The organism is Tumebacillus permanentifrigoris, from assembly GCF_003148565.1.
In the GTDB taxonomy this organism is placed as follows: domain Bacteria; phylum Bacillota; class Bacilli; order Tumebacillales; family Tumebacillaceae; genus Tumebacillus; species Tumebacillus permanentifrigoris.
This window is the reverse complement of the sequence record NZ_QGGL01000005.1, coordinates 215,329-272,999: the sequence shown is the minus strand read 5'-3', so window position 1 is coordinate 272,999 and position 57,671 is coordinate 215,329. Positions and strand designations below refer to the sequence as shown.

Annotated in this window: 56 protein-coding genes, 7 tRNA genes and 2 riboswitches (1 of these 65 running past the window's edge); of the genes, 51 read left to right on the top strand and 12 right to left on the bottom strand. The window is 54.3% G+C overall.

Annotated elements, in window-relative coordinates:
- From C7459_RS07825 to C7459_RS07795, 7 genes are all read left to right on the top strand, one after another.
- Positions 1-11: the final stretch of a DUF4227 family protein gene (locus C7459_RS07825; RefSeq protein ID WP_109688073.1), read on the top strand. Its footprint begins 241 nt before the window's first position; only the last 11 of its 252 coding nucleotides appear in the window; the start codon falls outside the window, past its left edge; the stop codon is at positions 9-11.
- A 104-nt stretch (positions 12-115) separates the two neighbouring features.
- Positions 116-1,003 (top strand): site-specific tyrosine recombinase XerD, encoded by an 888-nt coding sequence (xerD, locus tag C7459_RS07820; protein WP_109688071.1) that lies wholly within the window; start codon positions 116-118, stop codon positions 1,001-1,003.
- Between the two features lie 88 nt (positions 1,004-1,091).
- Positions 1,092-1,907, top strand: a complete 816-nt coding sequence (locus C7459_RS07815; protein WP_109688069.1) for a metallophosphoesterase — start codon at positions 1,092-1,094, stop codon at positions 1,905-1,907.
- Between the two features lie 155 nt (positions 1,908-2,062).
- Positions 2,063-3,232 (top strand): phosphopentomutase, encoded by a 1,170-nt coding sequence (locus C7459_RS07810; protein WP_109688067.1) that lies wholly within the window; start codon positions 2,063-2,065, stop codon positions 3,230-3,232.
- Between the two features lie 27 nt (positions 3,233-3,259).
- Entirely contained in the window at positions 3,260-4,072 is an 813-nt protein-coding gene (locus C7459_RS07805; protein ID WP_109688134.1) for a purine-nucleoside phosphorylase, read from the top strand.
- Positions 4,073-4,076: 4 nt separating this feature from the next.
- Positions 4,077-5,405, top strand: coding sequence for a pyrimidine-nucleoside phosphorylase (locus C7459_RS07800; RefSeq protein WP_146200971.1), 1,329 nt, complete (start codon positions 4,077-4,079; stop codon positions 5,403-5,405).
- A 52-nt stretch (positions 5,406-5,457) separates the two neighbouring features.
- Entirely contained in the window at positions 5,458-5,682 is a 225-nt protein-coding gene (locus tag C7459_RS07795) for a DUF1540 domain-containing protein (protein ID WP_109688065.1), read from the top strand.
- An 18-nt stretch (positions 5,683-5,700) separates the two neighbouring features.
- Here C7459_RS07795 and C7459_RS07790 read toward each other — a convergent pair whose 3' ends face one another.
- Positions 5,701-6,438, bottom strand: a complete 738-nt coding sequence (locus C7459_RS07790) for a YwaF family protein (protein ID WP_109688063.1) — start codon at positions 6,436-6,438, stop codon at positions 5,701-5,703.
- A 150-nt stretch (positions 6,439-6,588) separates the two neighbouring features.
- On the opposite strand from C7459_RS07790, the gene C7459_RS07785 reads away from it, so the two are divergent.
- Positions 6,589-7,782, top strand: a complete 1,194-nt coding sequence (locus tag C7459_RS07785) for a D-alanyl-D-alanine carboxypeptidase family protein (protein WP_245884441.1) — start codon at positions 6,589-6,591, stop codon at positions 7,780-7,782.
- Between the two features lie 100 nt (positions 7,783-7,882).
- Here the strand turns inward: C7459_RS07785 and C7459_RS07780 are convergent, their stop codons facing one another.
- Together C7459_RS07780 and C7459_RS23975 are read right to left on the bottom strand one after the other, a co-directional pair.
- A complete protein-coding gene (locus C7459_RS07780) occupies positions 7,883-8,587 on the bottom strand; it encodes a hypothetical protein (protein ID WP_146200970.1) in 705 nt (234 codons plus the stop codon).
- Positions 8,588-9,447: 860 nt separating this feature from the next.
- Complete coding sequence (locus tag C7459_RS23975; RefSeq protein ID WP_281272756.1) at positions 9,448-9,582, bottom strand: hypothetical protein; 135 nt, start codon at positions 9,580-9,582, stop codon at positions 9,448-9,450.
- A gap of 874 nt (positions 9,583-10,456) precedes the next feature.
- Here C7459_RS23975 and C7459_RS07770 point away from each other — a divergent pair.
- From C7459_RS07770 to C7459_RS07755, 4 genes are all read left to right on the top strand, one after another.
- Entirely contained in the window at positions 10,457-12,274 is a 1,818-nt protein-coding gene (locus C7459_RS07770) for a hypothetical protein (RefSeq protein WP_109688056.1), read from the top strand.
- 145 nt (positions 12,275-12,419) lie between these two features.
- A complete protein-coding gene (locus tag C7459_RS07765) occupies positions 12,420-12,821 on the top strand; it encodes a hypothetical protein (protein WP_109688053.1) in 402 nt (133 codons plus the stop codon).
- 144 nt (positions 12,822-12,965) lie between these two features.
- Positions 12,966-13,469, top strand: a complete 504-nt coding sequence (locus C7459_RS07760) for an SRPBCC family protein (RefSeq protein ID WP_211320359.1) — start codon at positions 12,966-12,968, stop codon at positions 13,467-13,469.
- Between the two features lie 396 nt (positions 13,470-13,865).
- On the top strand, positions 13,866-15,158 hold the full coding sequence (locus C7459_RS07755) for a helix-turn-helix transcriptional regulator (protein WP_109688051.1): 1,293 nt from the start codon (positions 13,866-13,868) through the stop codon (positions 15,156-15,158).
- A gap of 387 nt (positions 15,159-15,545) precedes the next feature.
- Here C7459_RS07755 and C7459_RS07745 read toward each other — a convergent pair whose 3' ends face one another.
- Positions 15,546-16,349: a DUF2935 domain-containing protein gene (locus C7459_RS07745; protein WP_109688047.1), complete on the bottom strand. Its 804-nt coding sequence runs from the start codon at positions 16,347-16,349 to the stop codon at positions 15,546-15,548.
- A 114-nt stretch (positions 16,350-16,463) separates the two neighbouring features.
- Here C7459_RS07745 and C7459_RS07740 point away from each other — a divergent pair, with 114 nt between their 5' ends.
- Positions 16,464-16,880 (top strand): DUF3010 family protein, encoded by a 417-nt coding sequence (locus C7459_RS07740; protein ID WP_170119345.1) that lies wholly within the window; start codon positions 16,464-16,466, stop codon positions 16,878-16,880.
- Between the two features lie 135 nt (positions 16,881-17,015).
- Here the strand turns inward: C7459_RS07740 and C7459_RS07735 are convergent, their stop codons facing one another.
- Entirely contained in the window at positions 17,016-17,981 is a 966-nt protein-coding gene (locus tag C7459_RS07735) for a L,D-transpeptidase (RefSeq protein ID WP_109688043.1), read from the bottom strand.
- A gap of 230 nt (positions 17,982-18,211) precedes the next feature.
- Complete coding sequence (locus tag C7459_RS07730; protein ID WP_109688041.1) at positions 18,212-19,228, bottom strand: NADP-dependent oxidoreductase; 1,017 nt, start codon at positions 19,226-19,228, stop codon at positions 18,212-18,214.
- 189 nt (positions 19,229-19,417) lie between these two features.
- Here C7459_RS07730 and C7459_RS23635 point away from each other — a divergent pair, with 189 nt between their 5' ends.
- The 9 genes from C7459_RS23635 (at position 19,418) to C7459_RS07685 (ending at position 30,864) form a co-directional block, all read left to right on the top strand.
- On the top strand, positions 19,418-20,611 hold the full coding sequence (locus C7459_RS23635; RefSeq protein WP_211320358.1) for an MCP four helix bundle domain-containing protein: 1,194 nt from the start codon (positions 19,418-19,420) through the stop codon (positions 20,609-20,611).
- A gap of 32 nt (positions 20,612-20,643) precedes the next feature.
- Entirely contained in the window at positions 20,644-22,134 is a 1,491-nt protein-coding gene (locus C7459_RS23805) for an ATP-binding protein (protein WP_342766661.1), read from the top strand.
- Between the two features lie 11 nt (positions 22,135-22,145).
- On the top strand, positions 22,146-23,012 hold the full coding sequence (locus C7459_RS07715; protein ID WP_109688035.1) for a CheR family methyltransferase: 867 nt from the start codon (positions 22,146-22,148) through the stop codon (positions 23,010-23,012).
- 7 nt (positions 23,013-23,019) lie between these two features.
- Complete coding sequence (locus C7459_RS07710) at positions 23,020-24,927, top strand: PAS domain S-box protein (RefSeq protein WP_109688033.1); 1,908 nt, start codon at positions 23,020-23,022, stop codon at positions 24,925-24,927.
- Between the two features lie 338 nt (positions 24,928-25,265).
- Positions 25,266-25,463, top strand: a complete 198-nt coding sequence (locus C7459_RS07705; protein ID WP_109688031.1) for an NUDIX hydrolase — start codon at positions 25,266-25,268, stop codon at positions 25,461-25,463.
- Positions 25,463-26,434 carry a S41 family peptidase gene (locus C7459_RS07700; RefSeq protein ID WP_109688029.1) on the top strand — a complete coding sequence of 324 codons (972 nt, stop codon included), beginning with the start codon at positions 25,463-25,465 and terminating at the stop codon, positions 26,432-26,434. Before C7459_RS07705 ends, C7459_RS07700 begins: the two co-directional genes overlap by 1 nt.
- A 77-nt stretch (positions 26,435-26,511) precedes the next feature.
- Entirely contained in the window at positions 26,512-28,062 is a 1,551-nt protein-coding gene (locus C7459_RS07695; protein WP_109688027.1) for a Ppx/GppA phosphatase family protein, read from the top strand.
- Positions 28,062-28,664 carry an HD domain-containing protein gene (locus C7459_RS07690; protein WP_109688025.1) on the top strand — a complete coding sequence of 201 codons (603 nt, stop codon included), beginning with the start codon at positions 28,062-28,064 and terminating at the stop codon, positions 28,662-28,664. The genes C7459_RS07695 and C7459_RS07690 overlap by 1 nt, the downstream gene beginning before the upstream one ends.
- A gap of 67 nt (positions 28,665-28,731) precedes the next feature.
- Positions 28,732-30,864, top strand: a complete 2,133-nt coding sequence (locus C7459_RS07685; protein WP_109688023.1) for an RNA degradosome polyphosphate kinase — start codon at positions 28,732-28,734, stop codon at positions 30,862-30,864.
- Positions 30,865-30,992: 128 nt separating this feature from the next.
- On the opposite strand, the gene C7459_RS07680 is transcribed toward C7459_RS07685, so the two are convergent.
- The 3 genes from C7459_RS07680 to C7459_RS07670 all read right to left on the bottom strand — a co-directional run bounded on the left by C7459_RS07680 (position 30,993) and on the right by C7459_RS07670 (position 32,449).
- Positions 30,993-31,346 carry a group I truncated hemoglobin gene (locus tag C7459_RS07680; RefSeq protein ID WP_109688021.1) on the bottom strand — a complete coding sequence of 118 codons (354 nt, stop codon included), beginning with the start codon at positions 31,344-31,346 and terminating at the stop codon, positions 30,993-30,995.
- A gap of 76 nt (positions 31,347-31,422) precedes the next feature.
- Complete coding sequence (locus tag C7459_RS07675) at positions 31,423-32,100, bottom strand: Crp/Fnr family transcriptional regulator (protein WP_109688019.1); 678 nt, start codon at positions 32,098-32,100, stop codon at positions 31,423-31,425.
- Position 32,101: 1 nt separating this feature from the next.
- Complete coding sequence (locus C7459_RS07670; RefSeq protein WP_109688017.1) at positions 32,102-32,449, bottom strand: winged helix-turn-helix transcriptional regulator; 348 nt, start codon at positions 32,447-32,449, stop codon at positions 32,102-32,104.
- A gap of 130 nt (positions 32,450-32,579) precedes the next feature.
- On the opposite strand from C7459_RS07670, the gene C7459_RS07665 reads away from it, so the two are divergent.
- From C7459_RS07665 to C7459_RS07615, 11 genes are all read left to right on the top strand, one after another.
- Positions 32,580-32,852: a metal-sensitive transcriptional regulator gene (locus tag C7459_RS07665; protein WP_109688015.1), complete on the top strand. Its 273-nt coding sequence runs from the start codon at positions 32,580-32,582 to the stop codon at positions 32,850-32,852.
- 17 nt (positions 32,853-32,869) lie between these two features.
- Positions 32,870-35,077, top strand: coding sequence for a heavy metal translocating P-type ATPase (locus C7459_RS07660; RefSeq protein WP_109688013.1), 2,208 nt, complete (start codon positions 32,870-32,872; stop codon positions 35,075-35,077).
- 22 nt (positions 35,078-35,099) lie between these two features.
- Entirely contained in the window at positions 35,100-35,303 is a 204-nt protein-coding gene (copZ, locus tag C7459_RS07655; RefSeq protein ID WP_109688011.1) for a copper chaperone CopZ, read from the top strand.
- A 264-nt stretch (positions 35,304-35,567) separates the two neighbouring features.
- Positions 35,568-35,659 (top strand) — tRNA-Ser (locus C7459_RS07650).
- A gap of 16 nt (positions 35,660-35,675) precedes the next feature.
- Positions 35,676-35,752 (top strand) — tRNA-Met (locus C7459_RS07645).
- Positions 35,753-35,766: 14 nt separating this feature from the next.
- Positions 35,767-35,850: transfer RNA gene (locus C7459_RS07640), tRNA-Tyr, on the top strand.
- Between the two features lie 20 nt (positions 35,851-35,870).
- Positions 35,871-35,946, top strand: a tRNA-Ala gene (locus C7459_RS07635).
- Positions 35,947-35,952: 6 nt separating this feature from the next.
- Positions 35,953-36,028: transfer RNA gene (locus C7459_RS07630), tRNA-Asn, on the top strand.
- 1 nt (position 36,029) lies between these two features.
- A tRNA-Thr gene (locus C7459_RS07625) sits at positions 36,030-36,105 on the top strand.
- 7 nt (positions 36,106-36,112) lie between these two features.
- Positions 36,113-36,187 (top strand) — tRNA-Gly (locus C7459_RS07620).
- A 128-nt stretch (positions 36,188-36,315) separates the two neighbouring features.
- Entirely contained in the window at positions 36,316-37,122 is an 807-nt protein-coding gene (locus C7459_RS07615; protein ID WP_109688009.1) for an endonuclease/exonuclease/phosphatase family protein, read from the top strand.
- A 52-nt stretch (positions 37,123-37,174) separates the two neighbouring features.
- On the opposite strand, the gene C7459_RS07610 is transcribed toward C7459_RS07615, so the two are convergent.
- On the bottom strand, positions 37,175-38,467 hold the full coding sequence (locus C7459_RS07610) for a helix-turn-helix domain-containing protein (RefSeq protein WP_109688007.1): 1,293 nt from the start codon (positions 38,465-38,467) through the stop codon (positions 37,175-37,177).
- Positions 38,468-38,735: 268 nt separating this feature from the next.
- On the opposite strand from C7459_RS07610, the gene C7459_RS07605 reads away from it, so the two are divergent.
- The 13 genes from C7459_RS07605 (at position 38,736) to C7459_RS23970 (ending at position 48,418) form a co-directional block, all read left to right on the top strand.
- Positions 38,736-39,779 carry a hypothetical protein gene (locus tag C7459_RS07605; RefSeq protein WP_109688004.1) on the top strand — a complete coding sequence of 348 codons (1,044 nt, stop codon included), beginning with the start codon at positions 38,736-38,738 and terminating at the stop codon, positions 39,777-39,779.
- A gap of 112 nt (positions 39,780-39,891) precedes the next feature.
- Positions 39,892-40,440, top strand: coding sequence for a TlpA family protein disulfide reductase (locus tag C7459_RS07600; protein WP_170119344.1), 549 nt, complete (start codon positions 39,892-39,894; stop codon positions 40,438-40,440).
- 190 nt (positions 40,441-40,630) lie between these two features.
- Positions 40,631-40,981, top strand: coding sequence for an anti-sigma F factor antagonist (spoIIAA, locus tag C7459_RS07595; RefSeq protein WP_109688000.1), 351 nt, complete (start codon positions 40,631-40,633; stop codon positions 40,979-40,981).
- 2 nt (positions 40,982-40,983) lie between these two features.
- Complete coding sequence (gene spoIIAB, locus C7459_RS07590) at positions 40,984-41,424, top strand: anti-sigma F factor (protein ID WP_109687998.1); 441 nt, start codon at positions 40,984-40,986, stop codon at positions 41,422-41,424.
- A gap of 18 nt (positions 41,425-41,442) precedes the next feature.
- Entirely contained in the window at positions 41,443-42,189 is a 747-nt protein-coding gene (gene sigF, locus C7459_RS07585; protein WP_109687996.1) for an RNA polymerase sporulation sigma factor SigF, read from the top strand.
- Between the two features lie 56 nt (positions 42,190-42,245).
- Positions 42,246-42,401 (top strand): hypothetical protein, encoded by a 156-nt coding sequence (locus C7459_RS23250; protein ID WP_170119343.1) that lies wholly within the window; start codon positions 42,246-42,248, stop codon positions 42,399-42,401.
- A 121-nt stretch (positions 42,402-42,522) separates the two neighbouring features.
- Entirely contained in the window at positions 42,523-42,981 is a 459-nt protein-coding gene (spoVAC, locus tag C7459_RS07580; RefSeq protein ID WP_109687994.1) for a stage V sporulation protein AC, read from the top strand.
- A gap of 21 nt (positions 42,982-43,002) precedes the next feature.
- Complete coding sequence (gene spoVAD, locus C7459_RS07575) at positions 43,003-44,019, top strand: stage V sporulation protein AD (RefSeq protein ID WP_109687992.1); 1,017 nt, start codon at positions 43,003-43,005, stop codon at positions 44,017-44,019.
- Positions 44,020-44,027: 8 nt separating this feature from the next.
- Positions 44,028-44,378, top strand: a complete 351-nt coding sequence (gene spoVAE, locus C7459_RS07570; RefSeq protein WP_109688128.1) for a stage V sporulation protein AE — start codon at positions 44,028-44,030, stop codon at positions 44,376-44,378.
- Between the two features lie 27 nt (positions 44,379-44,405).
- On the top strand, positions 44,406-45,008 hold the full coding sequence (gene spoVAEA / locus C7459_RS07565) for a stage V sporulation protein SpoVABEA (RefSeq protein WP_109687990.1): 603 nt from the start codon (positions 44,406-44,408) through the stop codon (positions 45,006-45,008).
- The gene (locus C7459_RS07560; RefSeq protein ID WP_109687988.1) at positions 44,989-46,494 is read left to right on the top strand and encodes a spore germination protein; all 1,506 of its coding nucleotides are present in this window, start codon (positions 44,989-44,991) and stop codon (positions 46,492-46,494) included. The genes spoVAEA and C7459_RS07560 overlap by 20 nt, the downstream gene beginning before the upstream one ends.
- Before the next feature lie 104 nt (positions 46,495-46,598).
- A riboswitch (Lysine riboswitch) is annotated at positions 46,599-46,786 on the top strand.
- Positions 46,787-46,879: 93 nt separating this feature from the next.
- A complete protein-coding gene (gene lysA, locus C7459_RS07555; RefSeq protein WP_109687986.1) occupies positions 46,880-48,214 on the top strand; it encodes a diaminopimelate decarboxylase in 1,335 nt (444 codons plus the stop codon).
- Positions 48,215-48,289: 75 nt separating this feature from the next.
- On the top strand, positions 48,290-48,418 hold the full coding sequence (locus C7459_RS23970) for a hypothetical protein (protein WP_281272755.1): 129 nt from the start codon (positions 48,290-48,292) through the stop codon (positions 48,416-48,418).
- A 156-nt stretch (positions 48,419-48,574) separates the two neighbouring features.
- On the opposite strand, the gene C7459_RS07550 is transcribed toward C7459_RS23970, so the two are convergent.
- Together C7459_RS07550 and C7459_RS07545 are read right to left on the bottom strand one after the other, a co-directional pair.
- Positions 48,575-50,860, bottom strand: coding sequence for a lamin tail domain-containing protein (locus C7459_RS07550; protein ID WP_146200968.1), 2,286 nt, complete (start codon positions 50,858-50,860; stop codon positions 48,575-48,577).
- 160 nt (positions 50,861-51,020) lie between these two features.
- A complete protein-coding gene (locus tag C7459_RS07545; RefSeq protein ID WP_109687982.1) occupies positions 51,021-52,250 on the bottom strand; it encodes a D-alanyl-D-alanine carboxypeptidase family protein in 1,230 nt (409 codons plus the stop codon).
- 173 nt (positions 52,251-52,423) lie between these two features.
- Between C7459_RS07545 and C7459_RS07540 the strand changes: the two genes are divergently transcribed.
- The 5 genes from C7459_RS07540 (at position 52,424) to ribH (ending at position 57,517) form a co-directional block, all read left to right on the top strand.
- Positions 52,424-53,767 carry a TrkH family potassium uptake protein gene (locus C7459_RS07540; RefSeq protein WP_109687980.1) on the top strand — a complete coding sequence of 448 codons (1,344 nt, stop codon included), beginning with the start codon at positions 52,424-52,426 and terminating at the stop codon, positions 53,765-53,767.
- Between the two features lie 54 nt (positions 53,768-53,821).
- Positions 53,822-53,992, top strand: a riboswitch (FMN riboswitch).
- 164 nt (positions 53,993-54,156) lie between these two features.
- The gene (gene ribD, locus C7459_RS07535) at positions 54,157-55,251 is read left to right on the top strand and encodes a bifunctional diaminohydroxyphosphoribosylaminopyrimidine deaminase/5-amino-6-(5-phosphoribosylamino)uracil reductase RibD (protein WP_425450719.1); all 1,095 of its coding nucleotides are present in this window, start codon (positions 54,157-54,159) and stop codon (positions 55,249-55,251) included.
- Positions 55,252-55,914 carry a riboflavin synthase gene (locus C7459_RS07530; protein ID WP_109687978.1) on the top strand — a complete coding sequence of 221 codons (663 nt, stop codon included), beginning with the start codon at positions 55,252-55,254 and terminating at the stop codon, positions 55,912-55,914.
- A gap of 21 nt (positions 55,915-55,935) precedes the next feature.
- On the top strand, positions 55,936-57,027 hold the full coding sequence (ribB, locus tag C7459_RS07525) for a 3,4-dihydroxy-2-butanone-4-phosphate synthase (protein ID WP_109687976.1): 1,092 nt from the start codon (positions 55,936-55,938) through the stop codon (positions 57,025-57,027).
- 22 nt (positions 57,028-57,049) lie between these two features.
- The gene (ribH, locus tag C7459_RS07520; protein WP_109687974.1) at positions 57,050-57,517 is read left to right on the top strand and encodes a 6,7-dimethyl-8-ribityllumazine synthase; all 468 of its coding nucleotides are present in this window, start codon (positions 57,050-57,052) and stop codon (positions 57,515-57,517) included.
- Positions 57,518-57,671 lie beyond the last annotated feature (154 nt).

Sequence of the window (57,671 nt, the reverse complement as noted above, 5' to 3'; positions counted from 1 at the left end):
TCGGGGAATAAGTTTCCTTTACATAACTTTTGCCCGAAAGAAGGAATTTGGCATTGTCCGACGAAATTCCTTCTCAACAGAAAGCGTTTGAAGCATGGGCAAAGGAGTCTACTGAATGGACAAACTGATTGAACGATTTATCCATTACTTGACTGTTGAGAGAGGGCTGGCTCAGAACACGTTGGAGTCCTACGCCCGTGATCTTACAGCCTACATCGACTTTCTCCAGCGCGGCGGCATCCGCGATCTGAACCAAACTCGTCGGGCGAACATCATCGCCTACTTGGCGGAACTGCAGCGCAAGGGGAGAGCGACCACCACGATCTCGCGCAACCTGGCATCGCTGCGCGCCTTCTATGGCTTCCTGCTCCGCGATGGCCTGCTCGACGGTGACCCGACAGCGAACTTGGAATCGCCGAAGATCGAGAAGCGCCTGCCGAAGGTCTTGACGGTCGGTGAAGTGGAATCGTTGCTCGAAGGGCCAGACCTCGGCACCACCGCGGGTAGCCGCGACAAGGCGATGCTGGAACTGCTCTATGCGACGGGGATTCGCGTCTCCGAACTCGTCTCGTTGAACATCTCTGACGTCAACTTGAACATGGGCTTCCTGAAGTGCTACGGCAAGGGCTCGAAGGAGCGGATCATTCCGCTCGGCACGGTGGCGTTGAAATCGGTCGGGGAGTATATCTTGCGCAGTCGAGTGAAACTCTCGCGCAACCCGGCAGAGGAATCGCTGTTCCTCAACCACCACGGCCAGCGACTCTCGCGCCAAGGCTTCTGGAAGATTATCAAAAAATACGCACACACCGCATCGGTGGACAAAGAAATCACCCCACATACGTTGCGTCACTCGTTCGCCACGCACCTGTTGGAGAACGGAGCTGACTTGCGTGCCGTGCAGGAGATGCTCGGACACGCGGATATCTCGACCACGCAAATCTATACGCACTTAACCAAGTCGCGCCTGAAGGAAGTCTACGCCAAGGCGCACCCACGGGCCTAATCCAATACGTGATCCGCACAGGAATCGGTCAGGTTCCTGTGTTTTTTGTACATAGCAGGTTGAGAAGTTTCACGAAAGGGCGTACAACATGATCTGGTTTCTCCTCTTGATAGCCGTACTCCTACTGCTGGCTGTTTTGGCTGAAGTAATCTGGGAAACCTCCTTTCCGAAAGTCGTGGAGGTCACGATTCCCACACCGAAACTCCAGCGGGGGCAAGAACTGCGCATCCTGCAAGTGACAGACATCCACAACTTGCGCTGGAGCGAAGGATTTTGGCAGCAGATGCAAGGCACCAAGCCTGATCTGATCGCGATGACGGGCGACTTGATCGATGGGGCGAACATCCCCTTCGATCTGGCGTTTTCACAGATAGAACGTTTGAAAACCATCGCGCCGGACGTCCTGTTCGTCACGGGAAACAACGACTGGGAGCACAAGCGTTTTGACGACTATCTGGCGGGCTTGCGAGCGCGTGGGGTCACGCTGATGGACAACACCTCGATGACGCTTGCTACGCCTGTTGGTGACTTGCAAATCGTCGGGGTAGGGGATGCCTGCACTCACCACCACGACATCCACCAAGCGATGCAAAACGTCACACCCGACGAGCGATTCCTGCTATTGCTCTCCCATGACCCGATGATCATCAGACGCGGTGCGGGTCTCGAACGCGCCGCAGACCTGATCCTCTCCGGGCACACGCACGGCGGGCAAGTCCGGTTCCCGTTGCTTGGAGCCGTATATGCGCCCACGCAAGGGCTTTTTCCGAAGTATGACAAGGGTCTGTTCCAACTTGATGAGACCACGAGGCTGTATATATGTAGCGGGCTGGGCACGTCGCGTTTTCCGATCCGCTTCTTGAACCGGGCACAGGTGACGCTTGTGAAACTTGTAGGTGCGTGACGACGAAAAAACCTTGGGTCGCAGCAGGCGGCGAACCCAAGGCTTTTTTCCTTTTGCATAGGATTGGGGTTGTCAGACATCTAACCTTTGCGGTAAGTTAAGGATAGAAGGGTACACTATACAGCATGAAATCCAATTCTCGGAGGTACATAGACATGTCGTTTAACCGCATTGTGATTATCGTTCTGGACAGCGTAGGTATCGGCGCATCGCGCGATGCGGCTGCATACGGAGACCTCGGCGCCAACACGATTGGCAACATCGCGAAGGCCGTCGGGGGGCTGAACGTCCCGAACTTGGAAAAACTCGGCCTCGGCCGGATTCACCCGCTCGAAGGCGTCTCCGCAACAGTTGAGCCGATCGGCAACTACGGCTTGATGGAGGAGCAGTCCGCAGGCAAGGACACCACCAACGGCCACTGGGAGATGATGGGCGTGAAGCTCGACAAGCCGCTCCCCGTCTACCCGAACGGATTCCCGCCAGAAGTGCTCGACGAGTTCGAACGACGCGTCGGCCGCAAAACGATCGGCAACAAGCCGGCATCCGGCACGGAGATCATCAAGGAACTGGGCGACGAGCATGTCCGCACGGGCTCCCCGATCATCTACACCTCGGCAGACTCTGTGTTCCAGATTGCCGCCCACGAGGAAGTCATTCCGCTCGAAGAACTATACAACATGTGCAAGATCGCCCGTGAATTGCTCGTCGACGAACATGCGGTCGGCCGCGTCATCGCACGTCCGTTCATCGGCTCGAACGGGGAGTACACCCGCACATCGAATCGCCATGACTATTCCCGCGACTTCGGGCGTACTGTGTTGAATGAGATGGACGAGAAGGGCTTCACGGTTGCAGGTGTCGGCAAAATTTACGACATCTATGGCGGCTCCGGCGTCAATGACAAAGTCGGAACCAAAAACAACATGGACGGCGTGGACAAAACGCTGGAGATGATGGGCAAAGTCGAGCGTGGTTTGGTCTTCACCAACCTTGTCGATTTTGACGCGCTCTATGGGCATCGCAACGATCCGCATGGTTTTGCACAAGCGATCCTCGACTTCGACAAGCGCTTGCCGGAAATTCTCAGCGCGTTGCGTGAGGATGACCTGCTGATCATGACTGCTGACCACGGGTGCGACCCGACCACCGAAGGCACCGACCATTCCCGCGAGAATGTACCGCTGCTAGTCTATGGCAAAAACGCCAAACATGGCGTTGATCTCGGCCTGCGCACATCCTTCGCTGACCTCGGCGCAACCATCGCGGAGAACTTTGGCGTCCAAGGCACCGGCTTTGGTGAGAGTTTCTTGAACCGTATCGTCTAATTACAGGGGGAGATCGACTTGTCTCTGCTGCAGAAAATTGATCAAGCGAAACAATTTATCCAATCCAAACTCACAGCGCATGCGCCGCGCATCGGGCTCGTGCTCGGTTCTGGCCTGGGCGTGCTGGGTGATGAAGTGCAAAATCCGGTCGTCATCCCCTATGGCGAGATCCCGAACTTCCCGGTCTCCACCGTGGCGGGTCATGCGGGGCAACTGGTGATCGGGGACCTGTCGGGGCAACAAGTGATCGCGATGAAAGGCCGCTTTCATTTCTATGAAGGATGGAGTCTGGAGGAAGTAACATTTCCGATCCGCGTCATGAAGGCGCTGGGCGTGGAGATCATCCTCGTCACCAACGCGGCTGGCGGCATCAACCCCGAGTGGAACGCGGGCGACTTGATGTTGATCTCCGACCACTTGAACTTGACCGGACGCAACCCGCTGATCGGTGCGAACGAGGCCGAACTGGGACCGCGCTTCCCGGACATGTCGAACGGCTACAACAAAGCCTTGCGCGCCCAAGCACACGAGATCGCCAAGGGCTTAGGCATCGAACTGCGCGAGGGCGTCTATGTCGGCGTCTCGGGTCCGTCCTATGAGACACCTGCTGAGATTCGGATGTTTCGGATCATGGGCGGCCATGCGGTCGGCATGTCGACCGTGCCGGAAGTGATCGTCGCCAACCATGCCGGGCTGAAAGTGCTCGGCATCACCTGCATCTCGAACATGGCGGCAGGCATACTCGACCAGCCGCTGACCCATGAGGAAGTCATGGAGACCACCGAGAAAGCCAAGGCGAACTTCATCAATCTCGTCAAAGCGATTGTGAAAGAGGTATAGGGCTATGAGAATGTATGACATCATCCATAAAAAACGCGATGGGATCGCCTTGAGCCAAGAGGAGATCTCCTTTGTGATCCAAGGCTTCACCAACGATTCGATTCCGGATTACCAGATGGCAGCCCTTGCGATGGCGATCTTCATCCGTGGCATGTCCCCGGAGGAGACCGCCCACCTGACACTGGCGATGGCAGCATCAGGTGACCAGATCGACCTCAGCCAAGTCAAGGGTGTCAAAGTTGACAAGCACTCCACCGGCGGCGTCGGCGATACCACGACGCTCGTCCTGCTCCCGCTGGTCGCATCGGTCGGTGTGCCGGTTGCCAAAATGTCTGGTCGTGGCCTCGGTCACACCGGAGGCACAATTGACAAGTTGGAAGCGATTCCAGGCTTCTCGATCGAGCGGAGCAAGGAAGAATTCATCGAGCAAGTCAACTCCAAGGGGGCGGCGCTGATGGGCCAGAGCGGTTCGATCGCCCCGGCGGACAAGAAACTGTACGCCCTGCGCGATGTGACGGCGACCGTCGACTCGATCCCGCTGATCTCCTCGTCGATCATGTCCAAAAAAATCGCCGCCGGAGCGGACGCGATCGTCCTCGACGTCAAGACGGGCGAGGGCGCTTTTATGAAAACGCTGGAAGGTTCGTTTGCGTTGGCAGAAGCGATGGTCAACATCGGGGAAAACGTCGGTCGCCACACGATCGCTGTGATCTCCGACATGGACCAACCGTTGGGCTATGCCATCGGCAATGCGCTGGAAGTACAGGAAGCGATCGACACCCTGCGCGGCCAAGGTCCGGCCGATCTGACCGAACTGTGCCTCGTGCTCGGCTCCTACATGGTGGTCGCGGCGGGCGTTGCTGGCAATGCGATGGAAGCGCGCGCGAAGCTCCACGAGTCGTTGGAGAGCGGTCGAGCGTTGGAGACCTTCAAAACCTTCCTCACCGCACAGGGTGGAGACGCATCGGTTGTGGATGATGCGACCCGCCTGCCGCAAGCTGCGAAAAAAATCCCAGTGACGCTTCCGCGCACCGGATTCGTCTCACACATCCACGCCGAGGAAGTTGGCACAGGTGCGATGTTGCTCGGTGCGGGCCGTGAGACCAAGGAATCGGAGATCGACCTGGCTGTCGGCATCGTCCTGCACAAGAAAGTTGGCGATCGTGTGGAGGCAGGCGAAGCGATTGCGACGCTGCATGTCAACGACGAGAAGCGAGTGGCCGAAGTCACCGAGCGCCTGCAGCGTGCGTATGAGCTGTCGGAGCAGAAACAGCCGAATCACCGCTTGATTTTTGGCGTGGTGACGCAACAGGGCACGGAACGCTTCGTCTAGGGTATAGCGACCTGTTGGCAAGGCAAGACTACCTCTATAGGGGGTGAAGCCGATGCCAGCAGGAGTGAAATGCCAAGTAGAAGAGTGCGTCTACAATAAAGAGACCGCTTGTAGTGCCGATGTGATTGAAGTCACGTCGAACGGGAACGACATCGTCGGTACCAACAAAGGAACCATGTGTGGGTCCTTTGAATACCGCGACCATTACCGTGCGGATTCCGGCCTCAGCAAGGAAGAATACCGTGAGAAGTATAATGGGAACCACGGAACCCACTAAAAAAGCAACCCCTCCGCTTTAGTAGCGAGAGGGGTTTTTGCTGTAGCTTTTTAGGAGGAAAAACGGGGCAAAAAGCAACAGGTGCATCGCCAGCGCCAGACCTTCCAGCGACAGGATGTACCACGGCCACGGACCCATCAGGTCGAGGATCGACGCATTTGACGGTTTGTGTACCAGAAACATGTAATTGCCCCCGATCAGCAGGTCGAGGCCATAGATGAGCACGGCGAGGACATTCAGAGCGGCCAGCGAGCGCCAGACCGAGCCGAGTGTCGGGCGGTATCCTTCGACGAAGACCATGAAAAAGCACGCCAGCACGATCGCCCCATGCCCGATGAAGAACTCAAACGTCCGAAAGTGTGGAAACGCGTAATTGCCGAGGTCGGGCGTGATGATCGCCTGTAGCGCCCCACCGAGACCCGCGAGAGAGAGAAACTCGAACAACCGATAACTTTTGTTCAACATCATGACGATCGAGAGCAGGAGTGAGATCGAACAGAGTTGCAAGGGCAGTGAGAAGTCGATCGACCAATCCCCTTGCGCGGCTTGCCAGGACTCCAAGGCGATTTCACTGAGGGCGAGGACGGCGGCGATCACGTAGCGGAACCAGCGGTTGGGAAGCGGCTCACGCAGTTTTTGGCGCAGGGTGTAGACGATGAGGACAGCCACGAGGAGCAGAAACATCGCGAGGTTGTGTTGCCAGTTGAACAGATGGAAGGGATGGTCAAGTCCGTGGATGGAGAAGTACGGGTTCATGAGAGCACGCTCCAGAGGTCAGGTTGATGCTTTCAATAGTACTACAAAAGTTCGCAATATTTCCAATTCCTTTTTTCAGGATAAAACAAGCGGAGGAAACACAATCTACAAAAGCCAAGTCAGAAACTGTAAGTATCGGGAGGTTTCAACATGTCTCTGAGAACTTTTGTCGGGCGCAAATCGATGGTGTTCCTGTGTGCATCCACCCTGTTGTTTGCCTCGGCCGCACCGGCCTTGGCTGCTGAAAAAAAGCCGGCGGTGCAAGTTGAGCTCGCCAAGCAAGCGTCGTCAGCCGTCCTGATGGATGCGGCGACGGGCACCGTGCTGTTTGAGAAAAACAGCCACGAGAAACTGCCCCCGGCGTCGGTGACGAAGGTCATGACGATGTTGCTGATCATGGAAGCGGTCGATTCGGGGAAAGTGAAGTGGGATGATAAGATCAACACCAGCGAGTATGCGGCGAGCATGGGCGGTTCGCAGATCTTCTTGCAGCCGGGCGAGCAGATGACCTTGGAAGAGATGCTCAAAGGCATCGCGATCGCGTCCGGGAATGACGCAGCGGTCGCCGTAGCGGAGCACATCGCCGGGTCTGAGGAAGGGTTTGTACAGTTGATGAACGACCGTGCGAAGGAGTTGGGGTGTACAGAAACCAACTTCTCCAATGTCAACGGGTTGCCGACGGAGAACCACTACACATCGGCACACGACCTCGCTCTGATGTCCCGCGAGTTGGTGAAGCATGAGCGAGTTACGCAGTATACGGGTGCGTATCAGGATTATCTGCGCAAGGATTCGGAAAAACCGTTCTGGCTGGTCAACACGAACAAGCTCGTGCGTTTCTACTCTGGCATGGACGGGATCAAAACCGGGTTCACAGGTGAGGCGAAGTACTGCCTGAGCGCTTCGGCCAAGCGTGATGGCTTCCGCGTAATCGCGGTGGTGATGGGCGAGCCGACCTCGCCGGTGCGCAATTCGGAGGTCTCGCAGTTGATGGACTACGCGTTCGCCAACTACAAGTCGGAAGTGTTGTTCCAGAAGGGCCAAGAGGTTCAGCAAGTGGAGATCGACAAAGGGGATACCCCGAAGCTGGCACTTCTCGCAGGTGACACAGTAGGGATTCTCATGAAGAAAGGTACGAAGAAAGAAGAGTACCAGTCGGAGATCATCGTCAACGAGATCCAAGCTCCAGTGAAAAAAGGGCAGGTCGTCGGCAGCATCGTGATCAAGCAAGGCGGCAACGAGATCGCGAAGACCGATCTGGTTGCAGCGGCTGACTGCGGTGAGGCCGGGATGTGGACGCTGTTCAAGCGGACGGTGAAGAGCTGGTTTACGTTTGGGGGGTAAAATAGGAATGATATAGGGATGGGCTGGACACGGGTAGGGTAGCGAATCAAAACGAAAGCCAGGGATATATGATATCCTTGGCTTTTTTCGGGCTAATGACTTAGGTACCTAATTTGAAGAATCGACGTATTGTTCTGTCTTTCGTCGTGGGGCCATAACTTGATTCGGTATAACAATTACAGTGATCATCACAATATCGCCCTACTATTTTTCGGGTATCAATACCACCCGTTGACGCTGCTTGCATCAAAGCTAGATATGCATGAGACAGTGTAGGCTGTTCGCCGGTACGTATATGAGGAAAATCAAGGAAGATTTGAACCAAATAGGGGTTAAAGGGTAAGACAGATAAAGTGTTGCGCAATGTTATCATTCGGAAATAGTCCCCCTCCGAGTACGGACTATTTCTAAGTTCCTCTATTGACGTATAATATCTATCAGAAATGTCGATATTCCTCCAATCTGTAGGGTTGGTCTTTGTAATACACAGCGGGGGAAGCCCATTTATTTCTAAGAGGTCCACATGAAAAATGAATAGAACAGGGCCATAGAAGTTTTGAATTTTTCTTTTTTGATGGATATCAAAATTATCTAAAAAAATATCGTTCCAAATGCCGTATTCTTTATCCAGATCGTCGGACTTTTGATAGGTTTGGAACACTCCACGGGAAGCAACCCCTCCTCTGGACAGTAAGCCTCCGTTTCGAAGAAACGTGCATGCTGTACCTACTGTGTTTGCATGATATAGATATGTTACACCAAGGCTTTTCAACAAGTTTAGTAACTCTTTTGGGTCGAGTTGCATCCTGAGATCACTTCCATTCCATTATTCTTTATTGATATATACGGACATATGTAATGAAAGTTTCATTTGTTTGTGAATATTTTGATTACCCCCGTCCATTGACGAGATTGCGGCGGCGGACTTTGGCATCGAAGAGACGCTGACCTGGCCTGCCCTTTGTGGCGGCCCTTTTTTGATTCGGTTAGGAGGAGGATCGGCATAGTTCGTGCAAATCGCGACTAATACGACGACCTGTGCCAAGCAGTCTTGATGCTTAACGGAAATTTGAAGAACGGGTGCGAAACGAAAAAGTCTGGGAGCTTATCATGGGGTGTCATGTCTGCCTCTTCGTCCATTTGCGTGACAGGGGATCATGTGAGGGTGACTCTCGTGTTCTGGGCGGAAGAGGGCAAGTGATTCAAGGTTTAAGTGAATGGTCAATACGTCTGCGAAATCTTGGCGATGAACCACTAGCATGCCTAGGATTACCACGAATGGGCCGTGAAAAAGTTTTCGAGACAGAAGGGAATCGAGTATTACTACATGCTTGTTTTTCGAGGCGGTAGAGCTACTAAATCAGAAGCCACAATAGCAGATGAAACTCTGATGCTACACTATCTCGCAAACGAAACGTTGCATCGCCGTTGTTGTCTAGATTTTACAAGGGGAGGAGGGAGAGATCGTGTCAGATCGTAGGTCTGCTTGAACAAGGTCCACATGCCTGCTTCCCCAAGTCGGCTGCCGCGACAAAATTGGTCTTCGCGATCTCCGCACCGCCAGCTTGAACACGATGCTGCCGAGGACCTGCCCCTTTTTCACGGGAACTTGGATCTCGTTGACGATGATCTCCGACTGGTACACCTCTTTCTTCGTGCCTTCTTTCATGGGAATCCTACCGTGTCACCTGTCAGCAACACGAGTTTTGGGGTGTCCCCTTTGTCGATCTCCACTTGCTGAACCTCTTGGCCCTTCTGGAACAACACTTCGGACTTGTAGTTTGTGAACGCGTAGTCCATCAACTGCGAAACCTCCGAATTGCGCTCCGGCGAGGTCGGTTCGCCCAACTAACCCAAAAACGAGTGTCGCGAAACCACTGAGTAGATGTAATATTACTTGATTTTCTGTCATTGTCTAGTTGATTTCGAAGTACTGGTTATCGGATTCCGAAATGTCATAGTCGGATCACGACAAATTGGTAGTTATCATCTCTCAACAAAATACGACCGAACCGCCTGTTACACTAAAATGCCTCGGACGCTCGGATTGAGAGTGTTACAAATTTATCCAATCCATTCCCTCATTTCAAAGTCTTTTCCAAATGATTCTGCTGTTTCCTCCTTGATGTATTTGAGGAGCGATGGAATCCCTTTTCGGCTATATGCCTTCTCTTTGTTGGCGTAGTTCGTGTTAATACTTCGACAGAACTCGAACAGCGAGAGGCTTGTAAGGTATTCAATACTTCTCGGTGACTCTCCGCGTTCTCTCCGACATGAAACCACGGAGCGATACATTGAATTAGCTCGAACTCTACGTTCGTCAACCCCTCAAGTAAGTACACTCCACATACCCGCGAGGACGAGCAAGGCCGCTCGGTCCCGATAGATTGTGACGAGGATTAGCCTGTTTTTTCACTCAGCCTTTGGTCATGGGGGGGAAGATCGGGTTAACGTTTTTTCAATATTACCAGCGAAGGTAAATTAACACTATAACGAAAATGTAGGTTAGCGGTAATCTATTGAGTATCAACTGGCTCCACATTTTTGAAGAAAATCACTAAACAATAGAGGAACAATGAAGGATAAAAAGCATGTTTATGGAATATGTGTTATGAGAGGCGAAATTTAGAGATTATTTTAGGTACAACTTCTAAATAACAAGGGGGATATTTTGATGGGAAGCAACTTTGACGCTATGGGACTGATCAGTGAGATTGAACAGGAAATTGAGAAAGGAGAAGACCTGAGAATTAATGATGATAAACAAGGAAAATATAAACAGTACATTCCATATTTGAAAATATTGAACAAAAAACTAGAAAAGGATAAATATAAATTTGTGTTTATCGGGAGGAAAGGTATAGGTAAGACAACTACCATATTAAACCTATTTGACTTAATTAATGGTCAAGAAGAATTATTGTCAACGGGATCTGGGGGAACAACCGTTTGTGAAGTAGAGATTAGGAAGAGTGAGGAACAATATTCTTATTTTGAGATAATCCCGATTGAAGATAAGTATATGAATCAATACATCTCTGATTTCTGCTCAGCCTTTCTAAAAACAGATGATAGTTCAAATTTGTACGTGCCGACAGAGATAGGACGTTCGATTAGAAATATGCTTGGTATGAAGGTAAAAGAAATTGAATCTCTCTGTGAACAGTTTGATAATTTTGAATGTTTTAAAGACGAGGTAGTAAGGAGACTTAATTTACCTGAAAGAACCAATACCATTGTTAAGTGTGAGCAAGATAATAATGGTAAGTATTTTTCGGATATTCAGAAAAAGTTCACAAGGATTAACCTAGGTAAGGAAGATACTGTCAAAATACCGAACAAAATTATACTGTATGCCACTGAAGATCTGATTGATTTTGGAGGTTTTTCTTCCGTCATATCTATCGTGGATACTAGAGGTATAGATTCTGATATTGCAGCGGAGAACGAAGTTGGGTCCTTTAAAAGAGAAGATATATTAAACTATATTGATAACCAACAGGATGATTGCATTTTGATATTTGTTGATAGTATTAAATCTGCACCATCACAGGAAATTCTAGAAACGATTAAGACACGTATCACAAAAGAGAATAGAGATAATTTTTATATTTTTATTAATGTTAACGGTGATGAAGCTGAGAAGGTAATGACAGATGATGGAGTTGCAAATGATATTCAAACAGGTATTGATTTCAAAACAGATGATATATTGTCCAAAATGAAGCAAGAGAGGGTAGACTTTAATGAGAGAAACCTGATCTTCTTCAACTCCAAGACAAATTCCCCAGATAAAAAAGATATTTTGGGGATGATTGAAAGTAATGGTGAAATAGTTAAACAACGAATTTTCGAGGAATGTCAGGATGTAAAAAATGCCTTTGAAAAGTTGAAATACGACTTTGAAGACGGTGGATATGCAATGAAAAACTTTGAGGAGTTATATGAGGATATTATCGGTAGAACTTCGCCTCAAAATATACTTGCTCAAGTAGTTAAGGATTTCGTGGATAATGAGATTCGAAAGATTCATCCTAGTCGATTGGATGCAATCAATCGATATCGTGGGGATTACTATGCGTATAATTTTTACCATCGCTTCAGCAATGTTATTGAAAAGACCTTTGATCACATTTTTGGAGATGCGAAAAATGATTTAATCAAGAAAGTCAATGAAATATTGGGGTATAAAAATATATCGAAATTAGATGAGATAGACTATAAGATGTTTATAAAGGGTTTTAATGAGGAGTATTTATTACGAAGAGATGAATTGAAAGCGTTATTAAAAAGGAATTTTCTTTCTTCATTTCAAGGGTCTTCTTGGGCAAGGGCACAAGCTTTATACGGGGATGGAAAAGGATATGTCAATAATGTGTGTAGTATTTATGCGAATGAGATTATGAGGTTGGATATATCATATAATTTAAAAAATAACTTTGATGATGCGTGGAACAAAATTCTTCAACGAAATGAGTTAGTAAAGCAGTAGTTTGGAGGAACAAAGCACCCTAGTTCAATTTTGTTTTTCATCTAATAGTGGTGTAAATGGTTGTAGAAATACAATTAGATATAGACAGAAAAACAAGGAACAGCATCTACTCAGTGGTTTTTCCGCCACTCGTTAATTGGGGTAGGTGGGTGAGCCGACCTCGCCGGTGCGCAATTCGGAAGTTTCGCAGTTGATGGACTACGCGTTCGCCAACTACAAGTCGGAAGTCCTGTTCCAGAAGGGCCAAGAGGTTCAGCAGGTGGAGATCGACAAAGGGGACACCCCGAAACTGGCACTGCTCGCAGGTGACACGGTAGGGATTCTCATGAAGAAAGGTACGAAGAAAGAAGAGTACCAGTCGGAGATCATCGTCAACGAGATCCAAGCTCCCGTGAAAAAGGGGCAGGTCGTCGGCAGCATCGTGATCAAGCAAGGCGGCAACGAGATCGCAAAGACCGATCTGGTTGCGGCGGCTGACTGCGGTGAGGCCGGGATGTGGACGTTGTTTAAGCGGACGGTGAAGAGCTGGTTTACGTTTGGTGGATGATTTGGGGGATTGTAGGTAGTGTAAAAAAAGGATGCCAAGGTTTTTCTTGGCGTCCTTTTTATGCGTTACCGATGAGGAAACAACCTTTTCTTATGTTATAATTATTCCCGACATAACTTTTTAGTAGGAAAGGGTGTAGTTCTTTTGACGAATCATAATCCTGATCGTATAAACAAGCTTGACCTCGTCGTCACTCGTGTTTTCGACGCACCAGTCGAGCAGGTTTGGCAAGCCTGGTCCGACCCAGAGCTCGTCATGAAGTGGTGGGGACCCCATGGTTTTACCTCACCTGTTGCCAAAATGGATTTCCGAGTAGGGGGGACGTCACTTGTCTGCATGAGTTCACCAGAATACGGAGACTTTTACAGTATTTGGGAGTATAGGGAAATCGTGCCGTTGGAGCGGATCGAATACATACACAACACAGCCGACGAAGACGGTAACAAAATGGACCCAGCTGCGCTTGGCATGCCTGAGGATTTCTCACAGGATCAATGTCATACTGTAACCTTCAAAGATCTGGGTGACAACAAAACAGAAATGACCGTGACGGAGTACGGCTGGACTGAGGGTGAGATGATGAAGCTGTCCCAAATGGGCTTGGAGCAGTGTCTCGATAAGATGGCTGCTATTTTTGCACAGAACTAAGCCCCAGTGAAAAAGGGCCGTGGTTCACGTTTGGCGGGTAAGCATACAGCGAGTTGAAAAAGAGAGCCCTACCAAGGAGGCTCTCTTTTTTGCGACCATCTATTCAACCATCTAATTCAACCAGAATCCCCGTTCGCCCCCAACCGTCTACCGGGTGAAAACCATCTCTAGAAACGTGTGGCTTCCTCCAGTTTTGAAACGTAGATCTAGGTAGTGTGTAGCATGTCAATCCTCAATAATGATACTTGGGTTCTGTACTTCAATCGTCTACAAAGTAACCGATGTAGAGAAGTTCTCTCAACGAAACTATTTGCTGTGTAAGTTTGTATACAACAAGTAATTCCTATGTTATTATATTAAGTACAAAACAAAAATAGTTCTGAGGAGGTGTGAGGTTTGTTACTGGATTCAACTTTGACAATCGGGCAACGATTTAAACAAATTCGTAATGCACAGGGCTATTCTCAAGCATCATTAGCAGAAGGGATCTGCTCTATTTCTGTGATCAGCCATATGGAAACGGATCGGTACTACCCTTCGGCTACCATGCTTGGAAAGCTGGCGGACAAGCTCGGGTTGCCCCTGCGTGAAATCATGGGGATGCAGGAGCAACAGATGGAGGCTGGTTTTCAGATTGACATCGTTCGGGTGTATGTTGAAAAGTGCGATTTCCACCACGCACTTGCGCTCATCGATGAAATCGATCAGCGCGCTGACTTGCTGGATCATCAACGAGTTGAGCTCCTGATAAACCGGGTGGATTGCTGTATTAAAATCAAGAAAAGTGAAACCGCTGTAGAAATTCTGCTGCCCTTTTTAGAGCAACAAGAAAGTAGCCAAACCATTGAGGATGAAAGTCTGTGCACGCTCTACAATAAATTAGGGAATGCCTACTATCGACAAACCGAGTATGAAAAGTCGTTTTCTGCGTATGAGCGAGCTTATACATTGAGCTTGAAGTTTCCACAACTCAATCTGCTGGGGGCGCGAGTGCTCTTCAACATGGGGTTGATTTGTGGGAAATTGGGCTTTAAGAGTGACGCGATGCGATACTTAGAGAGTGCTCATCAATTTTTCCAGTCGATTTCAGACATGGAAAGTGTGGCCAATACTTTATTTGCATTGGCGGTTGAAACGGAAGACCCTACTCAATTGCTGCAGGCCCGTTCGTTGTATGAAAGTTTAAACTTGCTACATGAAGCCAATCGGGTCAAGCAACTGTATGCGTATAAAATCGAATCAAAAAACGACTACAAAAAATCGATTCAAAAGCTTCGCGCCATTGCAGCGGACTTTGAAACGTTTGGTGATCTGGGCAGAAGTGTCATCTCCCTGGCCAGAGCATTGCTCGTCTGCCTGGAGCACGAGGATCTCGAAGAAGCTGGGATCTGTTACCAGGAAGCCGCTCGTCAGGTACAAAAAATGGACGTTGAGGATACGTTTGTACTAGGCTACTTTTACCGTTCGAAGTCGCAATATTCCCTGAAAATGAAAGATTTCGAAAATAGCATTGTAAATGCGCAGAGATCAAGTGAAATATGTGCTAAAATGGGTTTATATGCGGATAGTGCAAAATCATTGCAAATTTGCGCAAAAGCATTTGAAAGTCAAGGAAACCATCAGCAGGCGTACGAGGTTTCAAACAAAGCACTTGAACAGTTATTGCACAGAGGGGGGCATGTAGAGTGAGAAAGTTAGGAAAGGGATTTGTGATAGGGGTACTTGTCATCAGTGCGTTCGTACTCTCAACTGCACAGTGGGGGACTAATCATGTATTTGTAGCCTATGTGGATGGGCCTGACCCGATGGAAGTTCACGTTTTTCACATGTAGAACAGCAACCGCCTCTACTCAAGGCGGTTTTTTTATTTCGAAAAAACGAAAGGAACCATACGTGGCGGCCAGCCTCCCGAGTGCGCTGACGATCGCCAATCTCGCGAAACGGTTAGGGACCACAGTCGACGACCTCTACCAAAGCCTGACGTTCAACAAGATACAGGAATCTACCTGAGCATTGCTGAGACGGACGAGCGGGGCATGAAAAAAAGAGAGCCGTCTAACGAGGCTCTCTATTTTGCTAAACTCCTTCACAACCCGCCTCGGTCACACCCTCAACATGCAGCGACAGACTATGCAAAAAGTAGCAGGTCTCCGGGAAATGGTGTTCGATAAACTGGAGTGTCAGGCGACTGAGCACCTGCTGTTTTTCATACAACTCGACCACCTGTCTCGCCAGTTGTGTAAAACCCTGCACCGTCGCGACCAACTCTGCGATAAACCGCAACTCGTAGGGAGACTTTTCTGGCAAGAAACGTTTGTACTGTTTGAGGTGGTGGTGGGTGAGGACGTGGGCGTTGAAGCGCTGGATGAACACCTGCGTTTGTTGACTGAGGCCTTGCTCCACAGGGTCCAGCAAGTTGTGCAACAGGAAGGTGTGACCCAATTGGTCCTCTAGCCAGAGGTCGATGATGGCATCGAGCGGCAACAACGGCGCTTCCTGTCCGCTCTTGTAATACGCCAAGATTCGCAGATACTCCGCATTTTCATTCAAGGTTCCGTTGAAGTACGTCGGGGTCAGATACAGGACGACTTGGTTTTGGATGCGCAGTCTCTGCAAGTGCCCTTCCAAGAGGAAGTATCCGTTGGCGACTGGGTACGCAGCTTGCGCGAACGCCACCATCTCCGGCGCAGAGGCCTTTGTCGCTGGGTCCAGACCCTCCAATCGCGTGCGCAGTGCTTGAAACGCAGCCACGTACTGCCGGCTCAACGCCACCCACTGCGTTTCCTCCACTGACAGCGCATCGCGGACAAAGGTCGCGTGCTCCTCCAAGATGCGCAGCCAAAACTGATGTTCTTCCCAAGGGGTATATTTCGGAGTCATGGACGATACCTACCTGTCGTTTTTTTATTAGGTATATGTCATGACGTGCTCCAAGGTCACGTCAAAGCGAGTATAATCAAGGGAAGAAGCTGCACATCTAGGAGGAATTCCATCTTGTCAACCGTATGCGGCATCGAGATCAAAGGCTCTCAGGCCATCGTCGTCACCTTGCAAGGAACCAAAAGCAACTATGAACTGATCAACACCAAGGTCAAAAAAATCGAACTCGAAGACCCCAAGGCTCAACGTGCCGTACAAACCTTCCAACAAGCGATCACCAGCTACTTCAAGGAACACGCCATCAGCACCGTAGGAATCAAAGAACGCGCAACCAAAGGCGACTTCAGCGGAGGCCCGATCTCCTTCAAAATCGAGGGAATCATCCAGACCTTAGATCTGCCGTCGAGCCTCGTCCACGCCACCACGTTATCCGCGACCGTGCGGCGTCATGAGGTCGATGTCGAAAGCGTAAACATCAACAAATACCAAAGGGACGCTTTCAAGGTCGCCTTTCACCTCTTGGAGGACTAACGGCTCTTAATAAAAAGGATTGCAACAGGCGCAGTCAACGAGCCTGTCAACTGGGTGCTCGGAGGGAACCCCTCACCGAATAACGCTCACCGAATAAAAAACGAGTTGACGTCCTATGACGTCAGCTCGTTTTTTCTACTGCTTCCACTGGTACCGCACCCCGGGTGTCTCCTCGTCTCGCGGATGCAACAATTCGCCCAGCGGCGGCAATCCCTCTGGGAAGGTCGGCTTGTGTGGGGAGCCGGGGAGGACGGCGAACGGAGTCCCGAGGGAGACATACGGGTACAACGTCTCGATGTCCACATTGCGCAGGCGCAGACAACCCTTGGTGATGTTGCCGCGCCCGATCGCCTCCAATTGGTTCGTCCCGTGGATGGCATACCCCTCCTGCAATTCGAGGCCGCGCGTGCCCCACGCGCCCTTGCCTCCGTTGGGGTTGACCACGCGCCTCGAGACTTTGGAGCGCACAAAGGGCAACGGCGGCCCTGTCGCAACCGAGTAGACGGCGAGAATTTCCTCGCCGCGACCGAGGGCGAGTTGGTTGGCCTCCGGGTAGAAGCGCAACTCCAGTCCAGGTTCTGGCAGTTGACAAGGGCAACCGCTGGCTGCCAAGAGATCGGGTGACAGCGCACTCATAAAGTTGACCGGCTGGGCCTGCGTCAATTCCTGCAACGTCTTCGGATCACGACCGAGCGTGTCATGAAAGCGCAGGCGAGCGTTTTCCACGACGAGCCGTGGCAAGTCTCCAGGCAAGGTATTCGCGACAGTGAACAGCGAGATCAGACGGTCGAGGCCGAGCGGTTCTGCCAACAGGTGAAAGGCCACCAAGAACAAAAGCAGCGGTGCCAGCATCCGTTGCAACAAGTCACGCAGGCGAAAACCGTTGCTCGCTGGCACTTGGATCTCGTCGCTCAGCGGTTTGAGCGTCGTCTGTTTCAACTGGATCAATGACGCAAGGTGTCCATCGCGCGCGGCTAACTCGTACTGTTCCTGCGCTTCTCGCAGCCGGCCTTGTTGCTCCAGCACCTTCGCGAAGTGGTAGCGCAAGTCTCCGTTGTGCGGGTGTCGTTTCAGTTGCTCGCGGAAATCAGGCTGGTTCACGAGGGTTCCCCCTCTCAAAATGGGAAAACGGACAGTCTTATAAGGAAGATATCGGAAGAGATCGCTTCCGTACACATAGGTCTATAGACTCATTTTTTTACGAGCACGTTTCGCTTGATAACCGACCGTTTGACAGATTGTCTTTTTAACGGTTGCCATCCCTGCGTGAACTCGTGGGATAAAAAAAGCGGTACACTCACACGCGAGTGTACCGCTTTTTCTCATCAAGTTTACAGATCGGAAACTTTCACCAATTGCTTGCCGATGTTCTCGCCGCGGAACAACCCGAGGAACGCTTCGACGGAGTTCTCCAGTCCGTCCACGATGTTCTCTGCGTACTTGATCTTGCCTTCTGCAACCCATTGGCCCAGTTGCAGCATCGCTTCCTTGTGGCGCGGGGCGTAGTCGCTGACGATGAAGCCCTTCGCGAGCGCACTGTTTTTGAGCAGTTGGGTAAATACGCGCGGTCCAAGTTCCGGCTCCTCCAAGTTGTATTGCGAGATCTGACCGCAGATCGCGATGCGCGCTTGGAAGTTGATCCGCGACATCACGGCATCGGTGATCTCACCGCCAACATTATCGAAATACACGTCAACGCCGTCCGGGCAGGCACGTTTGAGCGCGGCGCGGAGGTCGTCGGTGGTTTTGTAATTGATCGTGGCATCAAAGCCGAGTTCGTTCAGCAGGTACTGGCACTTCGCGTCATCTCCAGCGATTCCGACCACGCGGCACCCTTTCAACTTGGCGATCTGGCCGACGATCGTGCCGACCGCACCGGCTGCACCTGAGACGACGACCGTTTCGCCTTCCTTCGGTTGGCCGATGTCGAGCAGTCCGAAGTAGGCGGTCCAACCTGGCATCCCCGTGACGCCGAGCGCGGTGGTGACCGGTGCAAGCGACGGGTCGAGTTTCAACAAGCCACGACCGTTCGAGACGGTGTAATCCTGCCAGCCGAGTTGGCCGACGACCACGTCGCCCGCTTGCCATCTCTCGTTTTTGCTCTCGACGATCTCACCGACGCCGCCACCGACCAGCACTTCATCGAGCGGGAACGGTTCGATATAGGACTTTGCGTCGCTCATCCGCCCGCGCATGTACGGGTCGACGGAGATGTACAGCGCACGGACGAGGACTTGCCCATCCTGCAACTCCGGGAGGTCAACCTCCTGCAGCGTAAAGTTTTCGTTGGACGGCATCCCGACGGGACGGCTGACGAGGCGGAACTGGCGGTTTTTTTTCACGGTCATCTCGAACACTCCTTGTGTGCAAATAGTCTTCCTATGGCGCATATGTATGTGTGGATCGATTTCTATTACTTCATGAATGTAACCTTGTTTACAATCGGAAGTCAAGCGCGCAAGAAGGGAATAAGCCACGAGAACGCGAAACGTCTACTACTAGCACTGCGCTGTTTCAGGAAAAAAGGAAGGTACAAGATGAAGATCAAAACCAAGCTCTACACAGGATTCGGTTCGCTCCTCGCACTGTTGATCGTCATGCTCTTGCTGGTGCTCAGCATGCTCAACGATTTGAACCAGAGCATGAATGAGATCGTCAAGGATCGCTACACGAAGGCAAAATTGGCGACCACGGTGCGCTTTGAGGTCGGCAACATGGCGAGAGGTTTGTATACGCTGGCGATCGATGACAAGACACCGATCGACGAGGTCGTGGCCTCGATTAACCAATCCAGAACCAACGAACAAGTGGCGATTGCTCAATTTGAGCGGATCGTGAGTTTGCAACAAGCGTCGGCGTTGCTCGCTCAGTTGCGTGCGCAGAGCCTAACGTATGAACTCGAACAAAATCGCATGATCGATCTGGTGCGCTCTGGACAGCGGGCACAGGCCAACGAACTGTTGCTCGGAGAGATCACGACCACCAGCCTCGCGGTGTTCGACACGGTAGGGAAGCTCAACACTGTGCAAGAAGCGCGCATGGAAACCGCCTTGCAGGACGCGACCACTACCTACAACATGGCAGTAAAAGCCACATGGACGTTGATCGTGCTCTCGCTGTTCCTTGGAGGTGTGATCGCTTTTCGGGTGGTGCGCAGTCTGACAGCCAGCCTGCGCCATGTCACCTCGGTGATCACGCTCGTCACCAAAGGCTCGAAGCAAAAACTGCCGCGCATCGAAGTCAGGACGCAGGACGAGATCGGCGAGATCTCGCAAGCCTTTAACGCGATGGCGGTGGCGTTAGAGGAGCATGGGCACCACGAGCAGGAATTCCAGCGCACGATTCAGGAGCAGACTTGGATCAAAACCAAGCTCGCGGAGACCACGACGATGTACCAAGGCGTGCAGGATCTCGAAACGCTCGCTCGGATGATCATGTCCAAGTTGACACCGTTGGTGGGTGCCAGCTATGGTGTGTTCTATTTGAAGGAAGGGCACAAAGACCAGCAGCGCTTGGTGAAGTTCAGCTCCTATGCGGACATGGATCGCGAGGTAGGGCGAGACGCTTTTCGCATGGGGGAAGGGCTGGTCGGTCAATGTGCGGCCGAGAACCGCACAATTCTGCTGACCGACCTTCCAGAGGTATCCAGATCACATCAGGGCTGGGAGCCGCAACCCCCGCCACGATCCTCGTGCTGCCCGTTGAGCATGAAGGCCACGTGCGTGCGGTGATCGAACTGGCTTCGTTCGAACTTTTTACCGACATGCACATGGCCTTGTTGCAACAAGTGGTGGAGACGATCGGCATCACGATCAACTCGATCGCGTATCACATGCAAGTCGAGAAGTTGCTCAAGGAATCGCAAGCGATGACCGAAGAGTTGCAGAGCCAGTCTGAGGAGTTGCAACTACAACAGGAAGAACTCAAGACGATCAATGAAAAACTTGAGGAGCAGTACAACAACTCGGAGACCAAAACTCGCGAATTGCAAAAGACCAAGGAACAGTTGGAGGACAAAGCCACACAGTTGGTGCTCTCCTCCAAGTACAAGTCAGAATTCCTCGCGAACATGTCGCATGAGTTGCGCACGCCGCTGAACTCGCTGTTGATCCTCGCACAGATGCTCGCCGAAAATTCGGAGGGCAACTTGTCACAGAAGCAGATCGAGTTTGCGAACACGATTCACGCCTCTGGGTATGACCTGCTGAACTTGATCAGTGACGTTCTCGATCTCTCCAAAGTGGAATCGGGCAAAATGGACGTCCATCTCGACGAGATCCTGCTCGACGAGTTGCGGGAGTTTGCCCAGCGGCAGTTCTCGCAACTCGCTCGTCAAAAAGGTCTGTTGTTCACCGCGAACGTGCATCCAGACGTGCCTGTCGCCATCTACACCGACGAAGTGCGTCTGCAACAGATCATCAAAAACTTGCTCGCCAACGCCATCAAGTTCACCGAGGAAGGCTCGGTGCAACTGGACATCCGCGTCGCCGGTAGTTCCCCGCTCAAGGATGTGGGAACGGTGCTCGCGTTCTCGGTCACCGACACGGGCATCGGGATTGCGCATGAGAAGCAGGAGGTCATATTTGAAGCGTTCCGCCAAGCGGATGGCACCACGTCGCGCAAGTACGGCGGAACGGGTCTGGGGTTGTCGATCTCCCGGGAGATCGCGAACTTGCTTGGCGGACAACTGGAGGTGATCTCCGTCGAGGGCAAAGGCTCGACATTCACCCTGTACCTGCCGACGGAACATCTGCCTGCACAATCGGTGGTGAATGTGCCGCTGGGCACCGCCCATGCGGCACTTTTTGCCGAAGACGAGGTGTCGGAAGTAGCAGTCGCGCAGGAAGTGGGAGCGGAATGCCCCTTGGATGGGAAAAAAGTGTTGCTGGTCGATGACGACATGCGCAACATCTTTGCCTTGACGACGGCGTTAGAAGCGCAGCAGATGAAGGTGATTTTTGCCGAAACTGGACGCGAAGGCGTAGAGATGCTGCTGGAGAACCCGGATGTGGACCTCGTGCTCATGGACATCATGATGCCAGAGATGGATGGGTATGAAGCGATGCGGGCGATTCGTCAACGGAGCAAATTTGCGGATGTGCCGATCATCGCATTGACGGCCAAAGCGATGAAAAACGACCGCGACAAGTGCATCGACGCGGGAGCTTCCGACTACATCAGCAAGCCACTGAACTTGGAACAACTGTTCTCGCTGATGCGGGTCTGGCTCTATCGCGAACGAGAGGGCAGGTGACCGCTACAAGGATGGATAACTTCAAAGACCTGCGGCTCGCCACCCCCGAAACCTTCGCGTTGGGCGAGGTCGAGCACATCGAGATGCAGTTGTTGCTCGAAGGGATGCATCGGATGTACGGGTTTGATTTCAAAAACTACTCGCTGCCGTTCCTCGAACGTCGCATCCGCCATCGGATGCACACGGAGAAACTGCCCACGATCTCTGCGTTGCAGGAAAAGGTTCTGCACGAACCTACCGTGATGGAACGATTGCTGAATGATTTCTCCGTCAATGTTACCGAGATGTTCCGCGACCCGTCCTTCTACGTGGCCTTTCGCCACCATGTCGTGCCGCTGTTGCGGGAGTATCCGCACATCCGCATCTGGCACGCGGGGTGCTCGACGGGCGAGGAAGTCTATTCGATGGCGATCCTCTTGCATGAGGAGGGGCTCTATCACAAAGCCCGCTTGTATGCCACCGACATGAACGAGCACAGTTTGAGGCGAGCGGTGGGCGGGGTGTTTCCCCTGCAACGGATGCAACAATACACCAAAAACTACCTGCAAGCAGGTGGCACCAAGGCCTTTTCTGAGTACTACAGCGCGGTTCATGACACGGTCCAATTTCACGCCTTTTTGCAGGAGAATTTGGTGTTTGCCCAACATAATTTGGTGACCGATCGCTCGTTTAACGAGTTTCAAGTGATCGTTTGCCGCAACGTCATGATCTATTTTGATCAGTTGTTGCAAAACCGCGTACACAAGCTGTTCTATGAGAGCTTGTCCAACGGCGGCATCCTCGCGCTCGGAAGTCGAGAAGGCTTGGCGTTTACCAGTCAGGCTCAGGACTACGAAGAAGTGGACGGAGCAGAGAAGTTATACCGGAAGATCAGATAACGAGGCGATGACAGTGGGACAGGATCAAATGGTCAATATCCTCATGGTCGATGACCGCCCGGAAAACATCCTAGCGCTGGAGGCCGTGCTGCAACAGCCGCACTATCGACTCGTCAGCGCGACATCGGGTGAGGAAGCGTTGAAATGTGTATTAAAAGAAGAGTTTGCCGTGATTCTACTCGACGTGCAGATGCCAGGGATGAACGGGTTTGAGACCGCCAAGCTGATCAAAGCGCGCGAACGCTCGCGCCATATCCCGATCATCTTCATCACCGCGATCCACCAAGCGACCGAGCATGTCCATCATGGCTACGCAGTTGGGGCCAATGATTATCTTTTCAAACCGTTCCATCCTGACACGCTCCGGCTCAAAGTGGAAAGCTTCGTGAAGATCCATCGCGACCGCGAGATTTTGAAGCAGCGGACGCGTGAGCTGGAGGAGGCCAACAAACTCCTCAAGCGCACGAGTGCAGAGTTGCGCCGCACCGAAGCGTTGGCGCGGGTGATCGGGGAAACGTCGCGGGACACGATCGTGACCTACGACGATGCGGGGCAGATTCTCTCGGTCAACCGAGCCGTGGTGGAGATGTTCGGCTATGAGCAGTCCGCACTGCTCGGGCAACCGATCACCACGCTGGTCAACGTGGCAGGCGGCGAGATCGGGCGCACAGTTGAATCGACAGCCGTGCGCCAAGACGGTATGACGTTCCCGGTTGACATGCAGGTTGGAGAAGCCTCACTGGAGGGTCTGCAGATCTATGTCTGCTCGATTCGCGACATCACGGAACGCAAGCAGATCGAGGAATCGCGCACACAACAATACCAAGTGCTGGAGCAATTGGTGGTCGAACGCACACAGGACCTCTACCGCTCACAGGAGCGGTTCCGCAAAATTTTTCAGTCCAGCCCGAGTCTGATCGCGATTCGTTCGAGAAAGGATCACCGCTATCTGGATGTCAACGATTACTGGGTCCGTGTGACCGGCTATCGGGCGGAGGATGTGCGCGGTGCGACCGCCGATCTGTTGCGCTTGCGAGCGGAAGGTGCCGAGGAGCAGTTGGAGGGGGACCCGGAGTGGCAGCGCAGCGTGCGCAATGCGCGGGTCAGCTACTTGACGCGTGGCGATGAGGTGCGTCAGGGCTTGCTCTCAACAGAAGAGATCGAATTGCACGGCGAACCATGCCAGTTGATCCTGATCACCGACATCACCGACCGCGTGATGTGGGAAAAAGAGATGGCGCGGCTGGAGCGCTTGAATTTGATCGGCGAGATGGGCGCAGGCATCGCCCACGAGATTCGCAACCCGATGACCACCGTGCGTGGCTTTTTGCAGATGTCCAAGAAAAATGCCACTCATCCGCTGCACGAGTACATCGAATTGATGGTCTCAGAGCTCGACCGGGCAAACGCGATCATCACTGAGTTCCTGACGCTCGCCAAAAACAAAACCACGAACCGCGAAACGACCTCGCTCAACGCGATCATCGATGCGATTTTCCCGCTGATTCAAGCGGAGGCGTTGCTGTCAGACAAGGACGTACAGATCGAGCTCGGCAACGTGCCGGCGTTGGAGCTGGATGAAAAGGAAATTCGCCAGGTGATCCTCAACCTCGCGCTCAACGGCTTGGAAGCGATGTCTGCTGGCGGCTTGCTGACGATCCGCACACAGGTGGACGGTGCGGATGTGATCTTGGAAATTCACGACCAAGGGCCGGGGATTCCTCCAGAGATGATGGAGAAAATCGGGACACCGTTCGTCACGACCAAGGAGACGGGCACCGGTCTCGGCCTCGCCGTCTGCTACAGCGTGGCGGCACGACACGGTGCAGCGATCGAAGTGCGAACTGGCGAAACGGGCACGACATTTCTCGTGCGCTTTGCGTGTGCCGGGGCAGAACAAAAAAGCCAAGGGTAAAGACCCTTGGCTTTTATTTATGCAAAAAAGCCGACGGGACATCGCCCTCGGCTACCTTACTTGTGTAGTTGCCAGACAGGAGTGAACTATCGAAACGCCGCATGCCCTACCTCTCATGCGACCATATGGCTCCGAGGCCACGCCTGTTGTGAATCGTGGGAAAGTCTAAGATCTATTGATACAGTACACACCGTAATAGCTCTCTGCATACACACTACTGTCTAGCTACATAACCTTCCTCCAGTATACACGGATTTCAGAAAAACGCAAGACTTTGGCAAAACGTGCCAGATCGGGTATTCTAGTTTTCAGAAGAAACCTGCAGAGGATGGATGAATGTGGCACAGCGATTTACGATGCCGGTTGCGGCGCAGTTGACGGGTGAAATTGTCAACCGGGAACCAGAAAAGTGTGACGAGCTGTCGTGGCATCCGTTTGAGGCGTTGCCAGACAACATGATCCCGTACATCCGTCGTGCAATAGAGAACTACCGGGATCAAGCGTGGTTTTCAAGTTTTGGCTGGGGGGAAGTGTGATGGAGCAGATGCGGGGATGGGAGACGATGGTCGAAGCGTTGGCGGAACAATTGACGGCGAGTTATGTGTTCCCGCAGGTAGGTGCTGCGATGGCGGAGGCAGTCCGGCGCAAGTGGCTCGCGGGCGGGTATCGCCACGTGGAATCAGCGGTCGGATTGGCCGAACAGCTGACAGACGACTTGCGCAACATCAGCCGGGATCTGCATGTGAAGGTGTTCTACAGCGAGGAACTCATTGCGCACGATGATGGCGAGCAATTGCCGTACTGGCAAGGTGCGGAGGCAGTGAATTTTGGATTCGCGAAAGTCGAGCGGTTGACTGGAAATGTCGGGTATCTGAAACTAGACGCGTTTTTGCCACCTGAACGAGCCGGCGAGACGCTGGGCGGAGCGCTGGCTTTTTTGGCGCATACGGAAGCGATGATCCTCGACCTGCGCGAGAATCGCGGTGGGGAGCCGGGGATGGTGCAGTTGCTGTGCAGTTATTTCCTCGCGGCACAACCCGTGTTGCTGAACACGATCTATGCGCGGGAGACAGACACGACGCGCCAGTTTTGGAGTTTGCCTGTCCTGCCGGGCAGGAGGTATCTAGACAAGCCCGTCTACATCCTGACCAGCCGGATGACGTTCTCAGCGGCAGAGGAATTTTCCTACAACCTCCAGCACTTGCAACGGGCGACGCTCGTCGGTGAAGTGACGCGCGGCGGGGCGAATCCGGGAAAGGTCTTCCGCTTGCAGGACCACTTCCGCGTGTTCATCCCCACACAGCGTTCGATCAACCCGATTACGCAGAGCAACTGGGAAGGAACGGGCGTGACGCCAGATGTGCAGCTTCCGGCGGCGGAGGCGCTTGCGTGGGCGCATCGCGAGGCGGTGCAAGCGATCGTCGCCAAAGTCGAGGCAGATCCAGAACACTATCCGTATGGTCGATTTCGGAATGAAGTGCGCGAGTTGAAGGCAACACTAAACTAGCAGTATGGAAAGCATTCCTGCATGGGGGTGCTTTTTTTAGTATAATAAGAGATAAACCCAAGTAAAGTAGGGATCCTGTGCAAAAACAAACACAATCACAACTCGCCATCATCGATCTAGGCTCCAACTCCGCGCGCCTGGTTATCTATGAACAGGATGCACAAGGGTTGCTGTACGAATCTGAAAACGTCAAGCGCGTCCTGCGCCTCAGTTCGCATCTCGTCAATGGCAAGCTCGACGACCGAGGTGTGCAGACGACGCTCGACTGTATGCGCCATTTCAAGGAAATCTGCGAAGGGCGCGGCGTGACCGAAGTTGTCGGCGTCGCCACTGCGGCGATGCGCCAAGCTCGCAACGGCCCCGCCCTGCGCGACCAGATTCAGCAAGAGACCGGTTTTGACTTTCGAATCCTCACAGGCCCGGAGGAAGCCCACTACGGCTATCTGGCCGTGGTGAACTCCATGAACATTCGCGACGCTTTCACTGTTGACATCGGTGGCGGTTCCACGGAAGTGACGTGGGTGGAGGAACGTGCCTGCGTACATAAAATCTCCTTTCCGTTTGGCGCGGTGACGCTGACACAGCTCTTTTTCAAAAGCGATCTGCCGAGCCGTGAAGAACTTGGCCAACTGGAACTGTTCCTCCGGCAACAGTTTGCGGGGGCCCCGTGGTTGACCATGCGCAAGCGTCCGGTGCCGTTGATCGCTCTCGGTGGAGCGGCGCGCAACGTCGGCAATATGCACCAGCGAAAAAACAACTACTCGTTCCCGAGCTTGCACCATTACATCTTGCCGCGTGCCGAGATTGTGGAGACCTATCAAACCCTCGCCAAAACGCCGCTCGACAAGCGCAAGAAAATCAAGGGCCTCTCCAAGGACCGCGCCGACATCATCGTCGCCGCCAGTGCGGTTTTTCAAGTGTTGATGGAGCTGACCGGCAGCGAGGAATTCGTGATCTCCACCAAAGGTCTGCGCGAAGGGCTGCTGTTCGAGCGCATCTTGCAAGAGCAGAACCTCGAGTATCTGGACGACGTCAGCCTGTACAGCGCGCATCAATGGATGAAGCGCTACCGAGTTGATGCTCCGCGTGCCGAACATGTCAGCCGACTCGCGATCTCCCTGTTCGACCAACTCAACGACCAAGGCTTGCTGCTGGCCGGGTATGAGGAGCGCCGACTGTTGAAGATTTCTGGGCTTTTGCAAGACATCGGCCTGTCGATCAACGTGTATGATGCGGCGAAGCATACGTTTTACCTGATTACGAACGTGCTGTTGTTTGGCATGACGCATCGTCAGCGCTTGATCACCGCCTTGCTCGCCTCTTACAAAAACGACAAGAAACTCGAAAAGCAGTTCATGCAGCACACCGACATGCTCCCCGCCGCTGAACTGTCGGGGATCAAACGCCTCGCGTTGCTCGGACTGCTCGCCCGCACGCTGGATCGCCCACTGACCAACCAAGTCCGCTCAATCTCCTTGGAAAAGCGCGGCAACGAATGCATGGTCATCTGCCAAGTGATCGAGCAGCATCTCGTCGACCAAGCGCAAGTGACGGAGATCTTGGACGCGATGAGCAAATCGTTCCGTCAAACATTCAGGCTTGAACTTGTCGAAAAGGGGATCACTTGATGGAAGCCAACGTGCAACGAATTCAGGAAAAGTATAGTGCGAATGTCCTGCACGCCAACCATGTCACACAGCTCGCTCTGCGCCTGTATGATGACCTGCTCGATTTGACGGAGCTGGATAACGCTCGCGACCGCTCGTACTTAGAGCATGCCGCCAGCCTGCACGACATCGGGCATTTCGTGAACCGAAAAAAGCACCATCACCACAGCTATCACCTGATCAGCTCCGATTGCTTGTTGGACGAGTGGCCGGAGAAACTGCGCTTGTGGACAGCTGTGTTGGCGCTCAATCATCGCAACAAAAAGCTGCGTCTCGAAGCGCTCAACGCCAAGCACCACGACCGCGCCGGCTCGCTGATCGCCCTCCTGCGCATGGCGGACGCACTCGATTATGAGCACGACCAGTCTGTGCAGATTGAACGGATCGAAATTGAATGGGAGGCACAGCAGGTGCATCTGCACGTGCAGGGACTTCCAACTGCGGAGCACACGGAGCGTCTGCAAGGGAAGTTCCAATTGGCCTGCCACGTCTGGGACATGCAGTTCCTGTTGCACAGCGTCGAGGAGAACAGGCAACCCATTTTGCTCTCCTCGTCTACTTGAGCCCAATCAAACTCATACTAGAAACTACTTATCTCAACTGTTCCCCTTCAAAGGAGTCACATTTACAATGGACCATTTCGACCAACCTGAGTTTTATATCAACCGAGAACTGAGCTGGCTTTCCTTCAACGAGCGCGTGATGGAAGAGGCGATGGACAGCAGCAACCCGCTCTTGGAGCGCTTAAAATTTCTCGCCATCGCCAGCTCCAATCTCGACGAGTTCTTCATGGTGCGCGTCGCAGGATTGCTCGACCTGCTCAAATCGGGCATCAACAAGCCTGATTCCAAGGCGGCGATGACACCGATGGAACAACTGAGCGCCATCGCCGAGCGGGTACACAAAATCGTCGAGCGGATGTACGACATCCTCGACGACCACGTTTTGGTCGAGCTGCGCGACGAGCACATCCATTTTTTGAAACCGTCGGAGCTGAGTGAAGCGCAACGCGAGTTTCTCGAAGACTATTATTACAACTACATCTTCCCAGTCCTGACCCCGCTGGCCGTCGACGCCTCACACCCGTTCCCACACCTCGCCAACAAGAGTTTGAACCTTGGCGTGTTGTTGAGTGCGGAGCCAGGCAACACCAATCCGAAAAACTACCTGTTTGCCGTCGTGCAGGTCCCGTCGATGCTGCCGCGCTTCATCGAAATTCCCTCCGAAGACCCGGCGGACAAGAACTTCATCTTGATCGAAGACGTGATCTGCCTGCACATGCACTTCCTGTTCTCAGGACTCCAGATCGTCGAGAGCTCCGGCTTTCGGATCACTCGCGATGCGGATATGACGTTTGATGAGGAAACGACAGAAGACCTGATGCAGGAGATCCAGAAAGAGTTGAAAAAGCGCCGCATGGGCGTCGCGGTGCGCTTGGAAGTGGCGGCGACGATCTCGCAGACGCTGCGTGAGATGCTGGTCGACTGGTTGGACTTGACCGACCATGATGTCTACGAGATTGATGGGCCGATCGATTCCACGTTTTTCATGAAGTTTAGCAGCGCGTTGCCTGGGTTCGATCATCTCCGCTTTGAAGAGCTCGACCCGAAACCGCCGCACGATCTGATCGGGGAGAACGGGATCTTCGAAGCGATCGCGCACAAGGACGTCCTCGTATTCCACCCGTATGAGTCATTTGACCCGGTGCTGCACTTCATCGCACAGGCGGCCGATGACCCGAACGTGTTGGCGATCAAACAGACGCTCTACCGCGTAGGGGGCAAGTCGCCGATCGTCTCCGCTCTGGTACGCGCCGCGGAAAATGGCAAGCAGGTCACCGTGTTGCTGGAGATCAAGGCGAGGTTCGACGAGGAGAACAACATCGTCTGGGCGAAAAAGCTTGAGAAAGCCGGGTGCCACGTGATCTACGGGCTGAAGGGGCTGAAAACGCACTCCAAGATCACGCTCGTCGTGCGCCAAGAAGGCAACCAACTCCGTCGCTATGTACATTTAAGCACCGGCAATTACAACGAGACGACCGCCCGGATCTACACCGACCTCGGCATGTTCTCTGCGCGTGAGGAACTCGGGTACGACGCGACCGAGTTTTTCAACCACTTGACCGGATACGCCACCAAGCCGGATTGGGAAGAGATCGTCACCGCTCCGAGCGGCTTGAAGGCGAAACTGATCGAGATGATCGACCGTGAAATCGAAGCCTCCACCCTTGACAAGCCAGGCTTGATCATCGCGAAAATGAACTCGCTGACCGACAACATGCTGATCAAAGCCCTCTACCGGGCATCGTGCGCCGGGGTGCGGGTCGAATTGATCGTGCGCGGCATCTGTTGCCTGCGTCCAGGAATTCCGGACGTCAGTGAGAATATCCGCGTCTCCAGCATCGTCGGACGCTTCCTCGAACACAGCCGGATGTTCTACTTCCAGAACGGCGGCGACGATGAAGTCTATCTCTCTAGCGCAGACTGGATGACGCGGAACATGGACCATCGGGTGGAGATTCTGTTCCCTGTCAAACAGGTGGACCTCAAGGAGCGTCTCGTCCACATCCTGAACATCCAACTCAAAGACAACGTCAAACGCCATGAACTCCTCGCCAACGGCAACTATCAAAAAGTTCGTCCCGGACATGGCGTGTGGTTGGACAGTCAGATGTACTTGCTGCAGTCGGTGGAGAAGACCGTGCAAGCCAAGGAGATGCAAAACTTTGTGAACCGCTTGGTTCCGAAGTCATCGATCACATGAACAGAAAAACCAGAGGGGAGACTCCCTCTGGTTTTTTTAGATCATCAAGCGAACCTGTGCGTTTGAGAAAAAGCCGACGGGGTGAGCCGTCGGCTTTTTGCTACACGGTGAAGTTTAGGAGAAAGCGGTTACTTGTAGAGTACAGCGTCTTTCAAGGTTGCGATCTTGTTGATGACCGCGTCGATGTCTTCTTGCGGGACGTTGAAGTCGGCCAGCGCGGCAGACAGATGTGTCGCGATCGCGTTGAAGTGCTCCGGTTGCAAATTCATGCCTTCATGTGCTTTTTCCATCGATTTGCCGCTGTATTGCTTCGGGCCGCCGAGGGCGAAGGAGATGAAGGCCGATTGGTGACGGCGTTGCTTGTCCATATCGGTGTTGGCAAAATATTTGTTGACAATGTCGTCAGCCAGTACGCGGGTATAGAAGTTTTCGACCACAGCAGAGATCGATTCTTCGCCGCCGAGTTTTTCGTAGAGAGACATGTGTTTTCCTCCTTGTGTGTTCCAGTTGATCTGTACCTATCGTACCAAGATCGAAAAAGGTGTGTAGTGATAAAAATCACAGGAGTTGCTCTAATTTCCCAACATCGAGAATCATGTGCAGATCGCTACAAGTCTCGACCGCGCCGTCGCGCTTCAATTGGTTGAGCATCCGGTTGACCGTCTCGCGCGAAGTGCCGATCATGTTCGCGAGTTCTTGATTGGTGATCGACACATTCAAGCGCTGGCGACCCCCGCAGGGTTCCCCATGCAGACGAGAGAGCCGGACCAACATCAGGACGAGCCGCCCATGCGTGTCGTGCATGACCATCTCCGAGAGGCGCGCTTGCAACTCCATGTACTTGTGTTCGATCACGGCGAGCAACTTCAAGCACAGTGTGGGCGTAGATTCGATCAAGTGGCGGAAGCGGGCGGTGGAAAGTGTGAGCATCTCGCCGCTCTCGATCATCACCGCGTGCGCCGGATAGGTGCCCGTGGAGAAAAAGCCGACATGTGGAAACATGTCGCCCTCTTGCAACACGGTGACGACCTGTTCGCGACCGGCCTCGTCGTTGCGGTAGATTTTCACTTTGCCACTGATGATGAAGTACACCGTATGTAGCGGATCACCTTGCAGAAACAGTCCTGTCTTGTCAGCGAAATTTCGACGGAGGAGGAGCTGGGATACCTTCGACAGCTCCTCCTCATCCAATCCGCTGAACAGCGGAATATTGGCTAATACATGTAGGGTTTCCATTTTATTCAGCAGCAATACGCATGGGATCGACATCCATTTTTTCCATATGGCCCACGCCCCACTGGCACATCAGGCGGAGCAACGGGCGCAAGGACTCGCCGTACTCGGTCATCGAGTACTCGACTTTTGGTGGAACTTCGGCGTAGACGGTGCGCAAAATCAGCCCGTCCTGCTCCAATTCCCGCAACTGTTGGGTCAGCATCTTCTGCGTGACACCGGGAATCATACGCTTGAGGTCGCCAAAGCGCACCACTTGGTCTTGCAACCGCCAAAGGATCAGGGCTTTCCATTTCCCGCCGATCACATCGAGCGTGGCCTCGACGGGGCAATTGAATCTCGTAGCTGGCATAACTCCGTTCCCTCCCATACTCATCTCTTTTGTTTATTATATAAGAAAAAGGTGGGTAGAAAAAAGCACATAGGTTGACGGGTTGGAGGTTTGAGGCGTACAATGGATACCGTAGGGGGGTATGGTTTAGATGCACCAATCGGAACGCGACAAAGAAACGCTGATCAAAAACCTGCGGAAGATCGAAGGGCAGATTCGCGGTGTGCAAAAAATGATCGAGGACGACCGGTACTGCATCGACATCCTCGTGCAACTGGCAGCAATCAAATCGGCAAGCCACAAAATCGGGCTCAAGCTCTTGGAAAGCCATACGCGCGGATGCGTGACGACCGCGATCCGCGACGGGGGCGGCGATGATCATATCGCCGAACTGATGGACGTCATGCGCGTGTTTACGAAATAGGGGGAGGGGGTATCCCGATGGAAAAAGTAACCCTGCAGATCACAGGCATGACCTGTGCCGCTTGCTCCGCACGGATCGAGAAGGTCGTGCGCAAGCTTGAAGGTGTCGAGGAAGCCCATGTGAACTTGACGATGGAGCGAGCGACGGTCGCATTTGACCCTGCGAAATTGGCGACGGGTGACCTCATCGCCCGCGTGGAAAAACTGGGCTTTGGCGCCCAGACGATAGAGGAAGGCAAGCCGAAGCTAAACCAAGACGCGGCTTGGAAGCGTCAGGTCGCGCTGTTTTGGATGTCGGCGGTGTTGACACTGCCGTTTTTACTCGTGATGTTGGAGATGGTGGGCATACCAGCCGCTCCAGATGTGCTGATGAACCCCTATATCCAATGGGCGTTGGCCACGCCGATTCAGTTCCTCGCCGGGTGGGGATTCTACGTGGGAGCGTATAAGTCCCTCCGGAACAAGAGCGCGAACATGGACGTCCTCGTCGCGCTGGGCACCTCCAGCGCGTACTTGTACAGCGTGTGGATGATCCTGCGCGGCGGGAATCATGTCTACTTTGAAACCAGTGCGGTGATCATCACGCTGATCCAACTGGGCAAGATCTTTGAACACTTAGCAAAATCGCGCACATCGGAAGCGATCTCGAAATTGCTCCATCTACAGGCCAAGACCGCGCGCGTGCTGCGTGAGGGGCGCGAGGTGGATGTGGCGATCGAGGAGGTGCGCGTTGGCGACGTGGTGCTGGTGCGTCCAGGGGAGAAGATCCCGGTCGATGGCACCGTGCTGGATGGCTCCTCGAACGTGGAGGAATCGATGCTGACCGGTGAATCGATCCCGGTCACCAAGCAGCCAGGTGATGCGGTCTACGGCGCGACGTTGAACGGCAACGGGGCTCTGTCATTTCGTGTCGAGCGCATCGGGAGCGAGACGGTGCTGGCGCAGATCATCCGCGTCGTGGAGGATGCGCAAGGATCAAAAGCGCCGATCCAGCGGTTGGCAGATGTGATCTCAGGAGTATTTGTCCCGATCGTCGTCGGTCTCGCGCTGGTGACATTTCTCGTCTGGTACTTCCTGCTGAACGGGACGATGGACGATGCCCTCTCGATGGCGCTGATGAACGCTACGGCGGTGTTGGTGATCGCCTGTCCCTGTGCGCTCGGTCTCGCCACACCGACTTCGATCATGGTCGGGACCGGCAAGGGGGCAGAGCAAGGCGTGCTGTTCAAAGGTGGCGAACATCTCGAAACGCTCCAAAAATCCAGCGTGATCCTGCTCGACAAAACGGGCACGATCACCACGGGTCGCCCCTCCGTCACCGACATCATCCTCGCCTCCAGCACGACGCAGGAGGCGAAGCGAGAAGCCAGCCACTTGCTGCGCCTCGCAGCGATTGCAGAAAAGCGCTCTGAGCATCCGCTCGCCAGCGCGATCGTGGCTGCAGGGGAGGCAGAGGCAGATTTGCCCGATCCTGAGGCATTTGAAGCCCTCACAGGACGCGGGGTGCGCGCACGGGTGGAGGGTCGCGATCTGTTGATCGGCACCCGACGCTTGATGCAGGAGGAAGGAATCAGCACAACGAACGTATACCAAGAGTTGGAGATCGAGATGGAACGTCTGGAGCAGGAGGGCAAGACGGTGATGATCGTCGCGGTGGACAGCGTCCCTGCCGGACTGATCGCAGTCGCTGACACGATCAAGGAATCCTCCCGCCAAGCGATTGTCGAACTGCAAAAACTCGGCCTGCGCGTCATCATGGTCACGGGCGACAACAGCCGCACTGCTGCTGCCATCGCTCGCCTCGTGGGGGTCGATGAGGTGCTCGCGGAGGTGCTTCCAGAAGCCAAGGCAGATGCCGTCAAGCGTTACCAGACCGAGGGTCGGGTGGTGGCGATGGTCGGGGATGGGATCAACGACGCTCCAGCGTTGGCGACTGCTGATATCGGCATCGCGGTTGGAACGGGGGCTGACGTCGCGCTGGAAGCGGCTGATGTCACGCTGATCGGCGGTGATCTGCAGGGGGTCGTGCGGGCGATTCGGCTGTCGCGAGCGACGATCCGCAACATCCGCCAAGGCCTGTTCTGGGCGCTGGCCTACAACGTGATCGGCATCCCGATCGCCGCTGCAGGGTTGTTGTTGCCCTGGGTAGCCGGGGCCGCGATGGCGTTCAGTTCCGTATCGGTTGTGTTGAATGCCTTGCGCCTCAAGCGCATCAAGCTAGACTAACAGATTGAGAGGAGTCACAATCATGGAACAGATCACCCTGAAAGTCGAAGGCATGTCCTGCGGACATTGCAAAGCAGCCGTTGAAAGCGCCCTGCAGCAAGCGGGGGTTAACCAAGCGTCCGTCAACTTGGAAACTGGCACCGTCGAGGTCCACTACGACCCGCAAAAACTCTCCGTCGGCCAACTGCGCGACACCATCGAGGACGCAGGCTACGATGTCGTCTAAGGCAGCATTCCCGAAAAAACGGCAAGCGCGTTAAACCGCGTCTGCCGTTTTTTTATGATCTGATTTAAATCATTCTCGACACCTATGAAAAAGGATGATCCACCATTCTAGAGAAAGCAAGGGAGAGACCAGTGCGTTATTTGTCTACTTCTGAGCGAAAATGTCGATTGAGAGATTCATAGGGAGCGTGGTATATTTCTTCTTGTCGCCGCCACGATAACTTTTCGTCGGTCACGATGAAAGAAAAGTAACAATTGCATACATGGAGAGATGTCCGAGTTTGGTCGAAGGAGCACGATTGGAAATCGTGTAGGCGGGAAACCGTCTCAAGGGTTCGAATCCCTTTCTCTCCGCCATCTTCAAAATTCCTGTGGCGGTGTAGCTCAGCTGGCTAGAGCATTCGGTTCATACCCGGAGGGTCGGGGGTTCGAATCCCTCCGCCGCTACCAAATTTACTTTTCGTGGAGAGGTACCAAAGTGGCCAAATGGGGCGGACTGTAAATCCGTTGCGTAAGCTTCGAAGGTTCGAATCCTTCTCTCTCCACCATTTTCTTTCTTGTTCCTTCTGGGGGGTTAGCTCAGTTGGTAGAGCACCTGCCTTGCAAGCAGGGGGTCAGCGGTTCGAATCCGCTACTCTCCACCAGATTATTCCTCGATAGCTCAGTTGGTAGAGCGCCCGACTGTTAATCGGATGGTCGCAAGTTCGAGTCTTGCTCGGGGAGCCACGCCTTTTTAGCTCAGTAGGTAGAGCGCATCCATGGTAAGGATGAGGTCATCGGTTCGATTCCGGTAAAAGGCACCATGTCCACGCGGAAGTGGCTCAGGGGTAGAGCATCGCCTTGCCAAGGCGAGGGTCGTGGGTTCGAATCCCATCTTCCGCTCCACATGTCAGGACGAAAATGCCTTGTTGATCTACGGATCAACAAGGCATTTTTTTCACCCTCCATTGTCAGAAAATAAAAATTACTCTATACTGATTGTACAGTCATAGATAGGGTATGAGGTGAAAGGGATGAAGCAAGGAAGATGGTTCAGTTTGTTGGCGGCAGGATGTCTCCTGATCCTCGCCGTGCCTCATACCGAGCGGACAAGCTTTGCACAAGCGGATCTGCAAGCGCAGACGGTGACAACTGGCGAAGTGAAACAGCTAAAAGTAGCCACCTATAACATCCACATCGGCAAGGATGCTGAAAATAATCTGAATCTTGAAGAAACAATTCAGGCGTTACAAGCGACCGGCGCAGATATCATCGGCCTGCAGGAAGTGGAGCGACACAGCCCGCGCTCGAAGTTTGAAGACCAGCCGCGCTTGATCTCCGAGGCGCTGGGCCTCAACTATCACTTCGAATCCGCGCTGACTGTCGGTCCCTTCGAATTCGGCAATGTCCTGCTCTCGCGCTACCCGATTCTCGCAACGGAACGCATCGAGCTGAAAAGTCGCAAGGAAGACCGAGTCGCCCTGCTCGCTACGTTGCAAGTGCAAGGTCAAGCCTTGCGTGTACTTGTCACGCACTTGGGTCTCGTCCAGCAGGAGCGTGCTCGAGATGTGGCAGAACTCAACAAACGGTTGCAAGCTACGGACGGCCCAGTGTTGGTGCTGGGCGACTTCAATACCAATGAACAAGCGGCTGAATTGCAACCGTGGTTGCAACAGTTCCCACCGACAACGCCACAACCAGTCGAAACATTCCCTGGCAGCGGCGAGCAGATCGACTATGTGTTGGCTTCGAAACACTTCCAGAGCACGAACAGTTACACGGTGCCAAGTCCTGCGTCAGATCATCTGCCGCTGGTCAGCGTCTTGGATTGGCAGCGATAAGTTTAGTTCATAAAAAATCCCCTGCATTCATAGAATGCAAGGGATTTCGATTTTACATCACCATGATGCGGTCGCGCAGGTTCGACTCCACGATCGTCTGCATTTTCTGCAGGGATTCGGTAGCGGAGAGGAAGTCACCACGGGACTTGTAGATCTCGCCAAGCAGGGCGTAGGTCTTGGTCAGTTGACCGATCATGTCATTGCTTTGGAACAGTTCGATCGCTTTCTCCGAATAGTCAACAGCGGTGTCGAAGTCTTCGGTCGCCAGCTTGATTTCAGCCAGTGTGCGGTAAATGAACGCGATTTCACGCATCGAAGGTTCCATCAGTTGCATGGATTGCGTTGCATGTTTCTCAGCGTCTGCATAGCGCTTTTCCTTCAGCAGCAGGCGAGAGAGTTCGGAGTGTACGTTCGCGATGTCGATCTCGCTGCCGTGCTTGGCATAGCCCTCCATGCATTCTTCGAGCAACGCCAGCGCTTCCTCAGTTTTGCCTTCCTCGCCTTTGATGATCGCGAGGTTGACTTTGTTGTCATAGGAAGTTTTGACGTAGTTGAGCGACTTGAAGATCGCAATCGCGTCTTGGGTATGCTCAACCGCTTTTTTGTAGTTCTTCATTTCCTTGTTCGCGTGACCCAGGCCGTTGTACGTTTCCCCGATCAGCTTCAAGTAGTTCGTCCCTTGGAGCAAGTGATAGGACTCGGTGTAGTACTTGAGCGCATCGCGGTATTCGCCGAGCTTGAGGTTGACCATGCCGAGGTTGGTGATGACAAATGCCTTGGTCGAGACATCGATGTTCTCGGTGCGGGAGATGATCTGATAGGCTTTCTTCCAGTGGAATTGAGCGAGCAGCAGGTTCTCCTTGCGCAGTTGGATCACACCCAATTTGTTGAGGGCGAGAACTGCGGTGTTGTGTTCGCCTGTGCGGACGGAACCGTCCAGCACATCTTCGAACAATTCCGTTGCGCGTTCGAATTGCTCAACGTGCAGGTAGCAGTTCGCGAGGTCAAACGAGATATTGGTCAGTTGCAAGTGCGGAGCCGGGTTCTCGAGCAGTTCTTCCAACAACGAGATCGCACGGTCGTACTCGCTTGATTCCATAAACGCCTTCGCCAGCTTGTACGTGCTGGTTTGTTCGAGCTTGGTCTGCATGTCGGTCAAGAAGTAATCGACCGAAGTCTCCAGTTTCTCTGCAATTGCGCAGAGCAGTTTATGAGAAGGATTCGCTTTATCCGCTTCAATCTGCGAGATCATGCTCGGAGTCACCATGCCGGAGCCCAAGTCACTTTGAGTGAGGCCCTTCAAAATGCGAAGCTCCCTGATTTTCTGTCCAAGTGATGTAGTCATGGGGTAAACCTCCCACCCAGTAGTTAAGATTGAGAAACTTTCGTGTTCCTATATTGATTGTACAACACTATTTCGCTAAAGGAAATAGTGTATCTGTCAAAACGTGAACGGCAGTCACGTATTAAATAATATACAGGTTATACGAGTTTCCTGACAAATATACCAGATGGTTTCTTTACTGTCCAGTCAAGACTAGGAAATTCTACGCATAAATTATGAATAGATGATGAAGAATGTTCCCATTCGCGATAGGAGAGGGGGGAATTTCATGCCAGAGCATCTCCATCCATCTCTATATCAGGCTTCCACTACGGCTACGACGCGGATTTTGGGTTGGGATGCCGTCAGCAGTTCGATTGGAATCGCCCAGACCGTCTACCCAGCAACCCGTCCCAACACCGTGTTGCTCGCCCGACCGGAGTACTACCCAGAAGTTCTGGCAGCGGCTCGGCTGATGCACCATCCGTATGCAGCAGCCCTGCTCTATACAGCGACCGAAGGATTAGAGGAAGCGGTGTCGCGCGAGTTGATCCGCCTCTCGCCGCGTGGGCAGGTTCTGACCGCTCAGGTGATCGTGATTGGAGCGGTGCATGCTCGCACGTTGCACGACCTCGCGGATCTGGGATTCTCCATCTGGCACTTGATGGGCCACGACTTGTGGGACACGGTAGAGCGCATCGCCGATCTAGAAGTCGGAGCAGAATCGGGCAATGCCTTGCTGGTCTCCGTCGATCCCTTGGCGGGCGGCACCGTCGCAGGCGGGTATGCCGCACACACCGGAACACCGATCCTCTTTGCTTCGGAGCAGGGACTCTACCCCAGCACCGTGCGTTGGTTGAAGAAACATCCGCGCACGCGGATGTTTGTTGCGGCGCCTGAGACCTACCTGCCCGCCCGCATCAGCAGTGACATCCGCGCACACGGGTCCAAAGTCGAAGCGTGGATCGGCGGCCACGACGCTTTTGACATGTCGGTGCGTTTCGCAAAATTCCGACACAAGTCCCGTTTCGGCTGGGGTCGACGCGAGCGAAGTGCTGCCCCGGTCACCTTGGTGCCGATCGAGCAATGGGCGATTGGCGTGGCGGCGAGTGCGCTGTCCGTTCGCGGCAAGTCCATGCCGTTGCTGTTGACCGAGCGCGAGGGGATGGAACCGTCTGTCGAGGACTTTTTGCGCGGATTGCGGGCACGGCTGGAGGGCGAGGGTGCGCAGGCGCATGGGTTTATCGTCGGAGGTTTGGAGGTAGTGTCCTACGCGGTGCAGATGCGCATGCACCGCGCGTTGACAGAGGGCGAATTGGACCTCGACTTTTAGCCACCTTCTATATAGTAGGAAAGTATAGGAGGAGTTGGGGTAGGACCCCCAAAAATCGGGCATGCTGAACGTAACGAACCGAACGCAACTTGCGAAACGGAGGAACGTCAGCATGAACCGCATACCTCGCATCACTCGTCTCGTAGGCGTGATCGCCTTGGCGCTCGGCACCGTCGGTTGCGGGCCGTCTGCCACACAGGGCACGCTGATCCAAACGGATGGAGTGGCCCGCGCAACCACCGCCGTCCCCGGGATGGTCTCGCCAAATTTTTCGTTGCTCGACTACGAAGGCAAGCGACACCAAGTAGGTGACTATCTGGGCAAGCCGGTGCTGCTGAACTTCTGGGCCTCCTGGTGTGGTCCTTGTCGGCAGGAGTTGCCCGACTTGGCACAGGCATCGCACGATTTTGCCGACTCCGTGCAGATTGTCGGAGTCAACCTCGCGGAACAGGATGCACCCGATGTGTCCCGCGAACTCCTCAAGCGCTACAAGGTCGCGTACCCGAACTTGTTAGACACCGAGGGGAGCGTGGCCAGCGCCTATGGGATCATGGTCATCCCGACAACGTTCCTGCTCGATCGCAAGGGCAAGGTCGTGGAGAAAATCCAAGGCCCGCTGACCCGCGACCGGATCGAAACTCTTTTGAAAAAAGTGCAATGAGACGTATAAAACCGCCCCTTGTGGTCACACTGGTAGTTCAGTGCGACGGGAGGGGTTTTTGTGTTTTCCTCCGCGAAAAATAGCAAGATTCCTCGAATGCATAGACGTTTTGTCGAGGGGGAGGAACCTTGAAATTCGGAGTAGAAGTAGACAGCCAAGATCAGAATTTGTTCCTGAGGAGGGGCCGTACATGAGTTTGCAAATCGAGACCGCTGTCAGCGGCGATACGTTGATCGTCCGTCTGTCTGGCGAGTTGGATCATCACACGGCAGAATTGGTGCGCGAGCGGGTGGAGGGCGAACTGGACCGAAACCGCACCCCGCATTTGATCATGAATTTTGAAGGCCTTGGCTTTATGGATTCCTCTGGTCTAGGCGTGATCCTCGGCCGTTACAAGCGCGTCACTGCAGGCGGCGGGCGCATGGCGCTCTGCTCGGTCAACGACCAACTGCTCAAATTGTTCGAAATGTCCGGGATGTTAAAGATCATCCGCATCTTTGGCACCGAATCGATGGCACTGTCTGAGACGGGGGTGGCGTAGGCATGCAAAACAACCATATGGAACTGAAATTCTCTGCGCGCTCGCAGAACGAATCGTTCGCCCGCGTGACGGTGGCGGCGTTTGTTTCCCAACTCGATCCGACGGTGGAGGAACTGACGGAGATCAAGACGGTCGTCTCCGAAGCGGTGACCAACGCGATCATTCACGGCTATGAAGAGCAAGAAGGACAAGTCTACATCGAGTGCTCGATCATTGATGGCAACATCGAATTGATCATCGAAGACCAAGGCCGCGGCATCGAGAATGTCGACGAAGCGCGTGAGCCGCTCTACACATCCAAGCCGGAGATGGAACGCTCCGGCATGGGCTTCACGATCATGGAGAATTTCATGGACGAGATCGAAATCGTCTCGCGTACTGGGGTGGGCACCCGTGTACGCATGGTGAAATTCCTGAAAAATCATTCGTTGGCCAAGCACTAAGGCTGCGGGGACAAGCTGATGGAGAAGACAACAACTCCAAATCAAAAATATTCGGATGTGCAGGTCAAAGAGCTGATCCGCAATTCTCAAGCCGGTGATGATTCAGCCCGCGAATCGCTGGTCTTGAGCAACCAGCGACTGGTCTGGTCGGTCGTGCAACGCTTCCTAAACCGGGGGTATGAACCGGACGATCTGTTCCAGATCGGCTGTATCGGATTGATGAAGGCGATCGACAAGTTCGACCTCTCGTATGATGTCCGCTTTTCGACCTATGCTGTGCCGATGATCATCGGTGAGATTCAGCGCTTCCTGCGCGACGATGGCAGTGTGAAGATCTCCCGCTCGCTGAAGGAGACCGCCCGCCAAGTGCGACGCATGCGCGACGAACTCGCCAAGAAATTCGGTCGCCAACCGCACATCAACGAGGTGGCGGAAGCGCTGGGCATGGAGCCGACCGAGGTGGTGTTCGCCCAAGAAGCGATGCGTCAACCGGCCTCCATCCATGAGACGGTGTTCGAAAACGACGGGGACCCGATCTACCTGATGGATCAAATCTCCGACGAGGCGCAGAACAAGTGGTTCGACAAGCTCGCCCTGCACGATGCGCTCACCCGTTTGCCCGAACGAGAGCGCCTGATCGTCTTCCTCCGCTTCTTCCGCGACAAGACACAGGCGGAGGTAGCAGAGGTGCTCGGCATCTCACAAGTGCAAGTCTCGCGTCTGGAAAAGAAAATCATGCAGCAAATTCGGGAGCAACTCGGTTAAGCTCACGCGCTTCGTCCCATACTACGAACGAATGCCTTGTGTAAGGGGTGAACGTAGTGAGGGAACAGGTGGCAACGCATCGCTCCAGGTTGCGCATCGTCTGGCTGGCGGTCGCGCTCTGTGTATTTGCTGCGAGTGCAGGTGGGTACTACTGGTGGTATGAGCAAGTCGCAGTCAAGTATGATCGTATCACCAACGCCAAGCGCGTCTGACATACCGGGGATTTACCAAAAAGGACACCGTCCGGCAACTTCTGCCGGACGGTGTCTTTTTTGCTGAACTGGGTACGCTACACCTACAGGAATCTAGGTTTCAGGCGAAGGAGGAGCTGTTGTGAAGCAAGGCGTCAAAAGCCAAGAAGAGTATCAAAAACGCGCCAAGCAGCACGTTCCGAAGCGCCCGGTCGTCAGCAATTCCATCCGCGCGTTTCTGGTTGGCGGGCTGATCTGTGAGATGGGGCAGTTTCTGCAACAGGTCTTTATCACATACTTCGGTTTCAATGAGAAAAACGCCGGCAACCCGACGGTCGCCGTGCTGATCTTCCTCGCCGTCTTATTGACGGGCTTGGGTGTATACGATCGGATCGGCCAATGGTCGGGGGCCGGGTCGGCGGTGCCCGTTACGGGGTTCGCCAACTCGATGTCATCGGCTGCGATCGAACATCGCAGCGAAGGGCTTGTGCTGGGCGTGGGTGGACAGATGTTTAAATTAGCGGGCCCCGTGATCGTGTTTGGCACGGTAGCCGCGTTTGTGATTGCCTTGGTCAAGCATTTGTTCCATCTGGCGAGCTGACACGAGAGGAGGGGTGCGGAGATGCCATTGATCGGGAAACAGACTTGGCAGTTTGATTCAAAGCCCGTCCTGCAAGGCACAGGTGTAATCGTCGGGCCAAGGGAAGGCAAAGGGCCGTTGGCGATGGACTTTGATGAGATCAACGAGGACGCGTATTTTGGACAAGAGTCGTGGGAGAAGGCGGAACGCCGCTTTTTGGAAGAGGCGGTGCAGATCGCGATGCGCAAAGCGAACGTCACTCGCGAGCAGATCGATGTGATGTTTGCAGGAGACTTGCTCAACCAGATCATCACCGCCAACTTCAGCGCCCGCACGCTGGCGGTGCCGTTTCTGGGACTGTTCGGCGCCTGCTCAACCTCGATGGAGGGGTTGGCGCTGGCCGCGCTGACTGTAGACAGCGGATTCGCGACACATGCGATCGCCGCCACCGCTAGCCACAACTCGACGGCAGAGCGGCAGTTCCGCTATCCGACCGAGTATGGGGGGCAAAAGCCGCCCTCGGCGCAGTGCACCGTCACGGGCGGAGCGGCGGCGATCGTCTCCAAATCGGGGCTTGGGCCGCGCATCACACACGCGACGATCGGCAAAGTGGTCGACTTCGGCATCAAAAATCCGTTTGAGATGGGCCCTGCGATGGCACCGGCTGCGGCCGACACGATCTGGCGCCACTTTCAGGACACGGGGCGCACGGTTGACGAATACGATCTGATCGTCACAGGCGACCTCGCGCGCGTCGGACATCCGCTGGCGGCAGAGTTGCTGGAGGAGCAGGGGCTGTACTTAGGCGACAAGTTCAAGGACTGCGGCATTTTGATTTTTGACCCAGACCAGCCGGAAGTGTTCTCGGGTGGCTCTGGGTGCGCCTGTTGCGGGGTGGTCACGTTTGGACACTTGATGCGCCGGATGCAACAAGGCGAGTTCGGGCGCATCCTCGTCTGTGCAACAGGCGCTTTGCTCTCTCCACTGTCCAGTCAACAGGGTGAATCGATCCCGTGTGTGGCGCACGCAGTCGTGATCGAGAGGGGGAGCGAGACATGACGTTCTCCATGACTTTTGTCTGGGCGTTTGTGATCGGCGGCGGGATCTGTGTGATCGGACAGCTGTTGATGGACCTGACAAAGTTGACGCCTGCGCACGTGATGACAGTTCTGGTGTGCTCGGGGGCGCTGTTGGACGGATTGGGCCTCTACGAACCACTGATCAAGTTTGCAGGGGCGGGTGCCACGGTGCCGATCACATCATTTGGCAACGCCTTGGTACACGGTGCGATGGCAGAGGCCGAGCAGCACGGCATCGTCGGTTTGATCACGGGGATTTTTGAAGTGACATCGGCAGGGATTTCGGCCGCGATCGTCTTTTCGTTTTTCGCAGCGTTACTGTTCCGACCGAAGGGGTAATCATCGACCAAAAGGAGTGAGTGTAGAATGGCTCAACACCAAGAGACGGGCAAGCGCAGGGTAATTGTGGTAACAGACGGCGACCAAGTGGCACGACGTGCCGTGGAGGAAGCGGCGTCGCAAGTCGGTTGCCGCGTGATCTCCCGTTCGTCTGGCAACCCGACGCCGCTGGACGGCGAGCAGATCGTGAATCTGGTCAAGCACGCCAAGCACGATCCGGTCGTCGTCATGTTCGATGACAATGGCAACGGGGACTTTGGCCTCGGCGAACAAGCGATCGAGTACCTCAGCAAGCATCCGGACATCGAGGTGTTAGGGGCCGTTGCGGTCGCCTCGAACACGCCTTTTGTCGAAGGGGTCCACGTGGATTTTTCGATCGACCAGAACTTGCGACTGATTCAGGATGGTGTGGACAAGGACGGGATTCCGGTAAAAAGCGCCGATGGCGTGGTCTATGGCGATACGGTCGATGTGTTGACAGACTGCAACATCCCGATCATCGTCGGCGTCGGTGACATCGGAAAAATGCAAGGCAAGGATCATTTTATGAAGGGCGCGCCGATTACGAAAGCGGCCTTTTTAGAAATCCTGAAACGGAGTGGAATTGAAGATGCCGCAGATTCGCACTGATATCGACATACCACCAGCAGACCAGAAGTTGCCGCTGCACAAACGACTGTCGGAGAATCTGAAGTTCTTCGAGCGAGTGCTGGGCATCGGACAGAGCTTCGACATGGTCAAGCGCGAGTTGTCATTTGCGGGGCACGACATGTGCATGATCTACATCAACGGATTTGTCAAGGATGACATCCTCGATGAATTGTTGCGCAATCTCTCGACGCTCAAGCGTGAACAACTGGCTGTCGATGCGTTCGACAAGCTGTTCAAGACCTACTTGCCACACGTCCAAGTCGAGAAGGTGGATACGTCCGACCAGATCTTCACGGCGATCCTGTCTGGGCAGACCTGTCTCTTGGTCGACGGATATGAGCAGGCGTTTCTCATCGATGCCCGCAGTTACCCGGCACGGACGCCGAGCGAGCCGGAGTTGGAGCGGGTGGTGCGCGGTTCGCGGGATGGCTTTGTGGAGACGATGGTGCAAAACTGTGTCCTGACCCGCCGCCGGATCCGCGACCCACGCTTGCGGATGGAAACCCTCAAGATCGGAACTCGTTCCAAGACGGACGTCTGTGTCGCTTATATCCAAGACGTAGCCGATTTGGAACTCGTAAAAGAGATCAAGCATCGGCTCAGCAAGATTGAGATCGACGGAATTCCGATGTCGGAGAAGACCGTCGAGGAATTTCTGATCCGTAAAAATCGATACAACCCGTACCCGGTTGTCCGCTATACAGAACGACCGGATGTCGCGGCGAACCATCTGTTGGAGGGGCATGTGTTGGTCTACGTCGATACGTCTCCGTCCGTCATGATCACGCCGACAACTCTGTTTCACCATGTGCAACACGCCGAGGAATTCCGCGAGAATCCGATCATCGGGGTGTACATCCGCTGGATTCGTTTCGCGGGGATTCTGACGTCGATGTTCCTGATTCCGCTATGGATTCTCTTCACACTGATTCACCGCGAATGGATGCCGACACAGCTTGAGTTTCTCGGGCCAGAGACGGTCGGGGCGATTCCGATCATCTTGCAGTTCTTGATTGCCGAGATCGGGATCGACTTGATGCGGATGGCGGCCATACACACGCCAACACCGCTTGCCACCGCGATGGGCTTGGTCGCCGCCGTGTTGATCGGTGACATCGCGGTGAAGGTGGGGCTGTTCTCCCCAGAGACGATCCTCTATCTCGCCGTCTCAGCGATTGGGACGTTTGCCACGCCAAGTTATGAGTTGTCGATGGCCAATAAGCTTTGCGGAATGATCTTCATCTTCGCTGTCGGGGTGTTTGACTGGATTGGGCTGGTGATCGCCGTCGGGCTGTGGGCGCTGATGCTACTGACGACCAAATCGATCAACCGTCCGTACCTCTGGCCGTTGATCCCGTTCAATGCCAAGGCGATGCTGAACATCCTCGTCCGTGCCCCGATGCGTGGGAAAGCGATGCGCCCCTCCATCGTCCATCCGCGGGACAAAGATCGTCAGCCGAATTAGCACGATTTTTGCTCTGACTGCATATCCTGCATTGCATTGACACATAAAACTTTGTATAATAAGCACAACTAAATAAACGAGTATCGTATCCTCATCTGTTTTACTGGTGAGGTAGAGGCGCGGGTAGTAAGAGTATCGACTTGTGAAGTGATGGTCACTGATGAGCAGTCGGGAAAGGACGACCGCCGAAGTGGAGGAAGGCACCAACCTTCCTCTGCTGGGTCGACATTGAAGAAATGTCGGACTGTCGCCTATGGGCATCCCAACCCAGTGGCGATGAGCTATCTTCACACCACGGGATGATGAGGACGTCATACAGAACCAGCAACGGTCGACGACTTCCACTCGTCGACCGTTTTTTCATACGAGAGGGGACGACAGCCACATGTTTTTGCACGGGACGAGTCGGGTGAATGAAAAGGGGCATTTGGAGATTGGCGGCGTGGATTCCACGGAGTTGGTCTCGAAATTCGGTACGCCCCTGTATGTGTTTGATGAGCAATTGATGCGCGATACGATGCGCGCGTACAAAGCTGCGTGGGAAACCACCGGGCTGCGCTACGAAGTGGCCTACGCGTCCAAGGCGTTTTGCACGCTGGCGATGTGCCGTCTCGTCGCAGAGGAAGGGTTGGCGCTGGACGTGGTGTCGGGTGGGGAACTGCACACCGCCTTGAAAGCAAACTTCCCGCCGGAATTGATCCATTTCCACGGCAACAACAAGACCCCGGATGAGATTGAGCAAGCGTTGGCTGCGGGGATCGGGGCATTTGTTGTCGACAACTTCCATGAACTCGCACTTCTCGGGGCCTTGGCGGTGCAACAGGGCGTTGTCGCAGATGTCTTGTTGCGGTTAGCGCCGGGTGTGGAAGTACACACGCATGAATACATTTCCACGGGCAAGGAAGACTCCAAGTTCGGATTCGACCTGTCGAGCGGAGCGGCGGAACAGGCGGTGAAGCAGGCTGTGCAGACCAAGGGTGTGCGCTTGGTCGGCTTGCATTCGCATATCGGTTCGCAGATTTTTGAGACCGAGGGCTTCAAGCTGGCGATCGATATCGTCGCCAAGTTTTACGCGCAGGCTGTGCAGGAATGGGCGGCGCAGGATCTGACCGTCTTCAATGTCGGCGGTGGGTTTGGCATCCGCTATACAGAGGAGGACGCACCGCTGCAGATCCAGGAATACATCGAGGCGATTGCCACGGCGGTGAAGGCTTCCTTTGACCGTCTGGGTTTGGAGTATCCAGAAGTGGTGATCGAACCGGGCCGCTCAATCGTCGGCAATGCGGGCACGACGCTGTATACGGTCGGGTCGAGCAAGGACATTCCAGGCGTGCGCAAGTATGTGTCGGTCAACGGCGGTATGGCGGATAACCCGCGTCCAGCGTTGTACCAAGCGGTGTATGAAGCGATGTTGGCGAACCGTGCGACGGAGGTGCCATCCGAAGTGGTGTCGATTGCAGGCAAGGCCTGTGAGTCGGGCGATATGCTGATCTGGGATGCGAAACTCCCAGCGGTGCAAGCGGGCGACATCCTCGCGGTCTCCAGCACAGGGGCGTACAACTACTCGATGGCATCCAATTACAACCGCATCGCGCGCCCGGCCGTTGTCTTCGTACAGAACGGTCACGCGGACCTCGTCGTCAAGCGCGAAAGCTATGACGATGTGGTTGCACTCGACATCGTACCGGCGCGCCTGATGAACGGTGTGCTCAGCAAATAAGCGAATCATGACAGGTGCGGAAGGCAAGTCCACTTTCTCAGGCATATCTTATACCTGAGAGGAGGGATGACTTCGATGGCAACTCTCTTGTTGTTCCTGCCGCGACTGTTTCAGTTTTTCGGGACGTTTCGAGGATTCTACGGGTTTCTCCGTCCGTTCTGGCCGATGATTTCCGGGATGTTTGGGAGTCGGGCAGCGATCTAAGCTGCTCGGCTTTTTTACGTTACGCAAGGCGCACTCAACTCTCGATTGAGCGATACTTTAGGCCTACTTGATGTAGGTCAAAAGTATTACCCGGGAAATAGCAAAAAAGAGCACTGAAATTCAGTGCTCTTTTCTGTATTCGTCAGTTCGTGGTGGTTATTTTTTCGGGGAGGGTGTTGCGACCGTCCAATCTGCGGAGGAATTGGTATCGACAGTCGGGTTGGTGCGCGAGAGGACTTGTCCGCTGCTGGTGCTGAGACCCCAGCCAGAGACGTAGTTCATCCAAGCCACTTCATCGACAGCTACTCCGGCCGAGGTTTTCAGGAACAGGTCATCGCCGGTGTTCGTGAGCGTCAGGTTCATCCCGGAGACGTCGAGCCCGAAGCCTTTGTAGGCAGAGAAGCCTGTGCTGTCCTTGCCGACGGTCAGGAAGCTGTGCGCCGGGATCACGGTGCCAGTCGGGATCGTGAAGGTGCCGGATTTGTTGGTCAGCTTGTAGTTGGTGAGATCGACGGAGACGTTGTTTTTGTTGTAGAGCTCAACGTATTCACGGGTGGCGTCAAAGCCGTTCGTATCATAATTGACTTCGGAGATCACAACGTTCGAAGTGCCTTTGGTCTCATCTGGGGACCACGTTTGCAGACCTGCGCTCCAGTCGTACCAGAACAGTTGCTCATAGTAGGCGTTGACTTCAGGATTGTCGACAATCACGCCAGCCTCGCGGTTGTTCTCCGGTGAGGATTCCGACCAGTTGATCGAGGAGACGAGGGTCTTGGAGCTGTCGGCGAGCATGCCTTTGTTGTGGACTTTTTCGAGGCCGAGCGTTTTCAGGTCGATCAGTTTGGCTTGCAGGTCGAGATGTTCCGTTGTCGCGATGTCATTGACATATTGCACGGTGAATTGGTTGTCACGCGGATCGGTGGCATCGAGGAACGCGGAGTCCAGCAGGATGCGGACTTTTACACCGCGACGGGCGGCGTTGATGCATTCCTCCAAGTAGATGTCCGGCGAGGTCGTCGTGCTTCCTGTCGTCGGGCCCCAGAACTTGTGCGCGTAAAGTTGTTCGACGAGCAGCGATTTGGTCGCAGACTTGGCGAGGCCGAGGATCGAGTTGTTCTGCAGGAACGTGCTGTCCGGCGCGAAAATCGGGGTGACGTTAAACTCCCCCGTGATCGCTTTGTTCTTGAAGTTGCCTTTGTAGGTCGCCGTCGGGGTGGAGCTGTCCGGGACAAAACCTGCTGTGGGCGCGCCCCATTTGCTCGAAGCGGTGAACGGGAAGGAGTCCTTCGAATTGACGTTCCAGTCGCCGTTGAAGACGGTGGAGTAGAACGATGCGACGTTGGCGCTGTTCATCACGATGCCCCAGCCGCGGTTGCCATAGTTGGTATTGAACGGCAGGCTGGAACTTTTGAAGTTTTCAGACTGCACCATGATCTTGTTGCTGTCGATGATCGCGTACTTGGCGTGGTCAAAGGTATAGCGTTTAAACGTGGCGGTGGTGGAGTCGTTGATGATGAAGCGGACTTGGCCGCCTGCATTGACGATTTGTTGGGCGACGTACTTGCCTTGATCGATCAAGCCGCCGACCGGAGAACCTTCCAAGAACACGCGGACTTTGACCCCGCGATTGATCGCGTTGAGGATCACATCCATCAACTGAGGCATCTGGAACTCGTAGACGTTCAGGTCGATCGTGGTCGTCGCACTGTTCAGCAGGGTCGCGACCGTGTTGAAGCTGTTATCAGGGGAGGAGTACGGTTGCATCGTCCCTGCATACGTATAGGTCGGTGCGCTGTAGCGCGATTGGCCAGCGGCATACACGCGCAGATGCTTCCAGTCGGCCGCCGTGTTGCTGTCTGGGAACAGTTGGCTCGTTTCATCCCTCTCCCGGACGAACATCACACCCCCGGATACGTTCGGGACGGCGGTGCCCGACCAACCAGTCGTACTGGTGCCGCTGCCATACGCTACCGTGTCGATGTTCGTACCGCTGGCGTTGTAGAGGTAGACGACACTGCCTGCGTTCGCGAGCGGAGGAACGGAGCCGGAGAGCGTCATCTGCGGAACGGTGCTATCGGTGTCAGCGCCGTACTCATAGGTGGCGGGGAAGAGCTGCTCCGACTTGAAAGCGGTCGCTTGCTTGGTGACGTAGATCGTTTGCCCAGCTGCCAGCGTGGCACCCGACGGGAACACCAATTTCGAGGTGCCGACTTGCAAATACCAGCCGCTCAGCGCGATGGCGCTTGCCGTCGGGTTGGAGACAGCGATGTATTCCTCAGGTTCATTGGAGAGGTTGGTGTCTGCGTACACCTCTGTGATCAGCGGGTACGAGATCGCAGCCGCACCTGAGTGCGCGGGCGGGAGCATTCCGGCCACGAGGCCGGCTGCAAGCATGGCGGTCATCAACGTGCGGGTCATGCGAAGTTTCCCTTGTGTAAACAAGTGAAAGTCACCATCCTTAAGTAGTTTTATTTTTAACAACGAATGTTATGTGTCTATTTTACTCGATTGTTCGGGTTTTTCGCAATCGGTATTTTAAGAGAGTTTCTAAAAAAAAGAACCCTCGCTCAAGGCGGGGTTCTTTCCTTTTTAATCCATATTTTTAATGCCCCTTATAGCTTGTGGTAACTTGACGGAGGCGACGAACGCGGCGCTTCCAGAACCAAACGGTGAGAAATGCGAGTCCCGCGGTGGTGAGGAGGACGTAGGTGAATGTTCGTGTTTTGGCCTGACCAGTCGGAATCACGGGTGAGAGTACGTCCGAAGCCGCGTACAAGTCAGCAGTGAGCACGCGTTTGCCTTGGAGCAGATAGTCGACGGAGCCGACTTTGGAGCCTTTGGGGAAGGGAGCGGTGGGCACGGTGAGGTGTACAGACGGTTCCATTTTTGCCGTATCGCTTATCGGAAGTGTGCCGTAGACGTCCTGATGCAGGACCGCATGAACCTCCTGCCCGTTCGCTTCAAACGTGCCGAGCGTGTCACCTGTCTGGGCGAGGCGGGCCGTGGTGAACTGGTCGAAGCCATAGTCGAGCAATTGTGTGGTTTCGAGGCGAATCGTCTGCTTCACTTGCACGCCCATCAGCACCGCCAGCACTTCGCGGTCACCACGTTTAGCGGAGGCGATCATCGTCTGCTGCGCTTGGTCGGTGAATCCTGTCTTCACACCGGTTGCACCGTCGTAGTTCCAGAGCATCGGATTGAGATTGACGAGATGAGAGTCCCACGCTTGTCCGTGCCAGTCGTAGGTTTGAGTTGCCACAATTTCCCGAAATTTTGAATTTTTCATCGCATAGTTGGCGATCAATGCCATGTCGTAGGGCGTGGTAACGTGATTGTCGTCATGGAGCCCATTGGGCGTCACAAAGTGGGTGTGGGTAGCGCCGAGTTGCTGGGCTTTTTCGTTCATCAAGTCGGCAAACTTGCTGACCGAGCCGGAGATGTGTTCGGCGATCGCCACGGCGGCATCGTTACCAGAGTTCAGCATCAATCCGTAGAGCATCTGCTCCATCGGCTCTTGTTCCCCGACTTCTAGATAGACGCGATTGCCTTCTTGCTCGCGAGCGAGTTGTGAAGTGGTGACGAGGTCGCGCAGGTCAGTTTTTTCCAAGGCGAGGATGCAGGTCATGACTTTGGTGATGGAGGCGGGAAATGCCAGGTCGTCTTTGTGGCTATCGTAGAGGACTTGGCCGGATTGCATGTCGAGCACGACAGCACCCTTGGCAGTAAGTCCAGTGGGAATTTCATCAGTTGCGTACACGTGGGAAACACTAGTCACGGATACCAGACTGAGCGCCATACACAGGGTTCGGCACCAGTTCCATCGCTTATTCATCGCTCACACTCCACCAAGTTGAGTATCGGAAGGCTTTTGTTCTGTTGAGCCATTACTTATTGTAGTATACGACCATACCGGATGCAAAGTAAGTAATTAACAGGAAGTCCTTGCCGTTCCACGCAGAACCAAGTAAAATCTTCCTGTTACATCACATAGGAAGGGGTAGCTGGATGCAAAAAATGAAAAAAATGCGTTTCTTTACTCCTGCACGGGTCTTGTCCATCGGCTTCGCGGTCTTGATCCTCGTCGGAGCCATCCTGCTCTCCTTGCCGATTGCCTCGCAAAGTGGTGAAGGCCTGCGATTTGTTGATGCCTTGCTTGAGGCGACGTCTGCTGTGTGCGTTACCGGGCTGATCGTGGTCGATACGGGGACGTACTTTAATCATTTCGGCCAGATCGTCCTCATTTCATTGATCCAGATCGGGGGGTTGGGTTTCATGACCCTCGCGACCTTCATCACGATCATGACGGGGCGCAAGATCGGTCTCAAGGAACGCTTGTTGATCCAAGAAGCGTTGAACGTTTCGTCGCTGGAAGGATTGATTCGACTGTCGCGCAACGTGGTCTTGATCACATTGGGGATTGAATTTTTCTTTGGCTTGATCCTCGCGACGCGGTTTTCCTTCGACATGCCGCTGGGACGAGCGATCTATTATGGGATGTTCCACTCGGTATCCGCATTTTGTAACGCTGGATTTGACTTGTTTGGCGGTTTCAAGTCGATTTCCGATTATGTCGGCGATCCGACGGTCAACATCTCGATTGGCTTCTTGATCATCCTCGGCGGTATCGGATTTACAGTTCTCGCTGACATGCGGCATGTGTTTCTCCGCAAGCGCACGATGCTGCATACGAAGATCGTGTTGCTGGTATCCGCCGTGCTTCTGGTGATCGGGACGGTGGGGTATTACTTGTTCGAGAATCACAATCCGGGCACGATTGGAAACTTCTCGGAAGGCACCAAGTGGTTGGCTTCGTTTTTCGCTTCGACGACGGCACGTACCGCAGGATACGCGTCGGTTAACTATGAGACGATGTCGCAAGGTGGTCTGCTTTGGACGATCATCTTGATGTTTATCGGGGCCAGCCCTGGGTCGACCGGGGGCGGGATCAAAACGGTCACGACGTTTGTTATCTTGCTGTACATCGTCACCGTGATCACCAACAAGGAGCGCCCTGTCGTATTCGGACGTTCGATCGCGCCGCAGATGATCTACAAATCCTTGGTGATCGCGGTGATGGCGTTGTTGCTGGTCACGTTTTCCACGATGGTGCTCACAGTCACAGAGAACGTCGACTTTTTGCGCCTGTTGTTTGAAACGACGTCAGCGTTCGCAACCGTTGGGCTGTCCACCAACTTGACACCGACGCTGAGCGATCCGGGCAAGGCGTTGATCATCATCTTGATGTACATCGGGCGACTGGGCCCCCTTACGATCGCGCTGGCGTTGGCCGCGCGTTATGCAGACAAAGCAAACCTCAAATACCCAGAGGGTAGCCTGTACGTCGGGTAAGTGGGGTAGACGAGCTGGCAAAGTAAGGCTATACTGATATCTGAACTAACTTAATAGTTCCTTCAGGGCGTGGTGAGGCGATGTGAATCTGCCAATTCCCGACCGGCGGTGATGACTCTTTTTTCAAAAGGGGCTAAGTCCGCGAGCCTGCAATCCGATGATTGCGGTGCAGGAACTGGTGTGAATCCAGTACCGACGGTATAGTCCGGATGAGAGAAGGAATGTGTTGTGAACGGATGACGGGAGAACTCTAGCCTTTTTTATCTCAGGCGTCAGTCTGTCTAAGTCCGTACCGAACGCAATCTTACTGCCCTGAAGTCAGCTGATCTGCTGATTTCAGGGCTTTTTGTTTTGGGCAGCTTAGAAACTTCTAGAGGTGGTGGATTCGAGTGAGCGATACACACTACATGCAGATGGCGCTGGACCTCGCGGCCCAAGCGCAGGGCCAGACCAACCCGAATCCGATGGTCGGGGCCGTGCTGGTCAAGGAGGGTCGAGTCATCGGCTTCGGGGCCCACTTGAAAGCAGGCGAGCCGCACGCGGAAGTGCATGCGTTTCGGATGGCGGGGGAGCAGGCGGAGGGGGCGACCTTGTACGTGACGCTGGAGCCCTGTAGTCATCACGGGCGGACACCTCCCTGTGCCGACCTCGTGGTGTCATCACGTGTGAAGCGCGTTGTCGTGGCGATGCAAGACCCGAACCCATTGGTGGCGGGACGCGGGATTCAGCGGATTCGCGAGGCCGGCATCGCCGTTGAAGTCGGGGTGCTGGAGGAACAAGCGATCCAGCTCAACGAGCGCTTTTTGCACAACATACGCACGCAGCGCCCGTTCGTGGTCGTGAAAACGGCGATGACCCTCGACGGCAAGATCGCCGCACACACGGGAGATTCACGCTGGATCACCGGCCCGTCGGCGCGGACTGCTGTACATAAGGTACGCGATGAAGTAGATGGCATCCTCGTCGGGATCGGCACTGTGCTCGCGGATGACCCGGAGTTGACCACACGCCTGCCTGACGGAGGCGGCAAGAACCCGACGCGGATCATCCTCGACAGTTCCTTGCGCATCCCCGAGACCACCAAGGTGCTCGATACGACGGTGGCACCGACATGGATCGTCACCGGGCCGGAACATGATGAGGCAAAAGCGACCCGTCTGCGCGAGCGCGGCGTTCGCGTCCTCTCCTTAGCGGATCGCAGCGTATTGCACCTGTTAGAAGAACTCTACAAGCAAGGCATCACCCACCTCCTCGTCGAGGGCGGTGCGACGGTCAACGGCGCTTTTTTGGAAGCGGGCTTGATCGACAAAGTGATGGCGTTCATCGCCCCGAAGTTGGTCGGCGGAGCTACGGCACCGACACCTTTTGGCGGAACGGGGTTTGCCAAAATGTCGGAGGCGCTCCAACTGCGCGACTTGAGCATCACCGTCTATGGGAACGACGTCTGCATCATGGGCTATCCCGATTTGGGAGGTGACAACTAAATGTTCACAGGGCTTGTGGAAGAAGTGGGCGCGATCGCAGAGATTCGTCCTGCGGGGAAAGCGATTCACCTGAAAATCAAGTCGAGCAAAGTTCTCGACGGCGTGCAACTGGGCGACTCGATCGCGATCAACGGGATCTGTTTGACGGTCACGGCGTTTGACAAGTCCTCATTTACCGTCGACGTCGTTCCTGAGACGATGCGGCGGACCACGCTGCACGAACTCTCGTCAGGCTCGCCGGTCAACTTGGAGCGGGCGATGCAGATGGGCGGGCGATTCGGCGGGCATATCGTGTCCGGGCATATCGATGGGGTCGGGCAGATCATCTCGATCGTCGACGAGGACATCGCCAAAGTGGTACGCCTCGCCGCACCGCCCAACGTCCTGCGCTACGTCGTGGAAAAGGGTTCGATCACGATCGACGGTGTCTCGCTGACGGTGATGGACGCAGACAGCGAATCCTTTCGCATCTCGGTGATCCCGCACACGTGGCAGATCACCGTCCTGCGCCATCGCCGTGTGGGCTCGACCGTCAATTTGGAGGTTGACATCATCGGCAAGTACGTCGAGCGGCTGTTGGGAGCGCACCTGCCAGGGTCTGGTTCAGATGCGGGAGGAGCCCGCATGAGCATGGACTTCCTGCGCAACAATGGATTCGCGTAAACGGGGAGAGGGGAAATAGCGATGTTCCATACGATCGAAGAAGCGCTTGCTGACCTCAAGGCTGGAAAAGTCGTGATCGTCGTCGATGACGAAGACCGCGAGAACGAGGGAGACTTCATCTCTCTGGCCGACCGCACCACCGCACAAACGATCAATTTCATGATCACGCATGGCCGCGGACTTGTCTGTGTGCCGATCACGGAGGAGCGTGCCACGAAACTCGACCTGCGCCCGATGGTACACGTCAACACGGACGAGCACGGCACCGCGTTCACCGTGTCGGTCGACGCGATGCGCGGCACGACGACGGGCATTTCCGCACATGAGCGCTCCGTAACGGTTGCGGCGTTGATCGACGAGGCCGTGACGGGGAAAGACTTTAAGAAGCCCGGTCACATCTTCCCGCTCGTCGCCAAAAACGGTGGCGTCCTGCGGCGCCCCGGTCACACCGAAGCGGCGGTCGACCTCGCCCGCCTCGCCGGTAGTTATCCAGCAGGTGTGATCTGTGAAGTGTTGAAAGCGGACGGGACGATGGCGAGAGTGCCCGACCTCGTGGAGATTGCCGAAGAGCACGATCTGAAGATGATCACCATCGCCGCTCTGATCGCCTACCGCAAGGATCGCGAAAAACTCGTCGAGCGTTCCGCATCAACCGAGCTGACGACTGCACACGGCACGTTTGATGTACATGTGTACACCAACTTGCTCGATGGGCAGGAACACCTCGCGTTCGTCAAAGGCAACTTCGAGGCAGAGATCCCTACGCTCGTGCGCGTGCGCAACGAATGCCCGCTCGGGGATCTGTTCGACTCGCACAGCTGCCAATGCCACTCGCAGTTGGAGGCGGCGATGCGCGAGATCGAGGCGAACGGCAGTGGCGTGCTCCTGCATATCCGCAACACCTCGCAGGAGCGCAGCCTCGCCGCCAAGATCAAGGGACATGCGGCAGTAACCGATGCCCAGGATTACGGTATCGGTGCCCAGATCCTCCGCGACCTTGGAGTGGGCAAGATGCGACTGCTCAGCAACAACCCGCGCAAATTTTCAGGGCTGCTCGGCTACGGTCTGGAAATCATCGAGACTGTACCGCTGAAAAAGCCCGTCCAGTTGTAATCACGAAGGGAGATCAATCCAAATGGCAAACTACCTAGAAGGCAATTTAATCGCAACAGGTCTGCGCGTAGGCGTAGTCGTAGGTCGTTTCAACGAATTCATCGGCAGCAGACTGCTCGGAGGCGCGCTTGATGCCTTCAAGCGTCACGGTATGGAGGAAGATGCAGTGGATGTCGCGTGGGTACCGGGTGCATTTGAGATCCCGTTGATCGCGCAAAAAATGGCAGCATCCGGCAAGTACGACGCGGTCATCACCCTCGGGGCCGTGATTCGTGGGTCCACCCCGCACTTCGACTATGTCTGCAACGAAGCAGCCAAGGGCGTTTCCCGCGTTCAGCTCGACACTGGCGTCCCGACGATCTTTGGTGTCCTGACCGTAGATTCGATCGAGCAAGCGATCGAGCGCGCAGGTACCAAGGCCGGGAACAAAGGCTGGGAAGCGGCTGTGACCGCGATTGAGATGGCGAACCTCGGCAAGCTGTTCAAATAAGGAAGGATTTAGCAAGCCTCATCTTGAAACTAGAAGTCGGCGCTCTGCGGAGGCCGACTTTTTTTATTGGGAGGGACTCTTGTGAGTATCGTTGCAAATCCAGAAGCCCTTCGAGCGCTTGCACGGAGTTGTTCGGGTGCTTCGTTTGACATAC

Coding starts and splice junctions, on each gene's coding strand:
- xerD (WP_109688071.1), top strand. CDS start 116: ATGGACAAACTGATTGAACGATTTATCCATTACTTGACTGTTGAGAGA.
- C7459_RS07815 (WP_109688069.1), top strand. CDS start 1,092: ATGATCTGGTTTCTCCTCTTGATAGCCGTACTCCTACTGCTGGCTGTT.
- C7459_RS07810 (WP_109688067.1), top strand. CDS start 2,063: ATGTCGTTTAACCGCATTGTGATTATCGTTCTGGACAGCGTAGGTATC.
- C7459_RS07800 (WP_146200971.1), top strand. CDS start 4,077: ATGAGAATGTATGACATCATCCATAAAAAACGCGATGGGATCGCCTTG.
- C7459_RS07795 (WP_109688065.1), top strand. CDS start 5,458: ATGCCAGCAGGAGTGAAATGCCAAGTAGAAGAGTGCGTCTACAATAAA.
- C7459_RS07790 (WP_109688063.1), bottom strand. CDS start 6,438: ATGAACCCGTACTTCTCCATCCACGGACTTGACCATCCCTTCCATCTG.
- C7459_RS07785 (WP_245884441.1), top strand. CDS start 6,589: ATGTCTCTGAGAACTTTTGTCGGGCGCAAATCGATGGTGTTCCTGTGT.
- C7459_RS07780 (WP_146200970.1), bottom strand. CDS start 8,587: ATGCAACTCGACCCAAAAGAGTTACTAAACTTGTTGAAAAGCCTTGGT.
- C7459_RS23975 (WP_281272756.1), bottom strand. CDS start 9,582: ATGGACTACGCGTTCACAAACTACAAGTCCGAAGTGTTGTTCCAGAAG.
- C7459_RS07770 (WP_109688056.1), top strand. CDS start 10,457: ATGGGAAGCAACTTTGACGCTATGGGACTGATCAGTGAGATTGAACAG.
- C7459_RS07745 (WP_109688047.1), bottom strand. CDS start 16,349: ATGACTCCGAAATATACCCCTTGGGAAGAACATCAGTTTTGGCTGCGC.
- C7459_RS07730 (WP_109688041.1), bottom strand. CDS start 19,228: ATGACCGTGAAAAAAAACCGCCAGTTCCGCCTCGTCAGCCGTCCCGTC.
- C7459_RS23635 (WP_211320358.1), top strand. CDS start 19,418: ATGAAGATCAAAACCAAGCTCTACACAGGATTCGGTTCGCTCCTCGCA.
- C7459_RS23805 (WP_342766661.1), top strand. CDS start 20,644: ATGCACATGGCCTTGTTGCAACAAGTGGTGGAGACGATCGGCATCACG.
- C7459_RS07715 (WP_109688035.1), top strand. CDS start 22,146: ATGGATAACTTCAAAGACCTGCGGCTCGCCACCCCCGAAACCTTCGCG.
- C7459_RS07710 (WP_109688033.1), top strand. CDS start 23,020: ATGACAGTGGGACAGGATCAAATGGTCAATATCCTCATGGTCGATGAC.
- C7459_RS07700 (WP_109688029.1), top strand. CDS start 25,463: ATGGAGCAGATGCGGGGATGGGAGACGATGGTCGAAGCGTTGGCGGAA.
- C7459_RS07690 (WP_109688025.1), top strand. CDS start 28,062: ATGGAAGCCAACGTGCAACGAATTCAGGAAAAGTATAGTGCGAATGTC.
- C7459_RS07685 (WP_109688023.1), top strand. CDS start 28,732: ATGGACCATTTCGACCAACCTGAGTTTTATATCAACCGAGAACTGAGC.
- C7459_RS07680 (WP_109688021.1), bottom strand. CDS start 31,346: ATGTCTCTCTACGAAAAACTCGGCGGCGAAGAATCGATCTCTGCTGTG.
- C7459_RS07675 (WP_109688019.1), bottom strand. CDS start 32,100: ATGGAAACCCTACATGTATTAGCCAATATTCCGCTGTTCAGCGGATTG.
- C7459_RS07670 (WP_109688017.1), bottom strand. CDS start 32,449: ATGCCAGCTACGAGATTCAATTGCCCCGTCGAGGCCACGCTCGATGTG.
- C7459_RS07665 (WP_109688015.1), top strand. CDS start 32,580: ATGCACCAATCGGAACGCGACAAAGAAACGCTGATCAAAAACCTGCGG.
- C7459_RS07660 (WP_109688013.1), top strand. CDS start 32,870: ATGGAAAAAGTAACCCTGCAGATCACAGGCATGACCTGTGCCGCTTGC.
- copZ (WP_109688011.1), top strand. CDS start 35,100: ATGGAACAGATCACCCTGAAAGTCGAAGGCATGTCCTGCGGACATTGC.
- C7459_RS07615 (WP_109688009.1), top strand. CDS start 36,316: ATGAAGCAAGGAAGATGGTTCAGTTTGTTGGCGGCAGGATGTCTCCTG.
- C7459_RS07610 (WP_109688007.1), bottom strand. CDS start 38,467: ATGACTACATCACTTGGACAGAAAATCAGGGAGCTTCGCATTTTGAAG.
- C7459_RS07605 (WP_109688004.1), top strand. CDS start 38,736: ATGCCAGAGCATCTCCATCCATCTCTATATCAGGCTTCCACTACGGCT.
- C7459_RS07600 (WP_170119344.1), top strand. CDS start 39,892: ATGAACCGCATACCTCGCATCACTCGTCTCGTAGGCGTGATCGCCTTG.
- spoIIAA (WP_109688000.1), top strand. CDS start 40,631: ATGAGTTTGCAAATCGAGACCGCTGTCAGCGGCGATACGTTGATCGTC.
- spoIIAB (WP_109687998.1), top strand. CDS start 40,984: ATGCAAAACAACCATATGGAACTGAAATTCTCTGCGCGCTCGCAGAAC.
- sigF (WP_109687996.1), top strand. CDS start 41,443: ATGGAGAAGACAACAACTCCAAATCAAAAATATTCGGATGTGCAGGTC.
- spoVAD (WP_109687992.1), top strand. CDS start 43,003: ATGCCATTGATCGGGAAACAGACTTGGCAGTTTGATTCAAAGCCCGTC.
- spoVAE (WP_109688128.1), top strand. CDS start 44,028: ATGACTTTTGTCTGGGCGTTTGTGATCGGCGGCGGGATCTGTGTGATC.
- spoVAEA (WP_109687990.1), top strand. CDS start 44,406: ATGGCTCAACACCAAGAGACGGGCAAGCGCAGGGTAATTGTGGTAACA.
- C7459_RS07560 (WP_109687988.1), top strand. CDS start 44,989: ATGCCGCAGATTCGCACTGATATCGACATACCACCAGCAGACCAGAAG.
- lysA (WP_109687986.1), top strand. CDS start 46,880: ATGTTTTTGCACGGGACGAGTCGGGTGAATGAAAAGGGGCATTTGGAG.
- C7459_RS23970 (WP_281272755.1), top strand. CDS start 48,290: ATGGCAACTCTCTTGTTGTTCCTGCCGCGACTGTTTCAGTTTTTCGGG.
- C7459_RS07545 (WP_109687982.1), bottom strand. CDS start 52,250: ATGAATAAGCGATGGAACTGGTGCCGAACCCTGTGTATGGCGCTCAGT.
- C7459_RS07540 (WP_109687980.1), top strand. CDS start 52,424: ATGCAAAAAATGAAAAAAATGCGTTTCTTTACTCCTGCACGGGTCTTG.
- C7459_RS07530 (WP_109687978.1), top strand. CDS start 55,252: ATGTTCACAGGGCTTGTGGAAGAAGTGGGCGCGATCGCAGAGATTCGT.
- ribB (WP_109687976.1), top strand. CDS start 55,936: ATGTTCCATACGATCGAAGAAGCGCTTGCTGACCTCAAGGCTGGAAAA.
- ribH (WP_109687974.1), top strand. CDS start 57,050: ATGGCAAACTACCTAGAAGGCAATTTAATCGCAACAGGTCTGCGCGTA.